Source organism: Desulfovibrio sp. (assembly GCF_019422935.1).
Classification (GTDB): Bacteria; Desulfobacterota; Desulfovibrionia; order Desulfovibrionales; family Desulfovibrionaceae; genus Desulfovibrio.
Genome location: NZ_JAHZCJ010000005.1, coordinates 57,672 through 115,342, shown reverse-complemented (window position 1 = coordinate 115,342; position 57,671 = coordinate 57,672). Strand labels below are relative to the sequence as shown.

General features: G+C 56.3%; 51 protein-coding genes and 1 pseudogene (2 of these 52 cut by a window edge). 25 read left to right on the top strand and 27 right to left on the bottom strand.

Features of this window, described 5'->3' with window-relative positions; all coding sequences use genetic code 11:
- Positions 1-318, bottom strand: partial view of a nickel/cobalt ABC transporter permease gene (opp1B, locus tag QZ383_RS08250; protein WP_291444569.1) — the beginning only. Its footprint begins 618 nt before the window's first position; 318 of the gene's 936 nt are visible here — the first part of the coding sequence; its start codon is at positions 316-318; its stop codon lies off the left edge, out of view.
- Positions 319-383: 65 nt separating this feature from the next.
- Positions 384-1,979, bottom strand: coding sequence for a nickel ABC transporter substrate-binding protein (gene nikA, locus QZ383_RS08245; RefSeq protein WP_291444567.1), 1,596 nt, complete (start codon positions 1,977-1,979; stop codon positions 384-386).
- Between the two features lie 146 nt (positions 1,980-2,125).
- Between nikA and QZ383_RS08240 the strand changes: the two genes are divergently transcribed.
- The 6 genes from QZ383_RS08240 to QZ383_RS08215 all read left to right on the top strand — a co-directional run bounded on the left by QZ383_RS08240 (position 2,126) and on the right by QZ383_RS08215 (position 9,322).
- Positions 2,126-3,715 (top strand): outer membrane homotrimeric porin, encoded by a 1,590-nt coding sequence (locus QZ383_RS08240; RefSeq protein WP_291444565.1) that lies wholly within the window; start codon positions 2,126-2,128, stop codon positions 3,713-3,715.
- Positions 3,716-4,071: 356 nt separating this feature from the next.
- Positions 4,072-6,168, top strand: a complete 2,097-nt coding sequence (locus QZ383_RS08235; RefSeq protein ID WP_291444563.1) for a TonB-dependent receptor plug domain-containing protein — start codon at positions 4,072-4,074, stop codon at positions 6,166-6,168.
- Positions 6,169-6,218: 50 nt separating this feature from the next.
- On the top strand, positions 6,219-6,827 hold the full coding sequence (locus QZ383_RS08230; RefSeq protein WP_291444561.1) for a class I SAM-dependent methyltransferase: 609 nt from the start codon (positions 6,219-6,221) through the stop codon (positions 6,825-6,827).
- Between the two features lie 12 nt (positions 6,828-6,839).
- A complete protein-coding gene (locus QZ383_RS08225) occupies positions 6,840-7,661 on the top strand; it encodes a zinc ABC transporter substrate-binding protein (protein ID WP_291444560.1) in 822 nt (273 codons plus the stop codon).
- Complete coding sequence (locus QZ383_RS08220; protein ID WP_291444559.1) at positions 7,658-8,434, top strand: ABC transporter ATP-binding protein; 777 nt, start codon at positions 7,658-7,660, stop codon at positions 8,432-8,434. The genes QZ383_RS08225 and QZ383_RS08220 overlap by 4 nt, the downstream gene beginning before the upstream one ends.
- A 39-nt stretch (positions 8,435-8,473) precedes the next feature.
- Positions 8,474-9,322 (top strand): metal ABC transporter permease, encoded by an 849-nt coding sequence (locus tag QZ383_RS08215; protein WP_291444557.1) that lies wholly within the window; start codon positions 8,474-8,476, stop codon positions 9,320-9,322.
- A gap of 3 nt (positions 9,323-9,325) precedes the next feature.
- Here QZ383_RS08215 and QZ383_RS08210 read toward each other — a convergent pair whose 3' ends face one another.
- Positions 9,326-10,189, bottom strand: a complete 864-nt coding sequence (locus QZ383_RS08210) for an energy transducer TonB (protein ID WP_291444555.1) — start codon at positions 10,187-10,189, stop codon at positions 9,326-9,328.
- Between the two features lie 568 nt (positions 10,190-10,757).
- Between QZ383_RS08210 and QZ383_RS08205 the strand changes: the two genes are divergently transcribed.
- The 5 genes from QZ383_RS08205 (at position 10,758) to hybD (ending at position 17,347) form a co-directional block, all read left to right on the top strand.
- On the top strand, positions 10,758-12,875 hold the full coding sequence (locus QZ383_RS08205; RefSeq protein ID WP_291444554.1) for a methyl-accepting chemotaxis protein: 2,118 nt from the start codon (positions 10,758-10,760) through the stop codon (positions 12,873-12,875).
- A 128-nt stretch (positions 12,876-13,003) separates the two neighbouring features.
- On the top strand, positions 13,004-14,104 hold the full coding sequence (locus QZ383_RS08200) for a hydrogenase small subunit (RefSeq protein ID WP_291444552.1): 1,101 nt from the start codon (positions 13,004-13,006) through the stop codon (positions 14,102-14,104).
- A gap of 11 nt (positions 14,105-14,115) precedes the next feature.
- Positions 14,116-15,930 (top strand): nickel-dependent hydrogenase large subunit, encoded by a 1,815-nt coding sequence (locus QZ383_RS08195; protein ID WP_291444550.1) that lies wholly within the window; start codon positions 14,116-14,118, stop codon positions 15,928-15,930.
- Between the two features lie 51 nt (positions 15,931-15,981).
- The gene (gene cybH / locus QZ383_RS08190; RefSeq protein WP_291444548.1) at positions 15,982-16,686 is read left to right on the top strand and encodes a Ni/Fe-hydrogenase, b-type cytochrome subunit; all 705 of its coding nucleotides are present in this window, start codon (positions 15,982-15,984) and stop codon (positions 16,684-16,686) included.
- A gap of 127 nt (positions 16,687-16,813) precedes the next feature.
- Positions 16,814-17,347, top strand: a complete 534-nt coding sequence (gene hybD / locus QZ383_RS08185; RefSeq protein WP_022658733.1) for a HyaD/HybD family hydrogenase maturation endopeptidase — start codon at positions 16,814-16,816, stop codon at positions 17,345-17,347.
- Positions 17,348-17,359: 12 nt separating this feature from the next.
- Here the strand turns inward: hybD and QZ383_RS08180 are convergent, their stop codons facing one another.
- Complete coding sequence (locus QZ383_RS08180) at positions 17,360-18,274, bottom strand: LysR family transcriptional regulator (RefSeq protein ID WP_291444546.1); 915 nt, start codon at positions 18,272-18,274, stop codon at positions 17,360-17,362.
- A gap of 131 nt (positions 18,275-18,405) precedes the next feature.
- Between QZ383_RS08180 and QZ383_RS08175 the strand changes: the two genes are divergently transcribed.
- The 4 genes from QZ383_RS08175 (at position 18,406) to QZ383_RS08160 (ending at position 21,437) form a co-directional block, all read left to right on the top strand.
- A complete protein-coding gene (locus QZ383_RS08175; protein ID WP_291444545.1) occupies positions 18,406-18,993 on the top strand; it encodes a LysE family transporter in 588 nt (195 codons plus the stop codon).
- 35 nt (positions 18,994-19,028) lie between these two features.
- Positions 19,029-19,670, top strand: coding sequence for a lactate utilization protein (locus tag QZ383_RS08170; protein WP_291444543.1), 642 nt, complete (start codon positions 19,029-19,031; stop codon positions 19,668-19,670).
- Between the two features lie 168 nt (positions 19,671-19,838).
- Positions 19,839-20,837, top strand: coding sequence for a 4Fe-4S double cluster binding domain-containing protein (locus QZ383_RS08165; RefSeq protein ID WP_291444542.1), 999 nt, complete (start codon positions 19,839-19,841; stop codon positions 20,835-20,837).
- A 147-nt stretch (positions 20,838-20,984) separates the two neighbouring features.
- Positions 20,985-21,437, top strand: a complete 453-nt coding sequence (locus tag QZ383_RS08160; protein WP_291444541.1) for an acyl-CoA thioesterase — start codon at positions 20,985-20,987, stop codon at positions 21,435-21,437.
- Positions 21,438-21,510: 73 nt separating this feature from the next.
- Here the strand turns inward: QZ383_RS08160 and lolA are convergent, their stop codons facing one another.
- The 3 genes and pseudogenes from lolA to efp form a co-directional block, all read right to left on the bottom strand.
- Positions 21,511-22,182 carry an outer membrane lipoprotein chaperone LolA gene (gene lolA / locus QZ383_RS08155; protein WP_291444539.1) on the bottom strand — a complete coding sequence of 224 codons (672 nt, stop codon included), beginning with the start codon at positions 22,180-22,182 and terminating at the stop codon, positions 21,511-21,513.
- Positions 22,183-22,222: 40 nt separating this feature from the next.
- Positions 22,223-24,745, bottom strand: a pseudogene (locus tag QZ383_RS08150) (DNA translocase FtsK); the annotation flags it as partial.
- Positions 24,746-24,754: 9 nt separating this feature from the next.
- The gene (gene efp, locus QZ383_RS08145) at positions 24,755-25,312 is read right to left on the bottom strand and encodes an elongation factor P (RefSeq protein ID WP_022658729.1); all 558 of its coding nucleotides are present in this window, start codon (positions 25,310-25,312) and stop codon (positions 24,755-24,757) included.
- A 185-nt stretch (positions 25,313-25,497) separates the two neighbouring features.
- On the opposite strand from efp, the gene yihA reads away from it, so the two are divergent.
- Positions 25,498-26,166 (top strand): ribosome biogenesis GTP-binding protein YihA/YsxC, encoded by a 669-nt coding sequence (gene yihA, locus QZ383_RS08140; RefSeq protein WP_291444537.1) that lies wholly within the window; start codon positions 25,498-25,500, stop codon positions 26,164-26,166.
- Positions 26,167-26,371: 205 nt separating this feature from the next.
- Here yihA and QZ383_RS08135 read toward each other — a convergent pair whose 3' ends face one another.
- The 13 genes from QZ383_RS08135 to QZ383_RS08075 all read right to left on the bottom strand — a co-directional run bounded on the left by QZ383_RS08135 (position 26,372) and on the right by QZ383_RS08075 (position 37,842).
- Positions 26,372-27,829: a cation diffusion facilitator family transporter gene (locus QZ383_RS08135; protein WP_291444535.1), complete on the bottom strand. Its 1,458-nt coding sequence runs from the start codon at positions 27,827-27,829 to the stop codon at positions 26,372-26,374.
- A gap of 182 nt (positions 27,830-28,011) precedes the next feature.
- On the bottom strand, positions 28,012-28,743 hold the full coding sequence (locus QZ383_RS08130; protein ID WP_291444533.1) for an outer membrane protein assembly factor BamD: 732 nt from the start codon (positions 28,741-28,743) through the stop codon (positions 28,012-28,014).
- Complete coding sequence (gene trxB, locus QZ383_RS08125) at positions 28,736-29,662, bottom strand: thioredoxin-disulfide reductase (protein ID WP_291444531.1); 927 nt, start codon at positions 29,660-29,662, stop codon at positions 28,736-28,738. Before trxB ends, QZ383_RS08130 begins: the two co-directional genes overlap by 8 nt.
- Entirely contained in the window at positions 29,659-29,982 is a 324-nt protein-coding gene (gene trxA, locus QZ383_RS08120; RefSeq protein WP_192111854.1) for a thioredoxin, read from the bottom strand. The genes trxB and trxA overlap by 4 nt, the downstream gene beginning before the upstream one ends.
- Before the next feature lie 161 nt (positions 29,983-30,143).
- Positions 30,144-31,205 carry a tRNA (adenosine(37)-N6)-threonylcarbamoyltransferase complex transferase subunit TsaD gene (gene tsaD / locus QZ383_RS08115; RefSeq protein ID WP_291444529.1) on the bottom strand — a complete coding sequence of 354 codons (1,062 nt, stop codon included), beginning with the start codon at positions 31,203-31,205 and terminating at the stop codon, positions 30,144-30,146.
- A gap of 72 nt (positions 31,206-31,277) precedes the next feature.
- Positions 31,278-32,285: a class 1 fructose-bisphosphatase gene (fbp, locus tag QZ383_RS08110; RefSeq protein ID WP_291444528.1), complete on the bottom strand. Its 1,008-nt coding sequence runs from the start codon at positions 32,283-32,285 to the stop codon at positions 31,278-31,280.
- A 216-nt stretch (positions 32,286-32,501) separates the two neighbouring features.
- Positions 32,502-33,878 carry a hypothetical protein gene (locus QZ383_RS08105; protein ID WP_291444526.1) on the bottom strand — a complete coding sequence of 459 codons (1,377 nt, stop codon included), beginning with the start codon at positions 33,876-33,878 and terminating at the stop codon, positions 32,502-32,504.
- A gap of 14 nt (positions 33,879-33,892) precedes the next feature.
- Positions 33,893-35,008 (bottom strand): tetratricopeptide repeat protein, encoded by a 1,116-nt coding sequence (locus QZ383_RS08100; protein WP_291444524.1) that lies wholly within the window; start codon positions 35,006-35,008, stop codon positions 33,893-33,895.
- Positions 35,005-35,313, bottom strand: coding sequence for a septum formation initiator family protein (locus tag QZ383_RS08095; protein WP_225529809.1), 309 nt, complete (start codon positions 35,311-35,313; stop codon positions 35,005-35,007). The genes QZ383_RS08100 and QZ383_RS08095 overlap by 4 nt, the downstream gene beginning before the upstream one ends.
- Positions 35,313-35,567, bottom strand: a complete 255-nt coding sequence (locus QZ383_RS08090; RefSeq protein WP_022658717.1) for a hypothetical protein — start codon at positions 35,565-35,567, stop codon at positions 35,313-35,315. Before QZ383_RS08090 ends, QZ383_RS08095 begins: the two co-directional genes overlap by 1 nt.
- Before the next feature lie 12 nt (positions 35,568-35,579).
- Positions 35,580-36,128: a CDP-diacylglycerol--glycerol-3-phosphate 3-phosphatidyltransferase gene (pgsA, locus tag QZ383_RS08085; protein ID WP_192111859.1), complete on the bottom strand. Its 549-nt coding sequence runs from the start codon at positions 36,126-36,128 to the stop codon at positions 35,580-35,582.
- Positions 36,129-36,274: 146 nt separating this feature from the next.
- Positions 36,275-37,189 carry an Mrp/NBP35 family ATP-binding protein gene (locus QZ383_RS08080; RefSeq protein ID WP_291444521.1) on the bottom strand — a complete coding sequence of 305 codons (915 nt, stop codon included), beginning with the start codon at positions 37,187-37,189 and terminating at the stop codon, positions 36,275-36,277.
- A 41-nt stretch (positions 37,190-37,230) separates the two neighbouring features.
- Positions 37,231-37,842 (bottom strand): protein-L-isoaspartate(D-aspartate) O-methyltransferase, encoded by a 612-nt coding sequence (locus tag QZ383_RS08075; RefSeq protein ID WP_192112089.1) that lies wholly within the window; start codon positions 37,840-37,842, stop codon positions 37,231-37,233.
- A gap of 229 nt (positions 37,843-38,071) precedes the next feature.
- Here QZ383_RS08075 and QZ383_RS08070 point away from each other — a divergent pair, with 229 nt between their 5' ends.
- Both QZ383_RS08070 and QZ383_RS08065 read left to right on the top strand, forming a co-directional pair.
- Positions 38,072-39,400 (top strand): M23 family metallopeptidase, encoded by a 1,329-nt coding sequence (locus tag QZ383_RS08070; protein WP_291444519.1) that lies wholly within the window; start codon positions 38,072-38,074, stop codon positions 39,398-39,400.
- Positions 39,401-39,661: 261 nt separating this feature from the next.
- Entirely contained in the window at positions 39,662-44,008 is a 4,347-nt protein-coding gene (locus QZ383_RS08065) for an acyl-CoA dehydratase activase (protein ID WP_291444517.1), read from the top strand.
- Positions 44,009-44,142: 134 nt separating this feature from the next.
- Here QZ383_RS08065 and QZ383_RS08060 read toward each other — a convergent pair whose 3' ends face one another.
- The gene (locus tag QZ383_RS08060; RefSeq protein ID WP_291444515.1) at positions 44,143-44,439 is read right to left on the bottom strand and encodes a transcriptional regulator; all 297 of its coding nucleotides are present in this window, start codon (positions 44,437-44,439) and stop codon (positions 44,143-44,145) included.
- A 105-nt stretch (positions 44,440-44,544) separates the two neighbouring features.
- Positions 44,545-45,060 carry a 2-amino-4-hydroxy-6-hydroxymethyldihydropteridine diphosphokinase gene (gene folK, locus QZ383_RS08055; protein WP_291444514.1) on the bottom strand — a complete coding sequence of 172 codons (516 nt, stop codon included), beginning with the start codon at positions 45,058-45,060 and terminating at the stop codon, positions 44,545-44,547.
- A 155-nt stretch (positions 45,061-45,215) separates the two neighbouring features.
- Between folK and xerD the strand changes: the two genes are divergently transcribed.
- The 6 genes from xerD to QZ383_RS08025 all read left to right on the top strand — a co-directional run bounded on the left by xerD (position 45,216) and on the right by QZ383_RS08025 (position 53,406).
- On the top strand, positions 45,216-46,145 hold the full coding sequence (gene xerD, locus QZ383_RS08050) for a site-specific tyrosine recombinase XerD (RefSeq protein WP_291444512.1): 930 nt from the start codon (positions 45,216-45,218) through the stop codon (positions 46,143-46,145).
- Positions 46,146-46,270: 125 nt separating this feature from the next.
- Positions 46,271-48,976 (top strand): CBS domain-containing protein, encoded by a 2,706-nt coding sequence (locus QZ383_RS08045; RefSeq protein WP_291444745.1) that lies wholly within the window; start codon positions 46,271-46,273, stop codon positions 48,974-48,976.
- 20 nt (positions 48,977-48,996) lie between these two features.
- Positions 48,997-49,539, top strand: coding sequence for an HIT domain-containing protein (locus QZ383_RS08040; protein ID WP_240824413.1), 543 nt, complete (start codon positions 48,997-48,999; stop codon positions 49,537-49,539).
- Between the two features lie 157 nt (positions 49,540-49,696).
- The gene (locus QZ383_RS08035) at positions 49,697-50,137 is read left to right on the top strand and encodes a LapA family protein (protein WP_291444509.1); all 441 of its coding nucleotides are present in this window, start codon (positions 49,697-49,699) and stop codon (positions 50,135-50,137) included.
- 109 nt (positions 50,138-50,246) lie between these two features.
- Positions 50,247-53,009 carry a DNA mismatch repair protein MutS gene (gene mutS, locus QZ383_RS08030; RefSeq protein WP_291444508.1) on the top strand — a complete coding sequence of 921 codons (2,763 nt, stop codon included), beginning with the start codon at positions 50,247-50,249 and terminating at the stop codon, positions 53,007-53,009.
- The gene (locus QZ383_RS08025; protein ID WP_291444507.1) at positions 53,002-53,406 is read left to right on the top strand and encodes a DnaJ family domain-containing protein; all 405 of its coding nucleotides are present in this window, start codon (positions 53,002-53,004) and stop codon (positions 53,404-53,406) included. Before mutS ends, QZ383_RS08025 begins: the two co-directional genes overlap by 8 nt.
- A gap of 149 nt (positions 53,407-53,555) precedes the next feature.
- On the opposite strand, the gene QZ383_RS08020 is transcribed toward QZ383_RS08025, so the two are convergent.
- The 4 genes from QZ383_RS08020 to rimI all read right to left on the bottom strand — a co-directional run bounded on the left by QZ383_RS08020 (position 53,556) and on the right by rimI (position 56,378).
- A complete protein-coding gene (locus tag QZ383_RS08020; protein ID WP_291444506.1) occupies positions 53,556-54,626 on the bottom strand; it encodes a Smr/MutS family protein in 1,071 nt (356 codons plus the stop codon).
- A 79-nt stretch (positions 54,627-54,705) separates the two neighbouring features.
- On the bottom strand, positions 54,706-55,089 hold the full coding sequence (gene secG, locus QZ383_RS08015) for a preprotein translocase subunit SecG (RefSeq protein WP_291444504.1): 384 nt from the start codon (positions 55,087-55,089) through the stop codon (positions 54,706-54,708).
- Positions 55,090-55,140: 51 nt separating this feature from the next.
- On the bottom strand, positions 55,141-55,905 hold the full coding sequence (tpiA, locus tag QZ383_RS08010; RefSeq protein WP_291444503.1) for a triose-phosphate isomerase: 765 nt from the start codon (positions 55,903-55,905) through the stop codon (positions 55,141-55,143).
- 14 nt (positions 55,906-55,919) lie between these two features.
- Positions 55,920-56,378, bottom strand: coding sequence for a ribosomal protein S18-alanine N-acetyltransferase (gene rimI / locus QZ383_RS08005; RefSeq protein ID WP_240824419.1), 459 nt, complete (start codon positions 56,376-56,378; stop codon positions 55,920-55,922).
- Between rimI and QZ383_RS08000 the strand changes: the two genes are divergently transcribed.
- Positions 56,377-56,892 carry an NUDIX hydrolase gene (locus tag QZ383_RS08000; RefSeq protein ID WP_291444501.1) on the top strand — a complete coding sequence of 172 codons (516 nt, stop codon included), beginning with the start codon at positions 56,377-56,379 and terminating at the stop codon, positions 56,890-56,892. The genes rimI and QZ383_RS08000 overlap by 2 nt on opposite strands.
- Before the next feature lie 127 nt (positions 56,893-57,019).
- Here QZ383_RS08000 and QZ383_RS07995 read toward each other — a convergent pair whose 3' ends face one another.
- Positions 57,020-57,671: the 3' portion of an inositol monophosphatase family protein gene (locus QZ383_RS07995; protein WP_291444499.1), read on the bottom strand. Its footprint extends 137 nt past the window's final position; the window shows 652 of its 789 coding nt (coding positions 138-789); its start codon lies beyond the right edge, outside the window; it ends in the stop codon at positions 57,020-57,022.

The following is a 57,671-nucleotide window of genomic DNA, read 5'->3' as shown; positions in this document are numbered from 1 at the left end:
CAGCGCCAGCCACACGGTGGGGGGCAGCGCCCGGGCCAGTTCCTGTGCAACGGGCTTGTTGTCCACATAGCGCCTGCCCAGATCACCCTGCGCAACGGCGCACATCCAGTCCGCATAGCGCGTCAGAAAAGGCTTGTTGAGGCCAAGCTGCTCACGCGTGATCGCCACCACTTCATCCGTGGGCTCAATTTCGTTGACGCGGACTACCACCTCGGCCGGGTCGCTTGGGCTGAGCTGGATGATGACGAATGAAACAAAGGAAATCCCCAGCAAAAGCGGGATTGTCAGCAAAAGGCGGCGTAGAATGTATGCTTTCATATATGTGGAGCATGGGGCGCGGCCTTGCGCTGTGCAAAGCCGCGCCCCTGAACTGTGCCTGCTGCCTAGCGGGCGGGTGTGTTCTCGAAATACATTTTTTCAAAAGGAATTTCGTACTGCGAAACGGCGAATCCAACGCCCTGCAAGGCCTTGGAATGCACAGCTTTGGTGCGCGAGTATGAAATGGGAATATACACGCCCTCGTCATGCACATAGGTGAGAACTTCTCTGTACATGGCCTTGCGGGTCGCTTCATCCGGTTCAATCATGAGCTGGCTGATGGTTTTATCCAGCCATTCCTTGCGCTCCATGCCCACCTGGGCCTGATAGTCGCCGTGCGCGGGTTTGCGCCACGATGAAAGGTAGGACTGCGGGTCATAGGGGGTTCCCCACGAAAGCGAGTATTGCAGTTCAAAATCGCCAGTGCGCTGGCGGTCAAGAAAAGCCTGTTTTTCCTCGCCGATGATCTTCATCTCAATGCCGACCTTTTTCAGGTCGCTCTGCACGTATTCGGCAAGGGTGCGCTCCTGCGCATTTTGCGAATTGTAGTACAGGCGCACTATGGCCTTTTGCCCGTCCTTGGCGCGCAGACCATCGGGGCCGATCTTCCAGCCAGCAGCCTCAAGCATGGCTGCGGCCTTGGCCGGATCATAGCCGCGCACAGGTAAACCAAGGTCGCAATAGGGCACCGTGGGCGAAATAAGCGTGTCGGCCACGCTTTCCGTGCCGTTCAGAACGCCGTCCACAATGGCCTGCTTGTTGACCGCATATTGCAGGGCCATGCGCACTGCGCGGTCCTTGGTCACAGGCTGGTGCGCATTGAGCAGGATGGCGCGCGAGGCAATGGGCTTGCTGATAAGGGTGGCGTACTTGCCTTCTTTTTGCAGCGCGTTAAAGGCATCCATGTTCAGCATGTCGCCGTCTGCGCCAAAAACCAGATCTATTTCTCCCTTTTGCAGGGCAAGCATGATGGTCTGATGGTCAGGCATGACGCGCCAGCGCACGGCCTGCAACTTGGGCTGAGCGCCCCAGTAATTTTTGTTGGCCGTAAAGAGCGCGTACTGCTTTTCCTTGTGTTCGGTCAGCACCCAGGGGCCAGTGCCCACATAGCCGGAAACACCGTCCTTGGTCTGACCGTTAATAAAGCAGTTGGGCGAAATAATACGGAATGGCCGCACAAGCCCCAGTTCCACCAGGGTGGGATAGTACGGATGCGTGAGCACAAGGCGGTACGTGTACGTGTCCACCACTTCGTTGCGCTCAATCTCGTTAACCATTTCAAATCCATGCCGCTGCCTGTTGGCAACAATGGCGTCCATGTTCATCTTGACGGCGGCAGCGTCAAAGGGTGCACCGTCACTGAAGGTCACGCCCTTGCGCAAATGAAATGTGTACACGCGGCCATCGGGCGAAATCTCCCAGCTTTCGGCAAGGCAGGGCTTCACACCCTCGGAGGTGTTCACCACCAGCGGTTCAAACACCATACTCTGGGCGGCCATTTCCCCGGAATAGAGATGGGGATTGATGATGCGTATGTCCTTGGTGCTGGCGTAGACCATTTCGGTACGCTGCGCCTGGGCAGTGGATTTTTCATCATTCTGGCAGGCGGATATGTTCATGCAGCAGATCAGGGCCGCCAGTACAAAACCGATTTTTCGCATATCGCGCTCCATGCGGCGAGGCAGATTTAGGGTTGACAGTAGTAGCACTTTTTCTGCAAAGATAACATCGCCGTTGCAAGCAAATTCAGTAGCACGAATTAGCAAAACGTGTCCATATGAAATCTTACGTCACTATCGGGGGAACGATGCGGAAAAAAGTTTTATCGCTTCTGGCTGCCGCAGCCTTGCTGCCTGGCCTTGCCGCCACTGCGCAAGCTGTGGACTTCAAGACCAAGGGCGTCTGGATAATGAATTTTGAATATGGCGGCGGCGGCAACTTTATGGAACGGGGGCGCTCCATCAACGGCGTGCAGGCCAACCGCACCACAGGATGGGGCCGTTATAATGAAGACCAGTTCGAGTCCAAGTCGCGCGTACGCCTTCAGCTTGACGCCGTGGCATCAGAAGCGCTTTCGGGCACCGTGTATTTTGAGATTGGCCGCCAGTATTGGGGGCAGGCCGGCAACAAGTCTGGCGCGGCACTGGGGGCGGACGGCAACAACGTCATCAAGATCAAGCACAGCTACCTTGACTGGACCATGCCGCAAACCGATGTAAAGGTTCGCATGGGCATACAGCGCATCTTTTTGCCGGACTATGTGACCGAAGCTTCGCAGGCCTTTGACGCCGACACCGCAGGTATAACGGTTTCCGTGCCCGTGAACGAACACCTCTCGCTCACAGGATTCTGGGCGCGCGCCTACAACGACAACTGGGCCGGCAATGACAATTCTCCTCAGAGCTATCTGGACAACTTTGATCTTTTTGGCCTTACCGCTCCCCTGCGTTTTGAAGGCGTCAACATCACGCCCTGGGGCCTTGTGGGCGCATTTGGCAGCAACACCTTTCGCAAGGGCAATGATTTTTACGGCAAGAACAACGATGGCGCGGGCGCGCTGGGCGTTGCCCCCGCCACCTATGCCCTCAGTAACGGAAAGGTCGGGCGGCAGATAGCCAATGCCTATTCCACCATTTTCTGGGCGGGCCTGACAGGCGAAGCCGTGGCCTGGAATCCCTTTCGGCTGGCCTGGAGCTTTAACTACGGGCAGTCCGACACAGGCGTTGAAACCCTGAACCGCAAGGGCTGGTACGGCTCCCTTCTGGCAGAATACAGCATGGATTGGGGTGTGCCCGGTATCTACGGCTGGTATACGAGCGGCGATGACGGCAACGTGAAAAACGGCTCCGAGCGCATGCCCACCATTGAAGCCAACAACGAAAGCACCAACGGGCTGGACAGCTTCGGCACGCTTGGCACCCTCACCCTTGGACGCGATACCCTGCTTGGCTCCACCTTTGTGGGAACCTGGGGCGTGGGCGCGCGGGTCAAGGACGTGAGCTTTCTGGACAAGCTCAAGCACACCCTCCACGCCAACCTGCTTGGCGGCACCAACAGCCCCACCATGGCCAAGTACATCAAGGGGCAGAAAGATGTGGACGGGCAAACCCTGTTCCGCCCCGATGTAACCCCCGGCAGCATGGGCGATTTCAACACGGCCAACTACTACGGCCTGTACCTGACCTCGCGCGACTACGCTGCGGAATTTGGCGTCACCTCCACCTACCAGATGTACGACAACTTCAAGATTGTGGTGGAAGCCAACTACATTGCCCTGTGGCTTGACCAGTCCAAGGATGTCTGGGGCGGGTACACCACCACAAGCGGTTCACGCATGGGCGGCGTCACCACCCAGGACGCCTGGAACGTCAACATGAGCTTTATCTACAAATTCTAGACGCCACGCGCCAAGCATATACCCCTGAGTCCGGCAGGGAGGCTGATCCAGCAGCTTCCCTGCCGGGGACAATCCCCCCCTTTTTGCCAGCATACCACGCGGGCATTCTTGCAGATATTCATGGTATCACCAGCTTGACTGCATCGCAGACAAACTATAGTTTGTGTTACATTTTTAAAAAAAATAACATAAATTAACAAGATGGGCGGCCTCATTGCGCCCTTTTGCTGTATACATGCGCCCGCGTGGTAACACTTTTTTATATTACATAGCACGCTAAAAGATTGTGCAGCAATCCCCTGCGAAAAGCCCACGCGCACCCCGCGCGACAGGTATAAGAAGGAGGAAGACGTGTAATGAACAAGGTTTCAGCAATTGTGGCGGCTGCCGTGCTTGCAGGCCACTGTCTTTGCGTTCAGCCGGGCTGGGCGGCAGAGACTCCACCCGAAACAGGAGGCCAGGAGGCCCCTGCGTCAAAGTCAGACCTCACGCAGGGCAGCCTGACAGCCTACGACCTGCCCGCCGTAACCACCTTCGGCGTGGCCGATCAGGCGCCAACGGTTCCTGTGCAGACACGGTTTGGCACCCAGTACAACGTGGTGACTGAAGAGCAGATCCGTCTCCAGAACTCCCTTGATTTTTATGACGCCCTGCGCAACGTGCCGGGCGTCATGTATCAGAAAAAGAACATCATCGGCGGGCAAACCAGCGCGAGCCTCTATGTGCGCGGGCGTGGCGCAAGCCATCCCAGCCCTGACATCAATATCTTTTTTGATGACGTGCCGCGTAGTGGCGTGTTGTACGGGCAGGCCCTGGCTGACGGCATCCCGGTCTACGCCCTCGGGGGCATGGAAATTTACAAATACCCCCAGCCTTCGCGCTTTGGCACCGGTTATGCCATGCTGAACTTTATTCCCAAATACATGACCAAGGAAGGTTATGAACTGCGCATCGGCGCAGAGGGCGGCAGCTTTGGCACCGTGGCCGAAAATGTGGGCATGGGCGCAAAAAAAGACAATGTGGATATTTACGCCGCGCAAAGCCTTGTCAGCACGCTGGGGCACAAGGATCACACCGCCGCCTACCAGGCGAGTTACTATGGCAACATGGGTATAGGCCTGTCTGACAACTGGTCATTGCGCATGATGGCCAACCGTGTGGATGCCCAGACTCAGGTTCCCAACAATCCCATTACCAATACCCGCACCACAGACCGCTACGATACACAGACAAGCCTTGCCACGCTGAGCCTCATCAACAAGTATAACAACGCCAATGGCTACCTCAAAGGCTATTACAACGACACCCTGTTTTATCTGCGCGGCGAAAATTCCAACACAACCACATCGGTGCAAACCAACAATCTGTACGGATTGCGAGGCCGCGAAACCTATTCCATCTGGGAAGGCAGCGAGATAGTCAACGGCTTTGATCTTGATATCAGCGACCTGCGCAACGATCAGCGGACGTATGCCACAGATTCCACAACATCGTGGGAATTTCCGCAGCACAGGATGTTTTCGCCCTACGCTGCCGTCAGCCAGATGTTTGGCAACAAGGAGAGCTTTCACGTAACGCCTTCCGCTGGTCTGCGCCTGTACACAAGCAACCTCTTTGAAGACAAAACCGCCCCGCAGGCTGGCCTTGTACTTGGTTACAACAACACCAATCTTGGCCTCAACTACGCGCGGGGCGTCAACTATCCAAGCCCTGTTATCCTCCAGGGCCTGCTGACCAACAAAACATCATTGCCTTCCGGCCTGGACACCAAGGATATTCACCCTGAAGTGGTGGACCACTATGAAATGTCGCTCAGCCACACCCAACCGGGGCTGTTCACGGCCAGCGCCACTGTCTTTCACGATGACGGCCGCGACAGACTGCGCGCCTATATGTACGGGAACGCCAACCCCACCAGCGACTTTTTCACTTCGTCCGCGTCTGAATACAAAATTGACGGGCTTGAACTTGCTGGCAGCGTCACGCCCACAGACAACCTTGAGCTCTTTGCAGGCGCAACCTGGCTGAAAACATGGGCCAAGGGCGACGATGGCGAAACTACAAGCAAAATGCCATACACGCCTGCCTTTGCCCTGCAAACCGGCTTCAAGTGGAAATTCTTTGATAACTTCCAGCTCAGTGGTGATTACCAGTACCTCAAGGATGTTTACGCAGCCAACTGGATGCGGACGACAAACCCCAAAGCGCCTTCCAGCAACGTGACCACACTGAATGAAAGAAACCGCCTGCCCGACATCAACGTGTTCAACGCAAGGCTGGACTACACCTTCAGCTCCGACGACATGCACATTGAAGAAGGCAAGGTCTTTGTGGCGGTAAACAACATTTTTAACACGCCCTACGCTTACAGCATGGAGATTTCCGGCAACAACCGGGGGCTTTACAACATGCCCGGCACAAGCGTCATGGTTGGTTTTGACCTCAAGTTCTAACCAGTATTGCGCCGCTTTGCATGCAGGGCGGCGCTTTTTCAGGAGGCAGCATGAGCAACAACCCTGCACAACAGGCTGAAAGAGAGGAATTTTTCAACGCGCACGCCACCGGGTGGGAGGCCCGCAACTATCCGCCGGAAAAACTCAGGCAGGTTGACCAGCTGGTTCAGGGACTGCCCCTGGCGCATGCCCGGGTTATTCTGGATGTGGGCTGCGGCGAAGGGGTACTACAGCCGTTTTTGCAAAAATATGCCGAGGCTGATGCGTCATTCCTGGCACTCGACCCTTCCGCAGCAATGCTCAAATGTCTTTCCGCGCGCTTTCCCCATGTGCGTACATATCAGGCTGCAGCAGAATGCATGCCCCTGCCGGATGCCAGCGTGGACATGGTTATCTGTTTTTCGGCCTTTCCGCACGTGGCGGACAAAAAAGCCGCCGCTCGCGAATTTTATCGTGTTCTGCGCCCTGCTGGCCGGGCCTATGTGCTGCACATAGATGGCCGTGAAAAACTCAATCAGCTTCATGACAGCCACCACGCCGTTGAAGGCGATCATCTGCCCTGCCCCACGGGCATGCGCATCATCTTTTCCGAGGCTGGCTTTACGAACATTGAGGCCAGCGAAGGGCCAGACCACTTCCACTTTTGCGCTATAAAATAGCTGGGATACGCCATGAAAAAATTTTCCGCCCTTCTGTGGCTTGCCCTGATCCTCATTCCCCTTTCCGCAACGGCGGCAGAACCGCTGCGCGTTGTGGCCGGAACTTCGCTTATTTCAGATATTGTTGCCGACCTCACTGATGGCAAAAGCGAAACGCTCACCCTGATTCAAGGTTCAAGTTGCCCTGGACATGAAAATGCCAGCACCGGGGATTATGTTTTTGCCGCCAAGGCAAAACTGCTGCTCGTCCACCCGTTTCAGCGCCATCTGCAGCAGGTCGATGCCATGCTTCAGGCTGTGGGCAACCCTCTGCTTGCTATTGTTGAAGTAAGCCCGCGTGGCAGCTGGCTCATACCCGACATACAAAAGCAGGCTGTGCGGGAAATTGCGGCGGCGCTTGAAGGCGCAGCCCCCGGGCTTGCGCCGGTTATCAGGCGGAGGACGCAGCAAAGGCTGCAAAAGATTGACGCCATTGCCGCAGAATGCCGCTCTGTGCTTGCCGCCACGCAGGGATTGCCTGTCATCGCAGCATACATGCAGGCAGAATTTGTAAAATGGGCGGGCTTTGACGTGATCCGCACCTTTGGCAGGGCTGAAGACGTTAATGCGCGCGGGCTGGCTGAAATTTTGAGCGCAGTCAAAGACAGCCCAGTGGCGGGTGTGGTGGATAATTATCAGAGCGGGCCGGACGCGGGGCTACCGCTGGCGCTGGAGCTTGGGGTGACGCACGTGGTACTTTCCAATTTTCCCGGCTCCAGTGACGATGCGCCGGACTATTTCAGCCTGTTGCGCCGTAACGTGGCGCAATTGCAAACCATAAAGGCAAAATCGTGACCCCGTGCCTGGCCGAACTGCGCAACGTCAGCGTTCACTACGGCAAGCGATGCATCCTGAACGGCATAAACCTGCGCATCGAAAAGGGTGATTTCTGGACGCTCATCGGCCCCAACGGCGCGGGCAAGTCCACGCTGATGGGCCTTTTTAACGGGCTAACGCCACACAATGGCGGCACTGTGTACTTTAAAGGTAAAAGTGTAAGCCCAGACATGCTGGGCGAGGTACGCCGTCAGGTGGCGCATGTTTTTCAGGCTACCGACCTTGATCCCAAGATGCCGCTTTCTGTCTTCGCCTCCGTGCTCAGCGGCACCTATGGGCGGCTGGGGCTTTTTCGCTGGCCGGGGAAAAAAGAAAAAAGTCTTGCCATGCAATCACTTGAAGTCGTTGGCCTTGAGCACCTAGCCCAGCGCCCTATCGGGCATCTTTCTGGCGGCGAAAGGCAGCGGGTCGCGCTTGCCCGCGCCCTGGCGCAGGAGCCGGAACTACTGCTGCTTGACGAACCCACAGCCGCGCTTGACTGGCGCGCGCAGCGGGACATCTGCAATGCTGTTGCCACGCTGCGTGAAGCTTTCAACCTTACTGTCATTATGGTTACGCATGACCTCAACGCTGTGTTTGCCCTGGCTCAAAAGGTTGCCATGCTGCGGGCTGGCGGCATGCTCTGGCAGGGCGACGCGCAGGGTGCCGTCAATGCTGAGCTCTTGAGCAGACTGTACGATGTGCCCATTCAGATAGCGCACAGCGGCGAGCGCATGGCGGCCTTGTTTTAAGCAGGGCGACCCTGCATAGCAAATAACTGCGGGTGAAATATGGATGATTTTTTTCAGTATGCCTTTTTGCAAAGGGCCTTGCTTATGGCCTTGCTTGGCGGTTCTGTCTGCGGGGCAATGGGCGTCTTTGTGGTGTTGTGGCGCATGAGTCTGGTGGGGATGTGCGTTTCGCACGCCGCCTTTGCCGGGGCGCTGCTTGCCCTATGGCTTGGCGCTCCGCCGCTGGCTGGTGGGCTTACAGCCAGCCTTGGGGCTGCCTCTGCTGTGGGGCCACTTGCCGAAAAACCCGGATTCAGCCTTGATACCGCCATGGGTGTTGTCTTTGCGGTGGTGATGAGCCTGGCCATGCTGGCTTTGGGCCTCATGCCCGGCGCACGGACAGAAGGCCTCAGCCTCATATGGGGCAGCCTGCTCACGGTAACACGCTTTGACCTGCAACTCATGGCCGCAACGGCCTTGCTTCTGTTTGGCTTTGTCTTTCTGTTTTTCAAGGAGATCGAGGCAATTATGGGGCAAAGGCATGCGGCGGTCGCCGCGGGGATTCCCGTCAAGGGCATCTACTATGCCTGCCTCATTTTGATGGGGCTGGTGGTGGCTTGTGCCCTCAAGGCCATCGGCGGCTTATTGATCTATGCGCTTATTGTTACACCCGCAGCCACGGCATTGCAGATCACCTATCGCCTGAGCCGCATGTTTCTGCTGGCCGCGCTGTTCGGCGCGGTGGCTTCCGTTGCGGGCCTGTGGCTTTCATTCCACTGGGCTGTGCCGCCGGGTGCTGTCATTGTGCTGGTTTCTTCCGCCATACTGGTTGCAGCCATGATCTTTTCACCCAAGAAGGCATGCCGGAGCGAACAGACATCTCCTGTTGAGCAGAGCAATCAGGCTTGATCACTAAAGCCCCTTGAGCACAAAGAGCATGGGAATGCGCACCACACAGGGGATAGCTTTGCCCTCCCGCTGGGCAGGCTTGAACGATGACGACTGCACACAGGCCAGCGCCGCATCGGCAAAATCTTCATGATCAGCCTGCAACACTCGGGCGCGGAGCAGCTTGCCCTGCATATCAAGATAGGCTTCCACAACCGCCTTTCCTTCAAGGTTACGGCGTTGGGCAGCTCGTGGGTACCGCAATGGAGCCTGCCGTAAAAATCGTGGCCCGCCCTGAGCATTCCAGGGCACAACCTGCGGATGGGGGGAACCCTCCCCCTGCAGAACGCCCGTGGCTTGCTCCATAGAGCTAGAGCCGCTGCTGGCAGAGCTTTGACCGCCATCACCGCCAGATTGAGCTGGCAGGCTGGTTTGGGCAGACTGGCCTGCGGCTGTAGTTACCTGCTGGGGCTTTGGCTGGGCCGATTGCTCCTGCCTGTGTTGCAAGGGCTGCGCCTTGTGGTTGCCAGTGAGCCTTTCTGCCTGCTTCGGCTTGACTGAATGTTTTTTTACAGGAACAGCCACCTCAGCCACCTTTTGCTCGGCTTTTGTTGCTGTTTCTGTCATGGGCTGCATAGCTGGAACATCCTCAGCCATGCCGCTCGCAGCCTGCGCCTGCTGCCCCACCTCTCCTGCCAATGAACGCCCCGCACCTGCCAGACTGACCATCACTGCCCCGCCTGACTGAACCGGAAGATACCGGGGCAAGGCGTAGGCCCCTGCCAGCATGCATGCCGCGAGCACAGCGTGCAGAATGGTGGAATACCCCAACCAACGGGCAAATAAACGCTTGCTGCGCCGAGGCGGCGGGTAATCAAACGGCAACACGGGAACCTCCGGGACAGTACAGGTCAGTAAGATATAAAATTTGACTGCAATTCTGGCCCAAATTGTGAACACGAACTTCTAAATCATAACACGAAGAGTAGTAGTACAAAAAAAATAAATATGCCACTACCACCCCGTACGCCATACCTCCCAATCCAAACCAGCTCGGACTATTCGAAAGTTATATTTTTTATACTTAAAAATAAGAGACTTGAATGTATTAAAAACGATTTGATAGCGATAAACACTATATCTTGCTTATTATTGCACTGCTATCTACTGTCATTAACTGACTAAACAAATGTGAAATAAATAATGATAACCAACTAAAATATAATAACATATTCAATTTCCATTAAATTATTTAATACAAACAGTAACTTGATTGATATTCTCTCAACAACGTTATTGTCTTTTGCCTTAATTATGCTACTACAAACGTTAAATCCTTTGGCAATATCTCAATATATTTATTAGTTGCAATTATTAGCTTGCTATATAGATGCCATAGAACGCAAGTGCAGCACCCGCAAATAGAGAAGACAACCGTTTCAAGGAGGAAGCCACCATGCTTGCCGACATCAAGATTGCCCGTAAACTCAGTCTTCTGCTCGTATTGCCCATGGCGACTTTTCTCTTTGTTGTTTCAGCAGAAAATATCCAGCGCTGGAAGACGATTGACCACCTTAAAGCCATAGAGCGCTCGCTAATTGTCAGCCTTTCTGCGGGTGAACTTATCCACGAGCTGCAAAAAGAGCGCGGTTACACTGCTGGCTTTCTGGGCAGCAAGGGTAAAAAGTTTTCTTCCGAACTGACAGAACAGACAGACAAATCCAATTCGGCCTATAAGAATTTTACTACTGTGCTTGCCGGTGCGGATAGCATGGAAAATGGATCCCTTTCCAGAGTATTTGCGGCGTCCACTCAAAACTTTACAGATCTTTCCACAACCAGAGCCGCCGCAAAAGAAGCCCGCATTGACGCACTCCAGGCCATTGCAGCGTACAATACCAGCATCAATGAACTGATCACTGCCATTTCTGAACTGAACACCCGCGCCGACCTTGCCTTCACATCAATCATTCAGCTTTTGCACGGCAAGGAGATTGCCGGGCAGGAGCGGGCCACGCTCAACGCCGCCTTTTCTGCCGGAACCTTCAGCAAACAGCTCTACCGCGACTGGCTCTACAGAGTCAGCTCACAAAACACCTATCTGCGTTCGTTTGCGGAGCTGGGCGGCAAGGCGGCGCAAAATCTGCTGCAAGGCAAAATGCAATCTGTCGATGAAGAAGTGACGCGATTCCGCGATACTGCCTATGCCAACCTGGAGAAATCCAGCCTGGAAGCTGACCCGCAGCAATGGTTTGCCGCGTCCACCCGACGCATTGACAAGCTGATGGAAGTGGAAAAATCCTGGGGCGAACAACTGCTTGGAAACGCCCGCGATGAAGTGCGTTCAGCCCAAAAGGAACTGGCTATTGCTGTTTCTGGCGCGCTTCTGGTGGCTTTTTTCACTGTTCTGCTGGGCTGGAGAATCTGCATCACCATCGGCAGGCCGGTACGCAGCACCCTGCGCTACGCCCAAGGCATTACGCTGGGTGATTTGGATTCTGTCCTGACAGTCAAACAAAATGACGAGATTGGCGGCCTTGCCGATGTACTGCGCGAAATGGTCGCCCGCCTGAAAGAACAGATTCAGGCAGCCCAAAAACAGCATGCCCTGGCTGATGAACGCGGCAACCTGGCGGAACAGTGCAGAATAACAGCCGAGCTGGCAGAGAAAGAAGCAAATACAAGAGCCAGCACCCTTGCAACGGCTGTAGACAAAATTCACGGCGTTGTGGAATCTCTCAATATTGCACTCAACAACCTTGAGGAACAGGTACGCATTTCTACGCAAGGCGCAACCAGCCAGTCCAACAGGCTTGATACAACAACAAGCGCCATGCAGGAAATGAGCACCACTGTCATTGAAGTTGCAAAAAATGCTGCGGATGCCGCCCAAACGGCAGAGAATTCACACACCAAGGCAAGCGAAGGCTCCACAGTTGTTGAAAATGTCATTTCTGCAATCGCTCAGGTGCAAGAGCAGTCCAACAAGATGAAGGTCGATATGGGCCTGCTCGGTCAGCAGGCTGAAGGCATTGGGCAAGTCCTGGATGTCATCAGCGATATTGCCGACCAGACCAACCTTTTGGCGCTCAACGCAGCCATTGAGGCTGCACGCGCTGGCGATGCGGGGCGAGGTTTTGCCGTGGTCGCCGATGAAGTGCGCAAGCTGGCCGAAAAAACCATGACAGCGACCAAGGAGGTGGGAGAAGCCATCCATGCGGTTCAGGGCGGAACACGCAAACATATCTCGCATGTGGAGCAATCCGCTGCAACCATTGAGCAGGTCACGGTTCTGGCCCGGCAGTCTGGCGAAGCATTGCAGGCTCTTGTGCAACTGGCAAACGCCTCTACCATTCAGGCCCAGTCCATCGCCACAGCTTCCGAAGAACAATCTGCCTCCAGCGAAACCATCCACAGCAGCCTTGAAGATATCAATCAGCTTGCCCTTAACACCGCAAACGCCATGGATCAGGCGACCTCAGTTCTCAACGAGCTGCGCACGCAGACCGACATTCTTGTCGGCGTTATGGCGGATTTAAACAGTTCCGGCATCAAGAAATCTGTTTTGATGTAAGGAGGTCAGACAGGCTGCATTGAAATATTGTACTTTCAACGATATACAGGCGCAAGGAGTACTGATATCTATTAACTGTGTCGGGTATTCATCAACCACCCTGCAACCATGTTCTTCTCGAGGTACTTATGGCTCATCTCGAAACTACTGAACAAGCCTTGCGTAATCGTGGTGTCAGCCGCCGAGATTTCATGAAATTCTGTGCGCTCACAGCCGTTGCCATGGGCCTTGGCCCCGGGGCGGATCTGGCGATCGCGCAGGCTCTTTCTACCAAACCGCGTGTTCCCGTACTCTGGATTAACGGTCTTTCCTGTTCTTGCTGCACTGAATCTTTTTTGCGCACAGCCCACCCACTGGCGACAGACATTGTGCTCTCGATGATCACAATGGACTATCAGGACACAATCATGGCCGCCGCTGGCGATCAGGCCAATGCTGCCTATGAAGAGGCCATCAAAAAGTACAAGGGCCAGTATATTCTCGCTGTTGAAGGCAACGTGCCCCTCAATGGCCAAGGCATGTACTGCATTGATGCTGGCAAACCCTTCTACGAAAAGCTCAAGGAAGGCGTGGAGCATGCCAAGGCCCTTGTGGCCTGGGGAACCTGCGCCTCGTGGGGCTGCGTGCAGGCGGCCCACCCCAACCCAACGGGCGCTACCCCGCTGCACAAGCTCTTTCCCAACAAACCGCAGATCAAGGTTCCCGGCTGCCCGGCCATCCCTGAGGTCATGAGTTCAATCCTGACCTACATCATTACATACGACCGTCTTCCCACCCTTGATTCGCAGGGCAGGCCGGAAATGTTTTACGGCAAGCGCGTGCACGACCACTGCTACCGCAGGGCCCATTTTGACGCGGGCGAATATGTGGAATCGTGGGACGATGCGGGCGCTCGCGCTGGCCTGTGCCTGTACAAGATGGGCTGTAAAGGCCCCACCACCTACAACGCCTGCCCTTCCACACGCTGGAATAACGGTGTCTCCTTTCCCATTCAGTCCGGGCATGGCTGCATAGGCTGCTCGGAACAGAACTTCTGGGATCAGGGCTCGTTTTATGACCGCATCACCACCATTCCGCATCTCGGCACCAACGCAACGGCTGAAACCGTGGGCGTTGCCGCTGTGGCGGGCGTGGCTGCGGGTGTTGCCGTGCACGGCGTTGCCAGTATGGTGCGCCACGCAGGTAGCAAGAACACCAAGAACTCCTCCGACACCGACTCCAACAACTGAGGAAATACCCCATGGCATACGAATACACTACTTCTCAGGGTTATGCCGTTAAGGACTCGGGCCGCCGCGTGGTTGTAGACCCCGTTACCCGCATTGAAGGGCACTTGCGTTGCGAGGTGAACCTTGACGACAGCAATGTCATCACCAATGCGGTTTCGTGCGGCACCATTTTCAGAGGTATTGAAATCATCCTCAAAGGCCGCGACCCGCGCGACGCCTGGGCCTTTGTTGAACGCATCTGCGGCGTGTGCACGGGTACGCATGCCCTTTCCTCCGTGCATGCGGTGGAAGATGCGCTTGGCATAGAAATACCAGACAACGCCAACATCATCCGCAATATCATGCACCTGTGCCTCATGTACCATGACCATCTGGTGCATCTGTACCACCTTGCGGGCCTTGACTGGGTGGACGTTGTATCTGCCGCCAAGGCTGATCCCAAGGCAACGTCGGAGCTTTCGCACAAGCTTACCCCCTGGCCCAATTCCTCGCCGGGTTACTTCAAATCCATCAAGGATCGTCTCACCCGCGTGATTGAATCCGGTCAGCTGGGCATTTTCACCAACGGTTACTGGGGGCACCCTGCCTACAAGCTGCCGCCCGAAGCCAACCTGCTGGTGGTGGCTCATTATCTGGAAGCCCTGGATTTCCAGAAAGACATGGTGCAGATCCACACCATCTTTGGCGGCAAAAACCCGCACCCCAACTGGCTGGTGGGCGGCGTACCCTGCTCGCTGAATCTTGATGCGCACGGCGCTGCCGACGTTATCAATCAGGAACGTCTGGAACTGGTGTTGCAACTTATTGAGCGCTGCCGTGATTTTGCCCAACAGGTTGTCATACCCGACACCCTTGCGCTGGCCGCCTTCTACAAGGACTGGCTGAACATAGGCGGCGGGCTTTCCAAGCTTTCCGTGCTTGCTTACGGCGCAATCCCCGACATTGCCAATGACTACTCGGACAAAAGCCTGCTGTTGCCCCGTGGGGCCATCATAAACGGCAACTTCAACGAAGTGCTGCCCGTTGACCTGCGTAATCCTGAAGAAATTCAGGAATGCGTGTCCCACTCCTGGTACAAGCCCTACCCCGGCGGCAAAACCGGTCTGCATCCCTTTGACGGCATGACCGAACCCAACTACGCCCCAGGCCCCAATATCAAGGGCACGCCCACTGATCTCAAGCAGGTGGACGAGCGCGACAGGTATTCGTGGATCAAAACACCGCTCTGGCGCGGGCATCAGATGGAAGTTGGGCCGCTGGCGCGCCTGCTGGTGGGCTATGCCAAGAAGGACACCGAGATCAAGGGCCTCATTGATGAATTCCTTGGTCAGGCCAAGGCTCCGGCCTCCGTGCTGCAATCAACCCTTGGACGCATTGCCGCCCGCTCGCTGGAGCTGGCATGGTCAGCCGACAAGATGCGCTACTTCTACGACAAGCTTGTGGCCAACCTCAAAAACGGCAACCGCGCAACAGCCAACACCAAGCTGTGGAAGCCCGAAAGCTGGCCCACCGGTACCCTGCGCGGCGTTGGCTTTACGGAAGCTCCGCGCGGCGCTCTCGGGCACTGGGTTACCATCAAGGACAGGAAGATCGAGAACTACCAGTGCGTTGTTCCCACCACCTGGAATGGTGCGCCCCGCAGCCCCGATGGGCAGCTCAGCGCCTACGAGGCATCGCTCATGGGTACCAAGATGGCGGTTCCCAACCAGCCCCTTGAAATCCTGCGCACCCTGCACAGCTTTGACCCCTGCCTGGCCTGCTCCACGCACATCATCGGGCCGGACGGATCAGAGCTCATGTCGGTGCGGACAGACAACTGCTTCTAGCGTTCGGGCAATCCGAGACGCGGAATACAAGCCTTCCGCCGGGAGAACGTCATGAGCGAACAACATCTTCTGCCGCAACTGCCAATGGGCAAAAGCATATACGTTTATCAACTGCCCATACGCATCTGGCATTGGGTTATGGTTGCCTGTGTCATTGTGCTTATTGTCACTGGCTACATTATCGGCAAACCCTGGCTTTCCGTCACTGGCGAGCCGTATGAAACCTTTTACATGGGCTACACCCGCATGGCCCACTTTATTGCGGGTTTTGTGCTGATCATTTCAACAGTGCTGCGCTACATATACGGCCTTGTGTGGGGCAACCGCTACTCGCGCGAGCTCATCATCATGCCCATATGGAGCAAGGAATGGCGGAGCGACCTGTGGCAGGACATCCGCTGGTATATGTTCCTGAACAAGGAATGCGCCGCGCATGTGGGGCATAACCCACTGGCGCAGCTGGGCATGGGCACGGGCATGATCTTCATGCTTGTCATCATGCTCACGGGCCTTGGCATGTACGCGCAGGACAGCCACGTGCCGTTTATCCACTTCTTCACCTTTGTGCAGGACTGGATAAACAACTGGTTTGGCGGCAACGGGCAGATGACCCGCAGCTTGCACCGACTGGGCATGCTGCTGCTCATTACTTTTGTGACCGTGCACCTGTACATGGTCATACGCGAAGAAATCATGGGCAAGACCACCCTGGTTTCGTCCATGTTCAGCGGTTTCCGCGAACGCCGCAAGCAGTAGCAACCTGATGTAAGCTGAGAGTAATGTTTGGCGGCCCACCGGGCCGCCAAACAGATAACAAATTAAGCCCGCGAGGTTTGTTGCCGCCAAAAGCGGCAATACAGCCGCAAAGGTGCACGGAAATCTCATGGAACAGATCGTCATTCTTGGTCTTGGCAATATTCTGTACGGGGACGAAGGCTTTGGCGTACTTTTGGCGCAACGGCTTTACGCCCATTGGGATTTTCCTGAAAATGTGGAAGTTGTGGACGGCGGCACCCAGGGGCAAACTCTGCTGACCTTTGTGGAAAGGGCCGACAAACTGCTGGTGCTGGATGCGGTTGATTTTGGCCTGGAACCGGGCGAACTGGTGCTGCGCGACAACGTGCCGGCATACCTGACAGCGCAAAAGATCGGCCCGCACCAGAACAGCTTTTCGGAAGTGATGGGCCTCGCCGCCCTGCGCGGCACAGCCCCTGAGCACTGCGCCCTCATTGGCGTGCAACCGGCGGCCATGACGCTGGCAGCCCCCCTGTCCACTCCGGTCAGCGAAAGTTTTGAAGCAGCCCAAAGCATGGCGCTGGACGTATTGCGACAATGGGGCATTGACCCGCAGTTGCGGGCGCAACCGCGCCACCTTTCCGCAGCGGTGCTCGACAGCCTTGTTCAGGGTTGCGTGTAGCAATCTTGCTGGTTATTCGTGGGCAGAAATCGTACCGTCCTGAAAACATCCAGTTTCCAGCACGAGTTGCTTAAAATATGCCATGCCTTGATTAAGAACTTTATTTTTATGATGCACGCAAATGGCCGTTGTAACATTTGAAGAAATAGCGGCTGGAATCTCAACGAGCATCCCAGCCGCTATTTCTTGGGCCACTGAAAATCGTGGTAGAAACGAAATGCCCAAGTTACTTGAAACACAGCGCTTGATTGCCTCTATACTCCAGAGTTCAATGGTATTGCGCAGATGAATATTTTTGCTTCTCAGGTGGTTCTCCATGATTTCGCGGTAAATGCTGCGGGATTCATTGATGACTAATGCAACATCAATTTCTTGATTTGGTGTGACAAAATCACGTTGAGCCAATGATAGTTTTGGCGAGGCAACTATAACACCATCAAATGAGCAGATACGCTGCACTTCAAGTGAAGCCGGATGACCACCGACATCATAATAAACGCCTAGATCGATGTCTCCGGAAAGAATACCTTCTCTGATATCATAGCAATTGAGTGATTGCAAAAGCAACTTTACATTAGGTGCAAATTCAACAAATTTCTTTAAGATTGGCTGAATCTTGTATGAAAGCAATGATTCCGCAACTGCAATTCTCAAATCACCGAATGGTTTTTTATTTATTTTTCCGTAATCATTAATTTTTTGTGCTGAATCAAGTATTGATTCTATATATGGCAACAGTTCTCTTCCCGTCTGGGTAAGTACCATACGCCGCCCTATTCGCTCAAACAGCTGAACGCCCAGTTCACCCTCCAGTAGTCTTACCTGAAACGTTACCGTTGACTGTGAACAGTTTAGCCGCTGTGCAGCCTTATGAAAACTGCCTTCGGTCAGAATAGCCTTGACTGTCAACAGGCTGCGTAGGTCCATTGTCACGCCTCCATCAGAATATTCTATTTATTAGAATTATAAAATCAAATATTTTTGTTTTTCTGAATATTTCTTTTATCGTAAATTTCAACACCTGAAAAGCAATTCATAATCAATCCGCTGGAGAACACATGCCCACCACCGTATTGTCAGCCTTTTTAACGTTTACCATGATCACGGCATTTACCCCAGGACCTAACAACATTTTGGCTTTCAGCGCAGGTAATCAGTATGGATTAAAAAAATGTAGTCCAATTATTGCAGGAATTTGTACTGGATTTTTATGTGTAATGGCTCTTTGTGGAATGGCAGTTGTTTCAGCTTCGGCAGTATCTGAGCATGTTATTAAGTGGATGCGTTATATTGGCAGCATTTACATTTTGTGGCTTGCCTGGAAAGTAGCCTTTCCTGCACATCAGGTTAGCACGGAAAGCAGCATTTACCCTGGTTTTATAAGAGGATTTGTTCTACAATTTATTAATATTAAAATTATTATATACGGATTAACAGCATTTTCTGGTTTCATAATCCCATATTACAATTCAAGCATTGCAATATCAGCCTTCGTAATAATTCTGAGCATAGTAGGTTGTTCTGGGGTTATTGCATGGACTGTTGCTGGCTTTGCCCTGCAAAAAATTTTGCAAAAACATCCTGCTGTAATCAACTCCGTAATGGGCATCATGCTTGTGGCGTGTGCGATAAGCATAATAATATAGTTTATACCTAAAATACGTACTACGGGAGCACAACAATGGATGCATTGCAGTTATGGCGTTCATCAACTCTGGCAGAAAGGACGGTTACCGCCCTTGAAAATCATGGTTTTACAGCAAGGTACATGCAAGACGGTTCAAGCGCGCTTGCGTATATTCTAAAACGCATACCAGACCATGCCACGGTGGGTATTGGCGGATCAAAAACAGAAAAGACATTGGGCATTGCAAAGGCACTTGCAGCTAAGGGCTGCATGGTACACGACCATAATGAGCCTGGCCTATCCGCAGAGGAGGTAGTTGCCGCGCGTTATAAGCAACTGACTGCAGACTTTTTTGTATGTGGGACAAATGCTGTGACTTTGACAGGAGAGCTCATGAACCGGGATGCATTTGGCAACCGCGTGGCAGCTATGATGTTTGGCCCAAAGACAGTATTTGTTATTGCCGGCACAAACAAAATTGTAAAAAATATTGAAGATGCAGAACAACGCATCAGATCTATTGCAGCTCCAATGAATAATAAAAAATATGAATTACCCAACCCGTGCGTTAAACTAGGGGAGTGCATTGATTGCAACAGCAAAACAAGGTCTTGCAACATAACAACAATAATAAGCAGGCGGCCACCATTAACAGATATCCACGTATTGCTTGTTAGCGAACACCTTGGTTTTTGACCATGAATACATGCATATGTTTTAGCACAGCTCAATATTTTTATTACATTCAAACTGAATGATGCCATATTTAGCTTGTGTGTGGCAAATGAATGGCTGCAATGCTGATCAAAAAGGCATCATGCAATCCATAATTTTCAACGTCAGTTACCACTCATGGGGATAACCATGATTGCCAATACCTCTGTGCAACAGAACCCATCTGGCCGTCAGAAACTTCCGGCTCAAGATATTCGGGCACTCTGCCTGGAATCTGGTGCGGATGATGTTGGTTTTGTAGAAATTTCTCGACCTGCACTTGATTTTGAACGTGATGATATTCTCGCTGCGTATCGACACACGCAAACCATCATTTGCATCGCTGTTCATTTAAACCCAGAGAACATGCGTAGCCTTGCCAGACATATTTCTTCTGACGAATTTCATCACGCCACTGACTCTCTGAACAGTATAACAAGAACAATTTTGCGGCGCCTCAAGGACCTTGGGGTTCGCGGAGTTGTCATGCCTGCTGACTTTCCGATGGATATGAGCCGGTTCCCAGGAAAAACCTGGAATGTCAGCCACAAAATCATGGCCGTAGAAAGCGGCATTGGCAACATGGGGCTAAACAGGCTGGTCATTCATCCTGAATTTGGAAATTTTATCCGCCTGACATCATTGCTTATTGATACTTGCCTCGACTCATATGGCACACCACTTCCCGATTCATCGTGCGATAACTGCGGTCTATGCCTGTCTGCATGTCCCGTAGGTGCAATTCAACGGCATGAACCTTTTGACTTCACATCTTGCATGACCCACGCTTATCGGGATAATATTGCAGGATTTATGGACATGCTTGACAGTTTGTTGCGCTCAACAGACATGAATTCTTTTCGCCAGCGTTTTTCAGACCGTGAGACAGCATCCATGTGGCAATCACTCATGTACAAAATGAATTACCGTTGTGGCTATTGCATGGCCGTCTGTCCTGCCGGTCAGGCTGCCCGCCCTGTCAGCTCGCGCAAAGAATTTGTCCAGGAGGTTGTTCTACCACTGAAAAACAGACCAGAGCAGGTTTATGTTGCGCAAGGCTCAAAAGCAGAAAAACACGCCCGAGCCAATCCGAACAAGGATGTCCGCCTGGTTGGATTTCAAATCCACCGATCGAAGAACGATTTGTAAAAAGCAATAATAACAGACTCAAGCGTCAGCGGAATTGCCACGGCAAAGCGCCACTTGACAGGCAAACAAAATCACCGCAAGCCCGCGTGTCTTTTATTTTTTACCTGCACGGGGTATGATCTGCGTCATCACAAATGTGGAGGACACATGGCTCAGATCAACATATACACGCAGCAGATCACGGTTGGGCAGTATGATATCGACATGCAGCACCGCGTCAGCAACCTGCGCTATGTGGCCTGGATGCAGGATGTGGCTGTTGCGCATTCCGCTGTTTGCGGCTGGCCCATGGAGCGGTACGAAAGCATTGGTCAGGGCTGGGTGGTGCGCCAGCACACCATCACGTACAAACGCCCGGCTTTTCTGGGCGATGTGATAACAGCCGCCACGTGGATTGCCTCCTACGCTTCGCGCCGTAGCCTGCGTCGCTATGTCTTTTGGAATGCAAAGGAAAAAGCCCTGCTTGCCGAAGCGGAAACCCAGTGGGTCTTCATTGATATGACCAGCGGCAAGCCTGTCAGCGTGCCAGCCGAGCTACAGGATTCTTTTCCCATAGTAGACGAAGACGCGCCGAGCGTATTCCGGCGCTTGTGCATGTAGCCTTAGCCCATAAAAATAACAAAAGGCCGTGGAGTTTGCGAACCCCACGACCTTTTGTTGCGTTGTGAGCAACTTATTTAAAGAGTTCCTTTTCCTGCACCTTGCGGTCAATGCGGTCTTCAACCTCCACGCCCTTGGGCGCGGTAAAGGTGAAGTCAGATTCCTTCAGCGAGGTGTCGGGCTTGAACTGCGTAAAACGCACATCGTTGGAATTGCCGTAAAAGTCAATGATGCTGGCCCTGCGGATATAACCGGTGGAAGGCTCAACCCACAAAAGGGCTTCAACCATCTGCGGGGCGGGTTCCTTGGGGTAAAGGTGCAGCTTGGCGAGGCCGTTTTCCTGCCCGGCTTCCTTGACGTCAAAATCCTTGGTCAGCGCGGCCTGCCCGGTGATGACCTGAATGATGGTGCGTGAATCGCGCACAAGTTCCAGGGGGTAGCGGTAGGCAATCTCTTCATCAGCAAGATAATCCCAAATTTCCTTGTGTGTTACCACAAGGGTTTCTTCGTGGGGTTTATCCGTCTGCCAGCGGATGAGCAGGGGCTTCTGAAACAGCAGGTTGCCCTGCCTTTTCTCCACCGAGCCGCTTTCCTTATGGGTCAGCGTTTGTTCAAATGTGGCGGAAAACGTGCGTAGCTTTTCATACCGCGCCTGGATTGTCGACGCTATATCCGCAGCCTGCGCGGCGGAAGCCACAAGAAGAACAAGCCCGGCCGCCAGGGCCAGCATGCCATTTATGCGCATAACACCTCCACGGCATAAGCCGTCAGTTGTGCTGTTTGATTTATTTGACCACAGCGCGCGGCTTGCTGCCGTCTGCCGGGCCGATGATGCCGTCGTGCTCAAGCTGTTCAACCAGACGCGCAGCGCGGTTGAAACCGATCTTGAAGCGGCGCTGCACCAGCGATATGGATGCGCGCCCCTGCTCGCTCACAAAGGCCTGCACCTCGCCGTACAGGGGATCCTGCGCGGCATCGCCGCCTCCACCACTGCCGCCGCCGTTCACAGAGTCCAGCCCCCACTGGGCAAAGTCCACCTTGTAGGAGGGGCTGAGCTGCCGCTTCCAGTAGGCCACCACGCCCTGCACTTCTTCATCGCTGAGGAAGGGGCCATGCAGGCGCTGCAAGCGCCCGCCACTGGGCTTGAAGAGCATGTCGCCACGGCCAAGCAGATGTTCCGCGCCCACCTGATCAAGAATAGTGCGCGAATCGTGCTTGGACGTAACCTGAAAGGATATGCGGCACGGAAAGTTCGCCTTGATAAGCCCTGTCACCACGTCCACGCTGGGGCGCTGGGTGGCGACAATCATGTGAATACCGGCGGCACGGGCCAGCTGTGCAAGGCGGACAATGCTGGTTTCCACCTCGCGGGCGGCGGTCATCATGAGGTCTGCCAGTTCGTCAATAACAATGACGAGATAGGGCAGAGGTTCAAGGTCGGCAAAATCCGGCGGCAGATCATTCTTGCAGGCGGCCAGCTTCTGGTTGAACCCGGCCACATTGCGCACACCAAGGCGCGCCATTGCTTCGTAACGGCGATCCATCTCGTGCACGGCCCAATCAAGGGCGTTCTTGGCCTCGTTCATTTCCGTGACCACAGGATGCACCAGATGCGGTTCATCCGCGTATACGGCCATTTCAATGCGCTTGGGGTCAACCAGCAGCAACTGCATATCTTTGGGCTGGGTGCGGTACAGCAGGCTGATAAGAATGCCGTTAAGGCAGACGCTCTTGCCCGCGCCCGTAGCGCCTGCCACAAGCAGATGCGGCATGCGCGTGAGGTCGGCCATGATGGGTTTGCCCGCGATGTCCTTGCCCAGAATCATGGTCAGAGGGCCACAACCCTTGCGGAAAGGTTCAGAAGCGGCAAGTTCCCTGAAATTGACAGTTTCACGGTTGTCGTTGGGTATCTCAATACCCACCGTATCCGTACCAGGAATGGGGGCCTGAATACGCACGGCAACCGCCTTGAGGGCCAAGGCCAGGTCATCGCTGAGGTTGGCGATGCGGCTCACGCGGATACCGGGGGCAGGGCGCACCTCGTACATGGTGACCACAGGCCCGGGCGTGACATGCACAAGCTCGCTCTGGATGTCAAAATCCTTGAGGCAGGCAACAAGAGCCTTGCCCCGTGCCTCGCGGTCTTCCTTATTGTTGTTGCCCGGCACTTTGACAGGCGGGGCCAGCAGTTCAAGTCCCGGCAGCGGAATAGCGGCCTTGCGGCCTGTCATGCCAGAAAGCAACCCAGTCAGGCCGCCCTGTTTTTTGGGGGCTTCGGCAATGGGGGCGGCAGCACTTGCAGCCTTACCGCCGGTGCTCGGTGCAGAAACGGCGGGCGAGGCAGCATGCGCCGCGTCATCCTGAGGCAAATCATGAGCCGCATCATGCACCGGATCATGGACCGGAGCAATGCTCCCCTGCTCGTCCGCATAGGCCGCACCTGCAGAAACAGCAGGCGAAATGGGCATGCCGTTGATGTCTACCGCCACGGCAAAGGGATCGTCAGCATCCACCTGTGCTGCCGGGCGTGGCGCTGCTGGCTCATTGGCCTGCGGTCGGGCCGCTCTGGTCTTTTGTTCTTCAAAAACATCAGGCAGCGAGTCAGCAGTAGGCTGAATGTTGCCAAGGCGGTCGCGCCAGCGCTTCCAGAACTCCATGGACGGCAGGCGCAGATCAAGCAGCGACCATCGCCGCTTGCCCTCTTCGCCCTCTGCTGGGCTTTCTGCAACAACAGGGCCGGTTGCGGTGCCCGCACGGGCGGCAAGCCGCGCCTGCGCCCAGTGCAGCACACGCGCCGCCACATTGAACCATGAAATATTGCCCGCGAGCTGCATGCCCACAAGCGCCACAAATATCCACACCAGGGCAGAACCGCCCGGGCTCAGATAACGGCTGGCATTGAGGTGCAGGGCATTACCCACCATGCCTCCACCCCACATGTCGCCAAGGGTGATATCTGAAGCGGAACCTATGACAAGCAGGCAGACGGTGAGCAAAAAGAAGCCAAGCCAGCGCGACCAGTGCAGGCTGTACGAAGGAGAAACGTAGGCCGCCCCCAGCGCACCGAAAACCAGTGGGCAGAGATAGGCGGCCACGCCAAACACATCGTTAAGAAAACCTGCAGTGTACGCGCCGAAAAGGCCCGCCTTGTTCTTTACCTTGACAACACCGCTGACCACATGGTTAAGGCTGGGGTCGTTGGCGTCAAAACTGAGCAGGCTGAGCAAAAGCAACAGCGCCCAGAAGATAAGAAAAAGGCCAAGAAGCTCGCGGCTGAATTTATGGGCGTCCGTAGGGCTACCCTCCCGAACCGGTCATCATTCCCGGCCCAGGTATTCCTTGGTGCGCGTGTCAACCTTGATGCGATCGCCTTCGTTGACAAAAATGGGCACCTGAACCGAAATACCGGTTTCAAGCTTGGCAGCCTTGGTGACGTTGCTGACAGTGTCGCCTTTGGCGCCTGGCTCGGTTTCAACAACCGCAAGCACAAGGCTCAGCGGGATGTCGATATCAAGGGGGCTGCCCTTGTACAGAAGCACGCGGCATTCCTGACCGTCCTTAAGAAAGCCTTCCTTGCCATCAGTTGTGGTGATGTGCATCTGGAGCTGTTCGTAGGTGGTCATATCCATGAAGATAAGGTCATCGTCCTGACGATACAGAAACTGCATGTCGCGGGTTTCCAGATCGGGCTTGTTGACCTTTTCACCGGAACGGAAGGTTATATCCTGCATGCGGCCAGTAAGGATGTTGCGCAGCTTGGTACGAACCATAGCGCCACCCTTGCCGGGCTTGAAATGCTGAAAATCAACGATTTCGTAAGGGGTGCCTTCGACTTCGATCTTCAGACCCTTGCGAAAGTCTGTGGTAGAATACATTTGTCCTCCTAACATGTCGCCGCAAAATGGCGCAAACGGGCGTAAGGCCGATCATTTGCCAACTGCGGCAAGAGCGGCTACCTTATACGGAAGTTGGCTGAAAATGTCAGCCCTGAATTAAAAATATTTGCTGAAAGATGCTTGCTTGTCAAGACACAAAGTTAAAGTATCACATGAGGTTTATTATGAATCCCGTTCTTACCCTTGAAACTACAGCCTATACTCTTGAGCAGCTCATATCACTGCCCGAGGCGCAGATAGCCCTTGCGGGGCGCTCCAATGTGGGTAAATCATCGCTTATCAACGCGCTGGCTGGCCGCAAAAAACTGGCAAAAGTCAGCTCCACTCCCGGGAAAACCCGCTCGGTGAATTATTACCGAGTGACGCCCCATGACTTTTATCTCGTTGATCTGCCGGGCTACGGCTATGCCCGCGCAAGCCATACGGAGCGCGAAAAATGGGCGCGACTGCTTGAGCGGTATCTGGTGGAGTGCGCAAGCCTCAAGGCCTTGGCCCTGCTGCTCGACAGCCGCCTTGAACCCCAGAAGCTCGACAAAAATCTGGCGTCCTTTGCCCGCACCAACGGCCTGAATATTGTGCCCGTGCTGACCAAGGCAGACAAGTGCAGCCAACGGGAGCGCGCCAACCGCCAAAATGAATGGCAAGAGCTGCTGGGAACCCGCCCCATCGTCACGTCTTCCAGCAACCGTTACGGCATTGATAACCTCTGGCGCGCGCTCGTGGAAACAGCGGTTCCCCAGCGCGTTGCCCCCGGCACACTTGATGCCGCTGACGCGGAAGCTGAACAACAGAGCGGTACGACTCCTGAGCCGGGGCCGCAGGAACAGGCTTAAAGCCAGAATTGATCACAGCAGGAATATCTGCCTGCTCTGCTTTCTTGCAAAGCCCGCTCACGGAGCGGAATCCCCCAAAAGAGAACTGATTACGGCGCTGAGCATAACAGCGCCGTAATCAGAAATCAGATCGGCAGCCAGTTGCGCTACCTGGTAGCTGCGCTGTGGCTTTCAAAGCCACATGCAGGCAAATGCGCTGAGGCTGTTACGCCGCAGGGGTATTTGACACCACTGCCGGTTCCATATGGATGCTCAAGCGGCCCAGCTGGGGCACTGCGGCACGAATGCGCTTTTCAAGGCGCGTACAGACGTTGTGCGCCTCTTCCACAGACAGCCCCACACTCACGTTGCAGTGAAATGAAATGCAGACCCCCTGCTCCGGCAGCACATAGGTAGAAAATTTGTGCGGCATGGCCGCCAGAGGCTCATTCTCTACTGCTGCCTTGATTTCACTCCAGGCCATCTCTGAAAAAGGTACAGATACCGAAGCCCCCGGTTCCAGCGCGGCGCTTGGGGCCTTGGGTTCCATGTGGCTGACGATTTCAACACCTGGCAAGGCATCCCGCAGGCTGTCTTCAAAAGCCTTGACCCGCGCATACGCCCGGTCAAAGGGCATCTGACCCGGCAGTTCAACGTGCAGCTCAATATGGCAGGCACTGTCAGCGCTCAAAATATGCACATCATGAACCGCAAGCCCATGCTCGGATGCGGCAACCTGCACCAAGGCAAAGGGATTATTTTCATCAATACGGCACGATTTGCGCGGCTCAACATGCACAGTCACGTCCGCACCGGGCAAAACGCCTGCAACGGCTTCCTCAGCCTCATGCGCAAGGCGATGTCCATCGCTGACCTTCAGCCCTGGTGCAACTCCCACAGTCAAATCCACAAAGCTTTGCGGCCCGCTGGTGCGCACTCGCACCCGCGTGACCTCTGAAATACCCGCGATTTTTCGCACAGCGACCACAATGGCTTCACTCGCCTGTGATGAACCGGAATCCATCAGCATATTCACGGCATCCGAGGCCATATGCATGCTTGCCCGAAAAATAATCGCAGCCACAAGCAAAGCCGCCACCGTATCGGCCTGCGAAAGTACGCGGCTTATGGGTTCGGGCAGTTGCAGAGCCTGTGCAAGCCATACAGCCAGCACACCCACAAGCACCACGGCAGAAGAAAGAATATCTGTGGAAAAATGCAGGGCATCAGCTTCTAGAGCCTGACTGTTGAAGTTTTTGGCAACCCGCCGCAAAACACGGACCCGGTTGATGTCAATGGCCATGGAAATCGCCATGACGCCAACACCCCAAAGCGAAGGCACAACAGGGCTTGAGCCTGACGTGAGGCGCTGAACGCCCTCGTACACCACCCACACGCAGGTGGCGAACAAAAGCACCGTCTGCGCCAGAGCAGAAAGATTTTCGGCCTTGCCATGCCCGTATGGATGCCGTGAATCAGCAGGCTTGGCTGAAATTCTCACCGCTGCAAGGGTGAGGGCTGCCGCCAGCAGATCAAGCCCGCTGTGCAGTGCTTCAGACAATATGCCAAGGCTGTTGGTATACAAGCCGACCGCAAGCTTGATGCTGGTAAGCCCCAGTGCCGCGAGCAGCGACAACATGGCTGCGCGGCTTTTTTCGCTGGCGCCTTTATCCATAACGTTCATAGTACGTTTCCTGCAGAAGGATTAAATATACGGAACTTGCAGAGGTTGGCGCGCGAAACGCGCTGATTGCAAGCGTATTCAGAAAAAATGCAATGGGGTTATGTGACACAAACCGGCTGTTTTTTGCAAAACAGCCGGTTTGTAATAATCTGACAACCTTCAGGAAAAACCGTTACGGATTGTTACAGCCAGGTAAACCACTGCTTCCAGCTGCCTTCACGCTTTTCGCGAACTTCCTGCGACTGCGCCTCACGATAGTTGTGATAGGCAGCGAGGCTCTTCTCTTGGGCATGATCGGCAACTTCAGGCACATCCTTGAAGCTTTTCATAATGTATTCATAACGATGCCAGGCCGGGCCATACTTTTTCATGTGCCAGAACACATCGGCAATATACAGTTCGTGTTCGGCCATAAGCTGACGGCACGTGCGCATGTGCTCTTCCGCGCTCTTGGAATACGGAGAGTCGGGGAAGGTCTGACGCAAGCGGTCAAAGTAGTCGTAAGCTTCCTTGAGTTCTGTGGTGGCCCTGTCGATGGAGCGGAACTGCTTCATGAGCGACATGCCAGTCTGGTACAGAACATAGGGAATGGCTTCGTGGCGAGGATGCAGCGACTCGAAATCCTTGTAGGTTTCGGCAGCAAGCTCATATTCCTCGTCAAGGAAGTAGGCATCTGCTAGCGACAGTTCCGCATCAACCGTGTACGGGCTGAAGGGATACGTATCGCGAAGTTTGTTGTACAGCTCCACGGCGCGCACGTAGTTTTTCTCACTCATGGCGTCATTGGCGGCTTCAAAAACCTCCTGGGCGGTGTCTTCCGCCGGCGGCAGGTAGATCATATCAATGATGCCGCAACCGGAAACCGCAAACATGCTTATGACAAGCAAAATGGAGCGAAGCAGTTTTTTATGCATGGAGCTGTTCCAAAAATACAAACGCCGCCTGCGCGGCAGTTGCGCCGTCACCGGCGGCAGTGATTACCTGACGACAAAGTTTGGAGCGAATATCACCGGCTGCAAAAACGCCCGGAATGCTGGTACGCATTTCCGTATCGGTGATAATAAAACCTTGCGCGTCACGTACGACCTCTGCGGGCAAAAAGCCGGTGGAGGGTTCATATCCCACGTAGACGAAAAGCCCGTCTACGGGCAAATGGCGTTCCTCTCCGGTCTTCAGTTCCTTAACCGTCAGACCTGTCAGCTCGTTTTCGCCGTGCAAACGGCTCACAACGCTGCTGCGCAGGATCTCAATCTTGTCGCCATAGGCGTCAAGCTTATCCTGATAAATCTTGTGCCCGCGGAATTCATCGCGGCGATGGATAAGATAGAGCTTTCCCACAATCTTTGCAAGATAAAGCGACTCTTCCAACGCCGAATTACCACCGCCTACAACCGCCACGGTCTGATTGCGAAAGAAATTGCCGTCGCAGATGGCGCAATAGGAAACGCCGTGGCCGCGCAGCCGATCCTCGCCTTCAAGCCCAAGCGGCTTGTGGTGCGCTCCGGAACAAACAATGACAGTCTTGCCGATATAATCCATGCCGCCAGCGCGAACAGCAAAACGCCCAGCCGAACCGGTTACGGATTCAACAGAAGCAGCCTTCCGGTCAACATCAAGGCCGGTCAGGTGCGCTTCAAAAAGATCCGCCAGCTCGTAACCCTTGATGCCCTTGGGAAAACCGGGATAGTTTTCCATGGCCTCTGTTTGCAGAATCTGGCCTCCCGCTGCCAGTTGCTCGGGCATAAACACCGAGCAACCAGAGCGGGCCAGATACATTGCTGCCGTAATGCCAGCGGGGCCGCTGCCTATAACTACGGCATCATATTCTTTCATGCCAGAGCCTTTGTATCAATAAGGTCTTTCAGGGCAGCCTTTGTGACAGCTCCGGTGATCTGCTCTACCGTTTCACCCTTTTTGAAAAGGACAAGAGTCGGGATAGCGCGGATGCCAAACTTGGTGGGCGTGGCCGGATTTTCGTCCACGTTCATTTTTACGACACGCACCTTGCCATCATACTCAGTGGCCAGTTCGTCGATGATGGGGCCAACAGCGCGGCAAGGACCGCACCAGGGAGCCCAAAAATCGAGCAGAACCGGAAGATCAGACTTGAGCACAACGCTTTCAAAGGTGGCGTCAGTGACCTGTTCAGCCATAACTATCTCCTTACGTTGCTTTGTATCGCTCCACGGCCACTATTGGCCTGTGACGCGAACAGAAGCGCATTTAAAGTGTATGCTTCTGTATTGACTAAGAGTAGATACCAATGTGCTCTCTGTCAAGACAATCTCTTGTTTTGCATGGCCTCTTGACACTTTCAGCACAAGCTGCACAACATGTCATCAGGAATGATTTTACCACGGGGTATGGTTTCCATGCGCAGATCATGGCTGAAACCCCGTGCTCCCAAGAGCCAGCCAGCATGAGCAATCATTGCGGCATTATCGGTACACAATAGAGGGCCGGGAATATAAGCCTGGCCTCCCCTGCCTTGCATAAGCTGTTCAATTCGCTCACGCAGCAGTGAATTGCAGGCAACCCCACCAGCCATCAGCAGTGTTGTAACGTCCGGGTTGCGGTCAAGCGCCCGAACCATCTTGGCGCACAAGGTATCCACAACAGCCAGATTGAATGAAGCGCAATAATCTTTAAGCGCTTGCGGCGCATGGGCAATGTCTGTCAGCGGACGCGGCCATTCCTGCCCCGCCAACTGATGTGCGGCAAGCCCGGTTGCTGCGGTCTTGAGGCCGCTGAAGCTGAAATCCAGATTGTCATTATCAAGATAAGGCCGGGGAAACATGGCTGGCGTGGCACGCCCTGCACGGGCCAAGGCATCCATAAGCTTGCCGCCAGGATAAGCCAGCCCCAGGAATTTGCCAACCTTGTCAAAAGCTTCACCAGCGGCATCATCAAGAGTGCGCCCAAGAAGGCGGCAATCCCATGGAGATTCAAGCCTGTAGATGTGCGTATGCCCACCCGATACCAGTAGACCAAGGGCTGGAAATTGCAATTTCTGCTCCAGCCCGACTGCCAGAAGATGCGCGTGCAGGTGATTGACCCCAAGAAAGGGCTTGCCAAGACCTAGGGCCAAGCCTTTGGCAAAGGCAACGCCCACCAGCAGACTGCCAAGCAGACCTGGGCCACGAGCCGCCGCCACAAGATCAATATCAGAATTGGCCTTGCCGCTACGCCGCATCAGTTCGTCAAACAGCGCGCCCACAAAGCGGTAATGCTCGCGCGAGGCAAGTTCCGGCACCACGCCGCCAAACAGGGCATGCACATCGGCCTGGCTGGCAAGCACGGCATCCACAAGCCGCCCGTTTTCAACCAGCGCCAATGCGGTTTCATCGCAAGAACTTTCAATTCCCAAACACAACATGTGGTTCGCCATATACGGTCAGAGGCCGGTACAACAAGGCAGCCGCGCAAATACGCTAGGCTGCCGCAAAAACTATCTGCCCGCGTGACGGGCGTAAATTTTTTCCACAGCCTCTACATCCAGCGTCGAGCCGATGTACAGGGGGGTACGCGCATGGAGCTTGTCCGGCACTCTCTCAAGAATGCGGCCATGCCCGTCGCTCGCCTTGCCGCCAGCCTGTTCTGCGAGAAAAGCCAGGGGGTTGGCCTCGCACATCAGGCGGAGCTTGCCATTGGGCTTGTTGGCATCGGGCGGATACATGTAGATACCGCCGTTGATGAGCGTGCGGTGAAAGTCGGCCACAAGCGCGCCCACATAACGCGAAGAATAAGGCTTGCCGTCCGAAGTTTCGCAACCGTGGAACCAGTTGACGGCATCGCGGGCTGGCGCATCCCATTTTTTCCAGTTGCCTTCGTTGACCGAGTAAATATGGCCCTGCTCAGGAATACGCATATCAGGATGCGACAGCAAAAATTCGCCCACACCAGGATCAAGGGTAAAGCCATGCACGCCCTGCCCGGTGCTGAGAACCAGCATGGTGGAAGGGCCATACAGAATATACCCAGCCGCTACCTGCTTGATGCCGGGTTGCAGCACTTCATCCAGCGCAACCTCGCCGGTATGGCCTTCAGGCCTGCGCAAAATGGAAAATATGGTGCCGACATTGATGTTCACATCAATATTTGACGACCCGTCCAGAGGATCAAAAATCAGAATATAGTCTCCGCGGGGGAATTCCTTGCTCACGCGGACAAGTTCTGCTTCTTCTTCCGACCCCATTGCGCAGAGAGCGCCGCAACGCTCCATGCGATAAAGCAGGATGCGGTTGGCGATGGAATCCATCTTCTGCACATCTTCACCCTGAACATTCACTTCGCCCGTGCCGCCGAGAATATCAAGCAGGCCAGCCTTGGCGATACGACGGGAAATGCTTTTTCCCGAAAGAATCAGGTCGTACAGAAGACCAGTAAACTGGCCCGTTGCCTGGGGGCTACGCTTTTGATGCAGCAGCAGGTGTTCCGTAACCGTGATGTCAGCCATTGGGGGCTCCTTACAACATCCAGAAAATTGAGAGGAACAATTGAGCCTTTGCCCCTGAAAGGGAAAATCCGCCAAGTTAGCAAAAAACTTTACGAATCTTCCGCCGCAAAAAAATTGCGTGGCAAAACAGTTTGCCAGCATGCGGACTTTTCAGGTTGCACATCTTCCAAAATACTTGCGCCGCCTCGGGGCGGCGCAAGTTTAATCCAGAATGCGTCAGTTCCGTGGCCCGAAGGGGCTTGGCCGCCCACCCGGCAATGCCGCTGGCTCTTCACCTGCCGGAGCTGCTGAATCAGGCTTGGCGGCTGCCGGAGCTGCCGCTGGCGCCGCAGCCGGGGCATCGGTCTTGCCGCTGCCTGTGCTGCCAGTGTCGGCAGGCTTTGCAGCGTCATCGCCGTCCTTAGGGCCAAAGGGGCTGGGACGTCCGCCAGGCAAGGTTGCGGCATCTTCATCAGGCGCTATGCCAAGGCCGACAGGCGGCTTTTCCTTGCTCTTGGGTGCAGCGGTGCGGGGTGTATGGTCAACAGAAGCATTTTCACCTGCAAGTTGACGTTCCTGCACCTTGCGGCGTTCGGCATTTTTACGCTTGAGCAGCATGCTGTCCTTGCTGCCGGGCTGAATGTCCGCCCCACCAGCAGGTTTGGCAGAAGGCTGATCAGCGGTGGCGGTGGCCTGTTCAGGCGTAACGTCCACGTTCAGGCCTTCCTCAAAGCGGTTTTTGTTCTTACGCACTTCGTGAGGCGGCGGGGTAAGTTTGGGGCGATCCTTGGGGAAGAACGCGAGCCCCTGCTCCACACTGCCATTGCCCTGCGGGAAATTGCCCGACTCGGCCACGGCAAAAATCAGAGGCACATTACCCAGGTAGCGCACGTTATAATAGAAGGTACCGTTCACGTTGGTGCAGGTGCCGGAAGTGCTCTTGGCGGTCACTTCGTCCCAGTTCACGCCAGCAAGCGGGGTCGAGGCGAAATCATACTTTCCGGGCCAGAGCAGAGCCTGCGGCGAAAGAATGACCACGTCCTGCGGCGTCTGGGAGTATTGCATGAGCGAACGCATATCAAAGTTGGCAACAACAACACCGAGGAATTCCGTTCCGTCATAGAGCGGAGAAGCAAGCAGAACTTCAGGCCCAAAGGAGGAGTTCTGCACATCGGCGCGCAGGGCGCGCGTGCTCTGCTTTTTGTCTTCATAAAGCAGCGGAATGAAATCCAGCGGCTTCATGGGATTGGCAGGTTCCTGCCCAAGAATGGTGCCGTCGTACTTTACCCCGGCAAAACCACTGATCCAGGGGAAGGAGGTAAGGAAGGAAGCAAGCCACTCGCGCGTCGGCGGCTTATCGGCATTGAGCATGGTCCGTTCAAGGCGGGACAGCTCAACGTCAATACCCATCATGCTGTGCGTGAGGGAAAGCGCCTGGGGCGAAAGATTGCCCTTTTCTTCAAAATCCACGGTGGCCGGGGGGCTCACATAGGTGTTCCACAACGACTTTGTGGATTTCCAGACGTTCTTGGTGGGCTGGTATGAGCTGCAACCCGTTACAAGAGATGCAGCAAGTGCCAGCAAAAAGAAATAACGCACATATGATTTCAACACAGTGTTCTCCCTCATTAACTGTGCGCCCTGGCTTCGACACGTTCAGCCAAAGCTTCAAGCATGCTTATCAGCTTGTCCTTGCCGCTGGCATGTTCTGCCGTTGCAGCGGGTTGGACAGGATCTACCGTCTGGGCGTTGCCCAGTCGCGCAGTCAACGTAGTAATGCGCTGGCGCAAATCAGCGCTTTCTTCCGGATGTACCGCTGCGGCAGCAAGCTCATGGTAAATATCAAGTGCGCCCTTGATGTCACCCTGTTCTGCCAGCACTTCGGCCATAGAGCGGGTACGCAGCGAAAAACGCTCCTCCCCTTCATCTGCATCGTCTACAACAACAGCTTCGGACTGGGTAACCGGGGCAGCATATGCGGCATACGCATCCGCACCGCGAGCCAGCATGGAAGGAGTGCCTTCCGATTCTGCTGGCAAGGCCTCATCGTCCGCCATGGCAAGATCAGGATCAAAATCAATGGGATCGTGGGCGTCAACGTCATCCATGTGAACATCAGCATTAAGCGGGGCATCCGCGTCATGTGTGGCGGTTGCCAGGACGGAAGGAGCAGCAAATTGCTCAGCCGCTTCTGCCACGGGCGCCACGGCCCCAGTTACAACAGGATGCGCGGACATGGAAGCGGCCGTAAACGCCGCATCATGCGCGGATGGGCCAACAGCAGGGCTAGCGGCCTCGGAACTCGCCTGCAAACTGGCTCCAGCGCCAGCAGAGGCCCCAGACAGGGAGGCCAGCCCCTGGTTGATGACTTCGTGCAGCGACACCGGGCCCTTTGAAAAATTGAGGGCCAGAAAACGCAGCACGGCAGCAGTATCAGGCGCATCGCCAGCAGCATTGATGCAGGCGGCCCATGCCTGCCAAAAGCCTGCATAGGTAGAAAACATTTTTGTCAGCCTGCCCACCTGCTTTTCGCAGGCTTCAAGCCGATTGGCGGTGTGCAGCAGCTCTATGAGAAAAAGCCTGGCTTCAAGAAATTCCTCGTGCCGGGCAAGCCCCTGCTCCAGAATTTCAACGGCTTCATCCGTACGACCAGCTTCGGAAAGCAGACGTGCCAGAGGGAAAAAGACCTTGGAATTGGGCTCAAGCTCCAGGACTTCTTTATACCATTCAATTTTTTCCGTCATGGTTTCTGCTCCCGCCCCGTTTTCGCCATATCGCCAAAAAGATAGAGCACCTCGTTATCGCGAATATAGTGGAGGCGCTGACGAATGACTTTTTCCATATACTGGCTGTCGGACTGCAAAAGGCGAATTTCACGGCTCAGAGAGAGGTTTTCCGCATCAAGGCCTGCAATCTGCTTTTCAAGCTCGGCGTACTGGTGCTTGAGCTCACGGTATTCAATAAGGCCGGTGGGGCCCCAGACCATGCGGGCAAAAAACACCACATTGACCAGGCCCAGCACAACCAGAATAAAGGTACGCCAAAACATTATTGCAGCAACCGTTGAGGTTGAGAACCGTTACCCGCTGAAAGACGCAGTTCGGCCAAAAAAGTGGCCGTGGCTTTTTCAAGCCGCGTGACGTCTTCTTCCGCAAGGTTCATCTGATCTACCTGATGCAGATAATCCTTGAGGGTATTCAGTTCCTGATCAAAGTGACGGCCCCAGACCCCGGCGCGCATGTCGGGCTCCAGCTCCAGAATGGTCTGGATGCAGTTTTTCAGGCGGATCTGCAACGTACTCATGCGTTGTTCCCGTTAGCCTGCCTGTTTACGCGTATTGCGGTAAAAATCATAGCAATAGTTGGCCCCTGAAACCACGGCCAGCACCAGTGCTATATAGAGCAGCACAAGGCCGAGCAACCGAAGATCCATGCCCCACAAGGGATAATGCAGGGCAAGAGGCACTATGGCAAAAATCTGGAGCACAGTCTTGGCCTTGCCGAACTTGTCGGCGGCAAGCACGATGCCCTCGTCAATGGCAATGGCGCGCAGGCCTGTGACTACAAGCTCGCGGCATACAATAATGATAACCACCCAGGCGGGCGCCCAGTCCAGCTTCACAAACATGATCAGCACCGAGCAAATCAGCACTTTGTCGGCCAGCGGGTCCAAAAACTTGCCCATGCTGGTGACCATATTGGAGCGGCGGGCAATGTAACCGTCTGCCCAGTCGGTCAGGGAGGCAAAAATAAAGGCCAGAGTAGCCAAAATGCAGGTCATCGGGCCTTCAAAATAGAGCAGCAAAACAACCAGAGGGGTCATTAAAATGCGTAACAGTGTAATTTTATTAGCAAGATTAAGCATTCTTCCTCTCAGGCGCTCCGTGCGAATTTTTTAAAGCGTTACCACAAAAGAACACGGGAGAAAAGGAGAAAAAAGCTCCCCCGGCGACCGTGCACCAGCCGCCAGGGAAGCCTGCATTCTATCGGGGCAAACCCGCAGGGGCGCAATTAGCTGCGCGAACCGGCAAGGGCTTCCAGGCTGCCGTCGGCGGCAGCGGCAATTGAGTCTGCCAGGCTAAGAAAGGCTTCCTTTGCTGCGCTTTCCGCTTCAAGGTACACCACAGGAATACCTTTGTCAGCCGCAACCACAGTTGTGGGATCCAGCGGCACAGCGCCGAGGAACTTGAGCCCGTAGCGCTTGGCCAGATCTTCGCCGCCGCCCCTCTTGAACAGGTCGATTTCCTGATGACAGTGCGGGCACACAAGACCGCTCATGTTTTCCACCACGCCAAGCACATTGGAATTGGTGTACTGCAAGAAGTTGATGGCCTTGCGCACGTCTGCCAGCGAAATTTCCTGCGGGGTGGTCACAACCACGCACAGGGCATCGGGGATGGACTGCATGACGGTCATGTGCTCATCGCCCGTTCCTGGAGGGGAGTCAATGAGCAGAAAATCAAGATCACCCCACTTCACATCCGCAATAAACTGCCGGATAGCCGAAGTTTTTTTGGGGCCGCGCCACAGAATGGCCTGATCCTTGTCTTGCAGGAACGTATCCATTGAAATGACGGAAAGATTCTCGTCATAGGCGGCAGGAATCATCAGTTGGGTGGCTTCGTCGATCTCGACAGTGCTGGTAAGGCCGAGCAGATTGGGCACGCTCGGGCCGTGCATGTCCACATCAAGAATGCCGACCTTGAACCCGCGCCGCGCAAGCGCCGCTGCGGTATTGACGGTCACGGAGCTTTTGCCCACGCCGCCCTTGCCGCTCATGACAAATATCTTGTGGCGTATATGGCCCAAGCGGTCAGCGATTACGCGGTCCTGCTTGGCCATAGGGTCATTGCACTCTCCGTTGCCGCCATTGCTCTTTGCACTGGAGCAAGAGGACGCAGAAGAACAGGATGAACAGGATCCCATGACATCTCCTTCAATTGTAGCGGACGCTTACGGCGGCCTGTCTACCAGCCGTGATCGCCCACCAGATCTACAAAAACTACCGGCCCCAGGTCTTCGGAGCTGACGCGCCCCTGTTCTTTGCGCACGCGCACAAGGCGCTGCGTGCGGGGCTTTGACCCTACAGGGATAAGCATGATGCCACCCTCGTCAAGCTGATCAACAAGGGGGCGCGGCACTTCCGGCCCGCCGGCAGTAACGATGATGCGGTCAAATGGCGCGGCTTCGGGCATGCCGAGCGTGCCGTCACGCCGCTGCATGTGGATACCCCTAAGTCCCAGTTGCCGCAAGAGGCCCGAAGTAATTTGATACAGCTCGCGCATGCGCTCAACGGTAAAGACCGTGCAACCCATGGTCGCAAGCACTGCGGCCTGATAGCCGGAGCCGGTGCCGACCTCAAGCACGCGCATTCCGCGCTGCACTTCAAGCAGCTGGGTCATCAGGGCAACAATATAGGGCTGGGAAATGGTCTGCCCATAGCCGATGGGCAGGGGCGTGTCTTCGTAGGCCTGGGCGCGCAGCGCCTCCTGCACAAAAAGATGGCGCGGCACAGCAAACATGGCCCCCAGCACCGCCGGATCGCTGATTCCGCGCGCTTCAAGCTGCTCGCGCACCATCCTGCGCCGCAGACGTTTTGGGTCCACGGACGGAGAAGGCTCGCGGGGCGTACCCCCAGCCGCAGAATATTTGCTGTACTGCATACTGCGGAAGTGAAAACAGATTTTTCCTGCCAAGTCAATGCGTCATCCGGGGGCTTGCAAAGATATCAAGACAAGTTCCAGACTTTCCCTTGAAACTTGCCATTCTTTATGCAACCCTTCGGGAAGCGAGAATGAGGAGTCGGCAATGCGTAAAAGAAGTTTATTTTCATCGGTACTAGGTATTATAGTTGTCGCCATTTTGGTTTTGGGCGGCTACACTTTTTTTAAAGACCTTGACGGCCCTACTGTTGACGTCACGCCAAATACAGGCAGGGTCTCGCCGGCCAGCGTGCTCAAAGTGCGCATGAAGGACCCCTCGGGCATCCGTTCCATTTCTGTAGGCGTGCGCAAGAACAACGTCCTCAACGTCATCTACAGCAAACACTTTGACCAGTACATTCCTGAACGTGAAGTGGAAGTCCCCATGAAGGACGCCAACCTGCGCGAAGGTGCTTTTGAGCTTGAAATCCGCGCTACGGACGGCTCGCTTGCTGGCTTCGGCCAGGGCAATACCCGTACGATTCAGCTGCCCATGCGCCTCGATACGCAGCCCCCGCGCATTTCTGTCAAAACCCTGCCCCCCAATGTGCGCAGGGGCGGCACCGCTGTAGTGCGTTACACCATTGATGAAGATGTGAGCAGCAGCGGCGTTCTGGTGGCTGGCTACTTTGTACCCGGCTACATGCAAAAAGACGGCAGCTATCTCTGCTTTTTCCCTTTCCCGTACACAATGACCGCCAGAGACTACAAGAACAGCGTTGAGATCACGGCCACAGACCTTGCGGGCAACGTCACCAAGAGCCACCTCACAGTCATGTCCTTCGAAAGAACGTTCAAGAGCGACAGCATTGAAGTGACGGACAACTTCCTGATGGCGGTTGAAAGCAAGCTGCGCGATCTGGCCCCCGATGCAGCAAACCCGCTGGAGTGCTACCTGTATATCAACAATCAGGTGCGCGCCGCCAATGTGCAGGCCTTGCGCGAAATTGGGCGGGACACTGCCGCGGCCATGCTGTGGAGCGGCGTTTTTGAGCGTTTGCCGCGCTCTGCCCCGCGCGCCGGATTTGGCGACCACCGTTTCTTCAACTATCAGGGCAAGCCCGTGGGCGAATCCTATCATCTGGGATTTGACCTTGCTTCGGTGCGCAATGCCGAGGTGCCCGCCGCCAATAGCGGCCGCGTGGTCTTCTGCGGCAACCTTGGCATCTACGGCAACCTCATTGTCATTGACCACGGCCTGGGGCTCATGTCCATATACTCCCACCTCAACGATCAGGTTGTAAAAGTGGGTGATGTGGTACAGAGGGGCCAGCTCATTGGCCATACCGGCAGCACAGGCCTTGCCTTTGGCGATCACCTGCACTTTGGCATCCTGGTGGGCGGCGTGGAAGTGACCCCCCTTGAGTGGCTTGACCCCAAGTGGATCAAGGACAACGTCACCGGGCGCATTGATGCTTCCATGACGCAACAGTAGTTGCCGCAGCAACGTATGGTTTAGCTTTTCAATATCCGTTTTACTCCCGCTGATAAAATTACGGCCTGCTGATTTTAAACCATTCCAAGAGTGGATGGTTTAAAATCAGCAGGCCGTAATTTTTTTATGCAAAGGGGCTTGAATTCTTTTCACGTTCGAGTGTAGCCTGAATTTATGAAAGAAAGTAAATAATTTCTGCTTCAGCTTAATGAAGACATCAGGCCCAAATCACATAAACCTGTTTCATGTGAGGACTTGTTCGTGTCTCCACCACTCTTTTATCTCGGCCTTGATATTGGTTCCACCACAGTAAAACTGGCGCTGCTGAACGGCGACGGCTCTGTTGCCGAAACCCGCTACAGCCGTCACGGCACGGCAGTTCGCGCCACCATGGCAGCCCTGCTTGCCGAAGCTTCCCGGCTCTACCCTTCCGCCACCGTGTGCTGCGCCATGACTGGCTCCGGCGCTCTTGATCTCAGCAATCAGCTCTCCATCCCCTTTGTTCAGGAACTGCTGGCAACAGCACGCGCCATTTCCTATGCTGCGCCGGATACTTCCGTGGCTGTGGAACTGGGCGGTGAAGACGCCAAGCTGCTCTATCTGGGGCAGGATGTGGAACTGCGCATGAATGAATCGTGCGCAGGCGGCACCGGGGCCTTCATCGACCAGATGGCCCGTCTGCTCAGCACGGATGCGGGCGGCCTCAATGATCTGGCGGCAAGGCATTCCACGCTCTACCCCATCGCCTCGCGCTGCGGCGTATTCGCCAAAACGGATATTATTCCCCTGCTTAACGGCGGCGTCCCGCGTGAAGATATTGCGGCCTCCATTTTTCAGGCGGTGGTGGAGCAAACTATCGGCGGGCTGGCCTGCGGCAGGCCCATTACCGGCAAGGTTGCCTTTTTGGGCGGGCCTTTGCACTTTCTGCCCGAGCTCAAAAATCTGTTCATCAAAAATCTTGATCTTGCGGAGGCGCACATTGCGCATCTGCCCCATGCCCAGTGCACAGCCGCCATCGGCGCTGCGCGTTGCGCCATGTCTCTTGAAGAGCACGAAACAGACGCCGAACCGCTCGATCTGGCCGACCTTGCCCGGCGCACCAGCAGTCTTTCGCACGCGCCCAAGGTTGCCGCAGAAAAAATTCTCCCTGCCATGTTTGCCGACAGCGCGGAATACGCACGCTTCTGCCAACGCCACACAACAGCCAATGTGCTGCCCTCGGCCGATATCCGGCAGGCCCGGGGACCACTGTTCCTGGGGCTGGATCTCGGTTCAACCACGGTCAAGGCCGTGCTGGTAGACAACGAGCAGCGCATTCTTGATTCCTGCTACGCTTCCAACGGGGGCAATCCGTTACAGACCTTGATGCCCCCGCTGGCAGACATGCTTGAGCGCATCCCAGAGGGAGCATGGCTTGCCGCATCCGGGGCTACGGGCTACGGCGCGCATCTGGCAGAATCCGCCCTTGGCGTGGATACCGTGCTGGTGGAAACCCTGGCCCACTTCAAGGCTGCCACGCGATTAGTGCCTGAGGTCAGCTATGTCATAGACATCGGCGGCCAGGACATGAAGTGCCTCAAGGTGGATAACGGCGTTATCAGCGACGTGAGCCTCAACGAGGCCTGTTCCGCAGGCTGCGGGGCTTTTCTTGAGAGTTTTGCCAAAGGCCTTGGCCTGAGCATGCAGGAATTTGTAGATATTTCCCTGTACGCCGCGCATCCGGCAGACCTTGGCTCGCGCTGCACGGTCTTTATGAATTCGCGCGTCACGCAGGCCCAAAAAGACGGCTTGCAGATTGCCGACATCGCGGCAGGGCTTTGCTATTCTGTTGTGCGCAATGCGCTGGACAAGGTGCTGCGCATCAAAAATGTGGCAGAACTGGGCGAACATGTGGTTGTGCAGGGCGGCTCCTTTCTTAACGACGCCCTGCTCTGCGCCATGGAACGCACTCTGGGGCGTCATGTGCACCGCCCTGCGGCTTCCGGCCTTATGGGCGCATACGGGGCAGCCCTGGAATCTCTGGAAAAGGCGGAATGCATCAGCGTTCGCTCTTCCATCACCGCCCCGCTTATCCGTGGGCTGGCCATGCGTACGCGCAGCTTTCGCTGCCGCGACTGCGGCAACAACTGCCTGCTCACAGAAACGCGCTTTTCGCACGGTTCGCGCCATATCGCGGGTAACAGGTGCGACAGGTTCAGCGAGGCGCGCCGTGGCGCAACCGTTACGGCTCCCAACCTTGTGGCCTGGAAAAACCAACGCCTGTTCCGCTACGAACCACTGCCGCTGGAATCCGCGCCGCGCGGTAGGCTGGGCATCCCCAGAGTTCTGAATGTCTACGCGCACTATCCTTTTTGGTTCACCCTCTTTACCTCGCTGGGGTTCCGGGTTGAAGTGTCGCCGCCTACCAGCCGCGCTCTGTTTGCGGCTGGCCTGTCGTCCGTTCCCTCCCAGAGCGTGTGCTACCCGGCCAAACTGGCGCACGGCCACGTGCTGGCCCTGCTTGAAAGCGGCATCAAGAGCATCTTCTTCCCCTGCATACCGCGCGAGGCGCAGGAATTTGTCGAAATGTGCGATTCCTTCTCCTGCCCGGTGGCCTGCGGCTATCCGCAGGTGGTGCGCGAAAATCTGCCGGAACTCAAGGATGCCGGGGCAATCATGCACTCGCCCTTTGTAAACCTCACGCACACGGCCTCGCTGGTGCGCAACCTCTGCCGCGAATTCAATCTGCCAAGGGGCGAAGTACGCTCCGCAGTACGGGCAGCACGGCACGAGCAGGCGCACTACCTACGAGAATTGCGCGCCGAGGCGGAACACATCTATGCCGAAACCCTGCGCAACAAGGGCGTTCTGGTGGTTCTGGCTGGCCGCCCCTACCACGCGGACCCGCAGGTGCACCACGGCCTGCCCGACTTCATCGCCTCGCTTGGGGCTGCGGTCATCAGCGAGGACGCCATGCCCCGCAGCTGGACAGGCCACCGCATGTCCTTTCCCCTGAGGGCGCGCAATCAATGGACATACGCCGCCCGCCTCTACCGTGCTGGATTATGGGCCTGCGAGGCAGACCACGGCAACGCGCGGGTGGAGCTTGTGCAGCTGACTTCCTTTGGCTGCGGCATAGACGCCATCACCGCCGACCAGATGCGGGAACTCATGCGCGCCCACGGCAAGCTGTATACCCTCATCAAAATGGACGAGGGCAATGCCTTGGCCTCTGCGCGTATTCGTATCCGCTCGCTGCTGGCGGTGAGCCGCAACAAGGCTGGAGGCAGCACCGCAACCGCCGTTTCTCACGCACCGCCGATATTCAGCAAACGCGATGCGGCCACGCATACCATTCTTGTGCCGCAAATGGCCCCGCTGCATTTGCCGTTCATGACCCAGGCCATCGCGGGCAGCGGACACACCATCCAGTTGCTGCCCACGGTGAGTGCAGAAGCCGTGAGCCTGGGGCAGGCCTATGTAAACAACGATGCCTGTTACCCGGCCATCGTGGCTATTGGTCAACTGTTACAGGCACTGCGCGATGGCGGGCTCGATCCACGCCGCACGGCCCTGCTGCTTTCGCAGACCTGCGGCCCCTGCCGGGCCAGCAACTATCCGGCTCTGCTGCGCAAGGCGCTTAGTGAATACGGCTACGCCCCTGTGCCCGTGCTCACGCTCAATGCCTCGGGGTCAGAGAGCCAGCCCGGCCTGCGGCCGGACCGCGCCCTGCTCTGGCGCATGCTGCTTGGCATGCTTGCCGGCGACATGCTGCAAAGGCTCTCGCTGTTTACAGGCACCTACGAATGCCATGCAGGGCAAACCGAAGACAGGGTGCAGCACTGGCTGCAAACCCTGATTCCAGTAGTGCGCAAGGGGGATGAAACCGCCCTGCGGCAACTGCTGCCCCGCCTGGTGCAGGATTTTGCCTCCATCCGCACGGCTCTGGCCCCCAAGCCGCGGGTGGCTGTTGTGGGCGAAATTCTGCTGACCTATCATACAGACGCCAACAATCACATTGTCGAACAGATCAGGCAGGAAGGCGGCGAACCGCTCTTACCGGATTTTGCCAACTTCATGCTCTACTGCCTGCGAGATGCCGTGTACGACTGGCGGCATCAGGGCGGCAGCGCCTGGGCTGCGCTGGGCAATGCTCTTGTGATGCGCCGCATTGAAGGTGTGCGCCGCTACATGCGCGGCGCGCTCAATACCTCGCCCCTGAGCGCCCACGTCATGCCTGTGGCGCATATTGACGATCTGGCCCGGCTGGGCGAAAGCGTCATGTCCCTTGGCAACAGCGCTGGCGAGGGCTGGCTGCTGCCCGCTGAGATGCTGGAGTTTCTCGAACACGGCACAAACAACATACTCTGCCTGCAACCATTTGGCTGCCTGCCGAACCACGTGGTGGGGCGCGGAGCGTTCAAGGCCGTGCGCCGTCAACGCTCCGAAGCAAACATAATGGCGCTGGATTACGACCCCGGCAGCAGTGAAGCCAATCAGCTCAACCGCATACGGCTTTTCATGGCTATCGCCAGAGAGAAGGAAAAGGAAAGGGAAGAAGCAGCCCGGCATGCCCGGCACACCTATACGGGCACAATGGGAAGCGACAGAGCTTACTGGCAGCAATAGGCCGCAAAAAAACCGCCCGCTGGAATTATCCCGGCGGGCGGTTTTATACTATCGGCACAAAATCACATCATGCCCAGCAAACTATCTGAAGCATAAGGGAACAAAACGGCCTGTTCCAGATACGCTGAAAAAGACTATTCTTCGCGGGGGGGCAGTTCCCGGCCGCCTTCTTCAAGGCGTTGCAGGAACTTGTCACGGCATTCGTAGCTACAGAAACGGTGAACTTTTTCACCGTCACGCACGGAAATAGAGCCATCAACGGCCACATACGCGCCGCATTCGGGGTCTTTTACCATTTCGCCAGCGGCAACCTTACGCTCCATTTCAGCAGCGCTTTCCTGCTTGTTTTCCTTCTGCTTCTTGTTCAGATCATTGGCAAAAAGGCGATATAGGGCGTAGCCCGCCAAAATCAGAATGAGCCACTTTACCATTTGTTATGCTCCTTAATCCCGTGGCACGGGTCGCGTAAGGCTGGAGTGCAGCCCTTTCAGGCATATTAATGCCGTGGAAGACACTATCACAGAGGTTGGCAACCGTCACTGAAAAATTCTGTCCCCTTCCACGCGGCATACTGTACGCGCCAGCCAATCCCTTACGGGCAGGCCGTCTACAACGATCAGAGGCGCAATATCAAGCAATGGCCGCATGACGAAAGCCCGCACCGTCAGCCGTGGATGCGGCACAAGGCAATGGGGATCGGTGCTCCGCTCCTGTCCAAAAAGCAGCAGGTCAACATCAATAACACGCGGCCCAAAACGCAATATTGGATCAGGGCTGCGCACCCGCCCAAGTCTTGCCTCTATGCCCAGCAGGGCGTCCACAAGACTGCAAGGCCGCCAGCAATCACCGGGAAAAAGCTCAATCACCTGATTGAGAAACCAGGGTTGTTCCGTGTATTCCTGCGGCTCTGTCCGGTATATGGGCGATTTCGCACCGATGCCCATTTCCGGTAGTTCCGCAAGGGCTTCAAGTGCTGCTGCAAGTTTTTCTGCCGCGTTGTCGCAGTTGGAGCCAAGGCTCACGTAGGCCCGCAGCGTTGTTTGATCTGCCATCAGGTTTCCTTCAGATAGGTTCCGCCCGCATTTTAGCAAGGTTTGCAGCATAGCTTTTTTCGCGGAAAGGATAAAGCCCACTGCATGCAACGCATCCGGGCGGTTTTGATTGCAAAAGGCTTGCTCCGTTGCGGTAAGGCGGCTAGCATGGGCGCATGGCACATCCACGCACCAAAGCCCCTGCCCTGGCAACCCTTTTACCTCTGTGGCGAGATTTTTTGCTGGCCCAGCGCGGCCTTTCGCCCAATACGGTTGAAGCCTACGGGCAGGATCTTGAGAGTTTTTTTCTGTACCGGCAGGAGCTGGCCCAGGGCGCGTCGGAAGATTCGCTGCCCGACCCCGATGAACAGGAGATTTTTCTGTATCTTGCCTGGCTGCGCGCACGGCAGAACACAGGGCGTACCCTTGCACGCCGTCTTTCCGCCCTGCGGGCATTTTTTGCCTTTGCCGTTGAAGAAGGCAGACTGCGTAAAAACCCCGCTGAGTTGCTGGAAAACCCCAAGTTGCCCCAACACCTGCCGGAGGTGCTGACAAGGGATGAAATGGAATCCCTGCTTGCCCAGCCAGACCTGCGCGACAAAAGCGGCAGGCGCGACCGCTGCATGCTTGAGCTTCTGTACGCTGCGGGCTTGCGTGTTTCTGAGCTGTGCACCATGTGCGTGCCGGATCTTGATTTGCAACGCGGCCTTGTGCGCGTTTTTGGCAAGGGCTCCAAAGAAAGGCTGGTGCCGCTGCACGACCTGATGCAGCAAATGCTGGCAGACTATATCAGCGCATGCAGGCCCCTTTTTACACCCACGGGCAACCAGCTTTTCGTCAACCGCTCGGGCTGCGCCCTGACGCGCCAGTACGTGTGGAAAATGGTTAAAAAATACGCGCTTGAGGCTGGCATCCGCCGCGCCATTTCGCCGCATACGTTCAGGCATTCCTTTGCCACGCACCTGCTGGAGGGCGGCGCAGACCTGCGCGCCGTGCAGATGTTGCTTGGACATGCCGACATAAGCGCCACAGAAATTTACACCCATGTGCAGGCCGAGCGCCTGCGCGGCATACACCATCAATTCCATCCCCGGAGCCGCCAGTGATCCCCGCGCCGGAAACGACCCCACAGGCGGCGTCCGCCCCAAGCACAGCAGATCAGGCAGCCCCAGTACAGGCGGCGTCCGCCTCTGCGGCCTCAGCGTCGCAGCATACAGGCGGGACAACGCTCATCACCTGCCACGCCAATGCAGATTTTGACGCCTTTGCAGCCATGCTGGCGGCCCGATTTCTTTACTCCCCGCACGTGCTGCTCTTTCCCGGCACGCAGGAGCGCGGCCTGCAAAAACTTATTGTCGGGCTGGATACGGCGGAGCTGGGCATTGTGGAAACTCCTGTCATCCCGTGGGAGTCCATAACCCGCCTTGTGGTTGTGGATACCCGCCAGCGCGGCCGCATAAGCCATGTGGCCCAACTGCTCGACCGTGATGACGTGACCGTGGAACTGTGGGATCATCACCCGGATTCTGCGGACGACATCACAAGCCCGCACACGCACATGGCGCACATAGGCTCTGTCACAAGCCTCATTGTGAAGGCCATTTCGGAGCGGGGCCTCAGCCTCAGCCCGGACGACGCCACCCTGCTGGGTCTTGGCATTTATGGCGATACCGGCTCTTTCACCTATTCTTCAACCACGCAGGCTGATTTTATGGCGGCTGCTTGGCTGCTCGGGCAGGGCATGGATGTGAACCGCATCGACGCTCTGGCGGCCCACGAGCTCACGAGCCTGCACATTCAGGCCCTGAACAGCCTGCTGGAATCCACCCAGACGTACAACATCAACAATGTTCAGGTAACGCTTTCAGAAGCGGCCATGGAGCATTATCTGGGTGACTTCGCCTATCTGGCCCACCGCCTCATGGAAATGGAAAGATTCCCGGTGCTGTTTGCCATCGGGCTTATGGACGACCGTATTCAGGTGGTTGCCCGCAGCCGCAACGAGGCCATCAACGTAGGCGACATCTGCGCGGCCCTTGGCGGCGGCGGGCATGCCTACGCGGCATCGGCCTCCGTGCGCTCCATGACAGTGCACGAGGTACGCGATATGATTCTGCGTCACCTCTACGCCCAGGCCTACCCCGATAAAACAGCGCGCGAATACATGTCTTCGCCAGCAGTGGGCATTGAGGCCACCGCCACCATTCATGAGGCGGATGAACTCATGCTCCACTTCGGCCTCAAGGCCGTACCGGTCTTCATGCCAGATACCCGCCAGTGCATCGGCCTGCTGGATGCCCTCACGGCCTCGCGGGCCAGCGCCCACGGCCTTGGCGCATCTTCGGTTGAAGACTACATGACCCGCAGAATCACCACACTGCCGCCGGATGCAACGCTCAAGGATCTGACCACCACCATCGTGGGAGGCCGCCAGCGCCTTGTGCCCATTGTGGAAGACGACAAGGTTATCGGCGTGGTCACGCGTACCGACCTTATCAATGTTTTTGCGCAGGAGCCGGGCCATATGCCGGAACCGCGCACCACCAGCGGCAAGGAGCGCAACCTCGGCAAGCTCATACAGGACAGACTGCCCCTTGCCAGCCGCAACATGCTGCATCTTGCGGGCCGGCTTGGCAGGGAACTTGGGCTGCCGGTCTACGCCGTGGGCGGCTTTGTGCGCGACCTTCTGCTCCAGCGACCCAACCAGGATATTGATCTGGTGGTGGAGGGCAACGGCATAGCGCTTGCGCGGGCGCTGGCAAAAGAACTCAACGGGCGGGTGCGCGAGCACCAGAAGTTCCTCACATCCGTGGTCATTTACACCGATGCCGCAGGGGCCGAAGCCCGCATCGACGTAGCCACGGCGCGCCTTGAGTACTATGAATACCCGGCGGCACTGCCCACGGTTGAGCTTTCGTCCATCAAGATGGATCTGTTCCGCCGCGATTTTTCCATCAATGCCCTTGCTGTGCGGCTTGATTGCGAGCCATTCGGCCAGTTGGTGGATTTTTTCGGCGGGCAGCGCGACATCAAGGAACGCGTCATCAGGGTGCTGCATACCCTGAGCTTTGTGGAAGACCCCACCCGCTGCCTCAGGGCTGTGCGCTTTGAGCAGCGCTACAACTTCCACATCGGGGCAGGTACGGAAAAGCTCATCAAGAACGCCCTCAAACTCAAGCTCATGGACAAGCTCTCGGGCTTTCGGCTGTTCCACGAATTTCAGCATATCTGCGATGAGGACGACCCTTCGGCCTGCATCCTGCGGCTCGACCAGCTTGGCGTGCTGGAGGCGGTTTCTCCCCTGTTGTCGCTCAATCCCACGCGCAAAAACTTGCTGTTGCGGCTTCAGGAAACACTCACGTGGTACAGGCTGCTGTATTTTGAAGAGGCAGCCCAACCCTGGCTGGCCTTCTTTCTGGTTCTCAACCACAACATGAGCTATGCCGACACGGCCAACCATTATCAGCGCATGGGCCTGCCCGAACCACGGCGGGCCGACATTCTGCGCCAGCGCGAGCATATGCGCGTGGTGCGCGGCAAGCTGGAGCCGTGGCAAAAAGACCATGAGGCAGGCAAGGAGAGCATCAGCGCCCTGTGCGCCCTGCTGCGGCCCCTTTCGCTCGAATGCCTGCTCTACCTCATGGCAGACACAAGCGACGCCGCCCTGCAAAAAAACCTTTCGCGCTACATTACCCAGTGGCGCAAAGAAAAAACGGATGTGAGCGGCGAAGACCTGCGCATCATGGGGCTGGAACCCGGCCCCGCCTTTGGACGCATTCTGGACGCCGTGCTTGCTGCCAAGCTTGACGGCACCGCCGCAACGCCAGAGCAACAGATGGATCTGGCGCGCAGCCTCGTGTGCAGTATTGGCGCAAAATCCGGCAAGGGGAATGAAGAACAAACCAGTCGGAATTCTTCACTTGCCCAGCGTTTATAAGAGGTGTATAGAAACCAACTATGAAACAACTATGGGCTCCATGGCGCATTGAGTACATTCTTGGCCCCAAGCCAGACTCCTGCGTGTTCTGCCTCCCCGATCATACGGCGGATGACGAGCAGCGCCTGGTACTGCACAGAGGCCGCATGGCCTTTGTCATCATGAACAAATTCCCGTATAATAACGGGCATATCATGGTGTGCCCATACCGGCACGTTATGCTGCTGGCTGACCTCAAGCCAGAAGAAACCCATGAAATCATGGATCTTTTACAGCAGTGCACGGTAATCTTAAAGCAGCACTTTAACTGTGAAGGCATCAATATCGGCCTGAACCAGGGGCAGGCAGCGGGCGCGGGCATTCGCGAACACCTGCATTTTCACCTGGTGCCGCGCTGGACGGGCGACTCTTCATTCATGGCAGTGTTTGACGAAGTGCGCACCATGCCCGAACACTTGAGCCGCACCTATGCGGCACTGAAACCGTATTTCACGAATGGCGCGGCCAATGGCAAGCAAGACCGCGCCGCTTCCACGCCCGGGCAGGAAGGTTGCGGCTCGTAAGGGCTGCATGACCTTGTGGCGGGGATTGTCTTTTTCGCAGGGGGCGACAAAGACCGGCTGGAGAGCGCGATGCTGTGCCCTCTTGGGCGATGCGGCATTCTCAAAAAGCCCGTGAAGTTTTTTTGAGATAGCTTTATTTAGCCTGAGGAGTATGTCTATGCGGTATATCAAAGTATTTTTGCTCGCCATTCTCTTTTTCCTCGCCCTTGTGTTCTTTTTCCAGAACCAGGGCGAGCTCTCCCAGAGCATGGTGCTCACGCTCAACCTGTTCTTTATTCCCGCCATGTCTTCCATCGCCCTGCCGTTTTATTTTCTGGTCATCGCGGCCTTCGCCTGTGGCGCCTTGATGACCTTGGGCTTTTTGGTGTGGGACAAGGTCAATCTGACCGCCCGCCTGATGAAGCAGAAATGGCAGATCAGCAGCCTTGAGCGTGAACTGGAAAAGACCAAGAAAAAGCTCGGCGCAGACACAGCCCGTGCGCAGTTCTTGAGCAAGAACGGCAAGGCCGAAGCCCAGCCCGCGCCTGTGGCCCCCGCTGCCGCAACTGCTGTTGCCGCCGAAGAGTCGCTGGTTCCGGATCCTGACAAGCAGCACTAGACGTTTCGCAATCCGCTTTGTGGCGCTGTTCGGCTGAGGGTCTGGGCAGCGCCACAATTTTTTATGGCTGCGGTAAGCCGCAACCGTCACCGTCACCCCAAGAATTATTATGTCTGAAGCCCCCGTAAAGCTGACTCCCATGTTTGAACAGTACATGGGCATCAAGGCCGAACACCCCGATGCCCTGCTGTTTTACCGTATGGGCGACTTTTATGAACTGTTTCTTGAAGACGCCAAGGTTGCGGCCCGCGAGCTTCAGATTGCCCTCACCAGCCGCAGCAGGGATGCCGAAAATCCCATCCCCATGTGCGGCGTGCCGTGGCATGCGGTGGAGGGCTACGTGACCCAGCTGATCGACAAGGGCTACCACGTTGCCATCTGCGACCAGATAGAAGACCCGAAGGCCGCCAAGGGGCTGGTCAAGCGGGCCGTTACACGGATTATCACGCCCGGCACTGTGCTGGAAGACGCCAACCTCGCCAGCAAGAGCCATAACTTTTTGGGAGCGTTGTGCCCTTCTGCCTCGGGTGGGGCTGGCGGCCTGGCCTGGGCGGATATTTCCACGGGCCAGTGGTCTGGCGTTGAGTTCAAGCGCGAGGCCGAGCTGTGGCAGTGGGCGCAAAAGCTCGCCCCACGCGAACTACTGGTGCCGGAAGGGGTTGAGCCGCCCCAACGTTGCATTCTGGAAGGCATAAGGCTTGTGCGCATGCCTGCGCCCCAATTTGACCTCAAGCGCGCCACAGAGCGCGTTGTGGCCGCCCAGGGGGTACGCGAGGCAGGTGCTCTTGGGCTGGAAGGCAAGCCGGAACTCATGCGGGCTTGCGGCGCGCTGCTTGTTTATCTGAGCCAGACGCAGATGCGCAACCCCGACCACCTCATGCCCTTTGCCCCCCTTGATCTTGGCCGCCGTCTGCTCATTGACGATGTGACCGAGCGCAACCTTGAAATTTTCTGCCGCCTCAATGGCCGCAAGGGCAAGGGCACCCTGCGCCATGTGCTGGATGACACCATGACCCCCATGGGCGGCAGGCTGCTTGAAGACATGCTGCGCCACCCCTGGCGCGAGCTTGGGCCCATCACACGCGTTCAGGACGCGGTGGCCTTTTTTCATGCGGACGATGCACGCCGCGCCGCATTGCGCGAAGCTTTGAAAAATGTTTATGATCTGGAGCGCCTCTCAACTCGCATCAGCCTCAATCAGGGCGCGCCCCGCGATTTTATTGCCCTGCGCAACAGCCTTGCGGCCCTGCCGGATGTGTACGCCGCCCTGCAAGGGGCTGGCGATGCTTCTGCGGCAGCTCCTGACACAGCTTTTGGCGCGCCCGGTGCTGCGGACAACATGCCCAAGAGCGTTGCCGATGTGGTCAAGTCCTGGGACAACATGCAAGACTGCGCGGCCCTGCTGCAAAGCGCCCTGGTGGACAGCCCCCCTGCGGTCATTACCGAGGGCGGCCTGTTCAAAACCGGCTATAATGCGGAACTTGACCGCTTGCTTGATCTGGCGGAACACGGCGAGCAGAAGCTCCAGAACATGCTGGCCGACGAACAGGAAAAAACAGGCATCAGCAAGCTCAAGCTGGGCTTTAACCGTGTGTTCGGCTATTATTACGAGCTCACGCGCGCGGCCCACAGCGGCCCTGCGCCCTTCCATTTTATCCGCCGCCAGAGCCTTGCCAATGCTGAACGCTTCACCACTGTGGAGCTGAAAGAACTTGAAGAAGAGCTTCTCTCTGCCGCAGACAAGCGCAAGACGCTGGAATACTCGCTGTTTCAGGATTTGCGCACCCACATGGCCGCCCAGCGCGAACGCATCATTCACGCGGCGGATATGGTTGCCCAGCTCGATTACTGGCAGAGCCTCGCGCAGGTGGGCCGTACCAACAACTGGTGCAGGCCGGAGCTTGACGCGGAAGCCAATCTGGACATCCGCGAGGGGCGGCACCCTGTGGTTGAAGCCATGCTTGGCCGCGCCAACTTTGTGCCCAACGACTTTCGCCTTGATGCCGGTCGCCGCCTGTGCCTGCTCACTGGCCCCAACATGGCCGGTAAATCCACCGTGCTGCGGCAAGTTGCCATCATCAGCCTTCTGGCCCAGATGGGTTCCATGGTTCCGGCCAGCGCCGCCCGCCTTGGGCTGGTAGACCGCCTGTTTTCGCGCGTGGGCGCATCAGACAACCTTGCGCAGGGCCAGAGCACCTTTATGGTGGAAATGATGGAAACGGCCCGCATTCTGCGTCAGGCCACCCGTCGCAGCCTTGTGATTCTGGACGAAATTGGCCGGGGCACCAGCACCTATGACGGCGTTGCCCTGGCCTGGGCCGTGGTGGAAGACCTCGCAAAGCGGGCTGGCGGCGACCTGCGCACCCTCTTTGCCACCCACTACCACGAACTGACCGCGCTGGAAGGCCGCATAGCGGGCGTGTTCACCATGAACATCGCCATCCGCGAATACAACAACGACATTCTCTTTCTGCACAAGCTGGTTCCCGGCCCTTCAGACCGCAGCTACGGCGTGGAAGTGGCCCGCCTTGCAGGTGTGCCCGGCCCCGTGGTGCAGCGGGCCAGAGCCATATTGCAGGGGCTTGAGCGCGGACGCGACAGCGCCAGAAAAACCGTGGTTTCCGCGGTGTCCCTGCCGGGCCTGAGCCTGCCTGAGCCAGCAAAAAAAGAGCCGGAGCTGCCGGAGATTGCCGCCGCGCCGCCGCGCTCGGAACACCCGCTTGTTCTGCTGCTGCGCGAGCTTAATCCTGACGAACTCAGCCCGCTGGACGCCCTGCGCCTGCTCATGGAATGGAAAAAACTGTGGAGCGACAGCCCGGAATCTGCCCCGCAAACAGATGCTCTGCCGCCGGACGAGGATAGTCATGAGTAACGCCAATCCATGGTCTGTCATCCAGCTTGTGGCGGAACGCCGCATTGAGGAAGCCCTGTCGCAGGGGGCCTTTGACAATCTGCCCGGCGCTGGCAAACCCCTTGAGCTTGAAGACCTCAGCCATGTGCCGGAAGACATGCGCATGGCCTACAAGATATTGCGCAATGCGGGTTGCCTGCCGCCCGAGCTTGAGGAGCGCAAGGAGCTGAACAGGCTTGTTGACCTGCTGGAGCACTGCGAGGACGAGCAGGAACGCGTGCGCCAGATGCAAAGGGTGCGCTTTATGGTCACGCGGGCCAAAATGCGCTTTCAGCGGCCCATGCAGATTGAGCAGGACGACCCCTATTACGACCGTCTGCTGGACAGGCTGTCCGCCAGTCCGCGCAAGGCGGGCTGATACAGACAGTATTGTCAGACGCCAGCCCCACAAAAAGCACAATGGCCGGGATATTCCCGGCCATTTTTGCGTCAAATCTGCATATCCCCGATTCTGACCATGTGACGCCCTATGGATTGAAACAGAAATAAAACTTCCAGTGGCCTGCCCTAGTACAGGTCAGCATCCGCCGGCATTCTTTCCCAGTAAATACGGCCTTTTTTGCGATACTTGCGCAGCAGCACGTAGACACTGCCCGGCCCGCCGTCATGGGGTTGGGCAGTGCAGAAGGCCAGCACCACTCGCTTGAAAGGATCCTGCGTCAGCCAGCTTTGCAGCTTTTCGCGCAGAACACCCATGCCGTCAGGCGAATTGCGGCCACGGCCCGGCACCACCAGCACCGTGCGCAGGCCCTTGTACCAGCTACCCTTAAAAAAGCCACGCAGAGCTTCAAATGCCTGCATCGCATTGAGGCCGTGCAGGTCAAGATGGGCCTCCGGACTGAGGCCGCCAGCACGTAGTTTGTTTAGAATCATCTGGTCAAGGCCGACCACATGCCCTTCTAGGTATTCGTCAGAGAAGGTCAGGGCAAACTCCAGCTTGCCGTCCATGAAGTCCTGAAGGCTCAACTCCCCATGCGGCGGTGGTGTTGTCGGGGCGGGAGCCGGAACAACATCACGCCCGCCGCCAGTGAGGGGGCTTACCGTGCCCATGGCGGCAAGAAAGGCCGAGGCCTCGTCATCTTCATCATGTTGAACGGGGTCAACGGCGGCGCTGCCTGGTTCCGACTTTCCAGATGACGCCGGGCCAGATGAGGTCTGGGTAGGCGACGCATGACTACTTGATATTTGGGCCGTTCCCGGTGCCTTGCCCTTGGGTTTGCCAGCTTCAGCTGTTGCGCCTCTGGCCGCAGTTTTTTTGCCCTTGCCGCGTTCTTCAGCCAGTGCATCTGCCATGCTGGCCAGAGTGCCTCGCTCTTCCAGCGAAAAACCCGGATTTGCAGCCTTGCGGCTGTTTTTGGCAGGGGTCACGCTGCTCACGGCGTTCAAAAACAGATCGCAATCTTCATCCGAAACTTCAGCAGCCTGCGTAGTGCCAGCAGACACGATAACGCGCTTACCCTTGCCCTGCCCGCGGTGCGCAGGTTTGCGCTCACTGCCGCCGTTTTTTTGCTTTTCGGGAAATTTTTTTGCATTGAGCGCGCGGAACGGATTTGCCCCAAAGGCATCTGCGTCAGACATAAGGGCTCCACTCATGGGTTATGCTAATAAAAAAAGCCGCAGCACAGGCCGCGGCTTTAACAGTAAACAGGTGCTGCGCTTATTGAGCCGCAGGCGCCGGGGCCTTCTGCTCGGCAGGAGCAGCGGGTACCACAGGAGCCGGGGTCGCTTCCGCACCGGGCGTGACAGCCGGGGCGGCGGGCCTGGGAGCAGCAGGCTCTTCAATCTTCACGTCAAGAATCGTAGACTGACTGGAAGGACGCGAGCTGGTCACGAGGGTGTAGCTGAGCGACGTGATAACAAAAATCACGGCCATCAGGGCAGTCAGTTTGGCAAGAATGCCGCCTGCGCCGCCGCTGCCGAACACAGAGCTGTTGCCACCGCCAAAAATCACGCCCATGCCTTCCTTGCCCGCCTGAAGCAGCACAAGAATAACCAGCAACACGCACACAATGATATGCAGCGTAAGAATGAGAGTCTGCACGAATTCCTCCTCGCCGTCCGGCCACTGCCCGATGGCGCGCCCGAAGTGGGGTTAGGCCCCGATAATTTGTAAGAAGCTTTGCGCTTCTAAAGACGCTCCACCTACCAGAAGGCCATCCACATTGTCAAGGGCCATAAGCCCTGCGGCATTGTTTGGCTTAACACTGCCGCCATACAGAATGGGCAGCTTGTCTGCGGTTTCACCCACAAGTTTTTTCAGCAAGGCCCGCGTAACGGCGTGGGCGTCGAGCACTTCTTCCGGCCCGGCAACCTTGCCGGTGCCAATGGCCCACACAGGCTCGTAGCCAATGGCAAGCTTGCCCACAAGGGCAGCGCCGCGCAGGCTCTCGGGCATGGCCGAGAAAACGGCTGCGAGCTGGCGTTCAAGCACGGCGTTCAGCTTGCCAGCTTCGCGCTCGGCAAGGGTTTCGCCAATGCAGAACAGCACCTTGAGGCCGTGCTCAAGGGCAAAAATTGTTTTACGGGCCACAAGGGCATCGTCCTCGCCCATGACGTGCCGCCGTTCGGAATGCCCGGTCAGCACCCAGCTTGCGCCAGCGTCAAGCAGCATGGCGGGCGAAGTTTCGCCCGTAAAGGCCCCTTCCTCAGCGGGATAGCAATTCTGTGCGCCCGCCGAAAGCGCCGCAACGCCCTTAAAGGCGTCCGCCACGCAGCTTATGGACGTAAAGGGGGCAAAAACAACCACATCCTGCCCAGCAGGCATATGCCCGAGGCCTTTGGCCAGATCGCTGGCGCTTTGGGCAGCCTGAGCGCGGGTTTTATACATCTTCCAGTTGGCGGCAAATATCTTTTGCATGGCGTCCTCAAGGATCAGATGGAACAAAGATAAATGAGCGCGTCTTCGCCAGTATCGGTATAATACTTTTTGCGTACGCCCTCCCGCTTGAAGCCGCAACTCTCATACAGACAAATAGCGGGCCTGTTGCCCACCCTGACTTCAAGCAAGATTTTGTTTATAGCCATTTTACGCGCAAGGCGCAAGACCACGCCCAATATACGCCGCCCGTAGCCTCTGCGACGTTCATCCGGCAAAACTGCAAGATTGAGTATTTCCAGTTCATCCAGCGTGTGATATACTGATATATAGCCAATCAGCGCCTCATGCCGAAACATTCCCAGTGCCGAAAAAGCCTTTTGCCCAAAGGCGGCAGCGCACTGCTCTTCTGACCAGGGCAGAGGAAAGCACTGGCGCTCAATCTCGTACATGGCGGCGGCATGCTGCGGCCCAAGCATCTGAAGGCGTTCGTCCCGCACTGTGGAAGCATTCATGAAAATCAGCCTTTACCCTTCATTAGGCAACACTCCTGACTTGCAGGAGGTTGTGGACCACAACAACATACCGCTGTGCATCATGCACGGCGAGGACATACTGCGGCAGAACCTGCGGCACCGCGCAGTGGGCCTGCTTGTGCGCGACCGGCTTGGACGCGCCCTGCTGACGCACCGCCATGGCCTTGGCTGGGGATTTTCATCCTTCGGACGGCTGCCTGCCGGGCAATCAAGCGAGCACAAGGCGCAGGAGCTGTTTACCAGCGACTGGAACCACGAGGGGCGCATACTGCCGCTCGGCGTTTCCCCGCCGGGGCCGGACAATTTCAACGCTTTTGTGGCGCTGTATGAGGGCCGCATGCCCTCCTCGCTGGCTGCCGCTGCCGTGCGTGACCCGGATCAGCACATGCTGGTTGATTATGACGAGCTGCGGGGCCTTGGCGTACACTTTGGCGAACTGCTTTCGCCCTTTTTGCGGCAGGCGGTGCAGGCTGGCCTTGTGCGCCCGCGCTGACGCCACACACCCTCAATTTATCCACATAAAAGCCTACCTGTTGCAAAACCTGTCTGCAGGGCGCGCGACCCCGCTGGGCCTTATGCAATCAGTGAATGCCCTGCGCAGGCCACGCAGCGCACTTTTCTTATACGGCTGTGGGGCCAAGCAGATCAACAGCCTCCAGATGCACCAGCCCGTTGGAGGCCATGAGCACCTCGCCAAAATGCAGGGCCTCGCCGCGCAAATTGGTCACCTTGCCCCCGGCTTCTTCCACCAGCAGCAGGCCAGCGGCAAAATCCCAGGGTTTCAGGCCTTCTTCATAAAACATATCCAGTCTGCCACAGGCCACATAGGCCATATCCACCGCCGCCGCGCCTATGCGGCGCAGGCCCTGGCTTTTGGGCAGCACAAGGGAGAGGCGTTCCAGTATCCTGTCGAGCCGCCCGCTAAAGTCATAGGGAAAGCCCGTGGCCACCAACGCATCGCCCAGGGTTTCAGCCCTGCTCACGTTTATGGGCGTGCCGTTGAGGTACGCGCCCTGCCCGCGCTGCGCGCTGAAGCATTCGTTCATCATGGGGATGTTGACCACGCCAAGCTCCACATGATCCTTGTTCCACAGAGCTACCGAGGTAGCCACCTGCGGGATGCGGTGCACAAAGTTGGTTGTGCCGTCCACAGGGTCAATGATCCAGCACAGGCCGTCCGGTTCCTTCTCGCTCTCGCTGCTCTCTTCCGCCATAAAGGCGGCGCCAGGCACAAGGTTTGCCAGTTTTTCCTTCAAAAAAGCTTCCACCGCC

Excerpts from the sequence above, each read along its gene's own strand:
- QZ383_RS08180 (WP_291444546.1), bottom strand. The coding sequence starts at position 18,274 with ATGGACCTACGCAGCCTGTTGACAGTCAAGGCTATTCTGACCGAAGGC.
- QZ383_RS08035 (WP_291444509.1), top strand. The coding sequence starts at position 49,697 with ATGCGGTATATCAAAGTATTTTTGCTCGCCATTCTCTTTTTCCTCGCC.
- QZ383_RS08060 (WP_291444515.1), bottom strand. The coding sequence starts at position 44,439 with ATGGTAAAGTGGCTCATTCTGATTTTGGCGGGCTACGCCCTATATCGC.
- QZ383_RS08170 (WP_291444543.1), top strand. The coding sequence starts at position 19,029 with ATGGATGCATTGCAGTTATGGCGTTCATCAACTCTGGCAGAAAGGACG.
- QZ383_RS08225 (WP_291444560.1), top strand. The coding sequence starts at position 6,840 with ATGAAAAAATTTTCCGCCCTTCTGTGGCTTGCCCTGATCCTCATTCCC.
- lolA (WP_291444539.1), bottom strand. The coding sequence starts at position 22,182 with ATGCGCATAAATGGCATGCTGGCCCTGGCGGCCGGGCTTGTTCTTCTT.
- QZ383_RS08070 (WP_291444519.1), top strand. The coding sequence starts at position 38,072 with ATGCGTAAAAGAAGTTTATTTTCATCGGTACTAGGTATTATAGTTGTC.
- mutS (WP_291444508.1), top strand. The coding sequence starts at position 50,247 with ATGTCTGAAGCCCCCGTAAAGCTGACTCCCATGTTTGAACAGTACATG.
- QZ383_RS08230 (WP_291444561.1), top strand. The coding sequence starts at position 6,219 with ATGAGCAACAACCCTGCACAACAGGCTGAAAGAGAGGAATTTTTCAAC.
- QZ383_RS08095 (WP_225529809.1), bottom strand. The coding sequence starts at position 35,313 with ATGTTTTGGCGTACCTTTATTCTGGTTGTGCTGGGCCTGGTCAATGTG.
- trxB (WP_291444531.1), bottom strand. The coding sequence starts at position 29,662 with ATGAAAGAATATGATGCCGTAGTTATAGGCAGCGGCCCCGCTGGCATT.
- QZ383_RS08165 (WP_291444542.1), top strand. The coding sequence starts at position 19,839 with ATGATTGCCAATACCTCTGTGCAACAGAACCCATCTGGCCGTCAGAAA.
- QZ383_RS08025 (WP_291444507.1), top strand. The coding sequence starts at position 53,002 with ATGAGTAACGCCAATCCATGGTCTGTCATCCAGCTTGTGGCGGAACGC.
- QZ383_RS08130 (WP_291444533.1), bottom strand. The coding sequence starts at position 28,743 with ATGCATAAAAAACTGCTTCGCTCCATTTTGCTTGTCATAAGCATGTTT.
- rimI (WP_240824419.1), bottom strand. The coding sequence starts at position 56,378 with ATGAATGCTTCCACAGTGCGGGACGAACGCCTTCAGATGCTTGGGCCG.
- nikA (WP_291444567.1), bottom strand. The coding sequence starts at position 1,979 with ATGCGAAAAATCGGTTTTGTACTGGCGGCCCTGATCTGCTGCATGAAC.
- QZ383_RS08195 (WP_291444550.1), top strand. The coding sequence starts at position 14,116 with ATGGCATACGAATACACTACTTCTCAGGGTTATGCCGTTAAGGACTCG.
- tsaD (WP_291444529.1), bottom strand. The coding sequence starts at position 31,205 with ATGTTGTGTTTGGGAATTGAAAGTTCTTGCGATGAAACCGCATTGGCG.
- QZ383_RS08235 (WP_291444563.1), top strand. The coding sequence starts at position 4,072 with ATGAACAAGGTTTCAGCAATTGTGGCGGCTGCCGTGCTTGCAGGCCAC.
- QZ383_RS08200 (WP_291444552.1), top strand. The coding sequence starts at position 13,004 with ATGGCTCATCTCGAAACTACTGAACAAGCCTTGCGTAATCGTGGTGTC.
- QZ383_RS08075 (WP_192112089.1), bottom strand. The coding sequence starts at position 37,842 with ATGGTGCGCGAGCAGCTTGAAGCGCGCGGAATCAGCGATCCGGCGGTG.
- QZ383_RS08090 (WP_022658717.1), bottom strand. The coding sequence starts at position 35,567 with ATGAGTACGTTGCAGATCCGCCTGAAAAACTGCATCCAGACCATTCTG.
- fbp (WP_291444528.1), bottom strand. The coding sequence starts at position 32,285 with ATGGCTGACATCACGGTTACGGAACACCTGCTGCTGCATCAAAAGCGT.
- QZ383_RS08020 (WP_291444506.1), bottom strand. The coding sequence starts at position 54,626 with ATGTCTGACGCAGATGCCTTTGGGGCAAATCCGTTCCGCGCGCTCAAT.
- QZ383_RS08215 (WP_291444557.1), top strand. The coding sequence starts at position 8,474 with ATGGATGATTTTTTTCAGTATGCCTTTTTGCAAAGGGCCTTGCTTATG.
- QZ383_RS08000 (WP_291444501.1), top strand. The coding sequence starts at position 56,377 with ATGAAAATCAGCCTTTACCCTTCATTAGGCAACACTCCTGACTTGCAG.
- QZ383_RS08080 (WP_291444521.1), bottom strand. The coding sequence starts at position 37,189 with ATGGGATCCTGTTCATCCTGTTCTTCTGCGTCCTCTTGCTCCAGTGCA.
- tpiA (WP_291444503.1), bottom strand. The coding sequence starts at position 55,905 with ATGCAAAAGATATTTGCCGCCAACTGGAAGATGTATAAAACCCGCGCT.
- yihA (WP_291444537.1), top strand. The coding sequence starts at position 25,498 with ATGAATCCCGTTCTTACCCTTGAAACTACAGCCTATACTCTTGAGCAG.
- efp (WP_022658729.1), bottom strand. The coding sequence starts at position 25,312 with ATGTATTCTACCACAGACTTTCGCAAGGGTCTGAAGATCGAAGTCGAA.
- QZ383_RS08040 (WP_240824413.1), top strand. The coding sequence starts at position 48,997 with ATGAAACAACTATGGGCTCCATGGCGCATTGAGTACATTCTTGGCCCC.
- cybH (WP_291444548.1), top strand. The coding sequence starts at position 15,982 with ATGAGCGAACAACATCTTCTGCCGCAACTGCCAATGGGCAAAAGCATA.
- QZ383_RS08205 (WP_291444554.1), top strand. The coding sequence starts at position 10,758 with ATGCTTGCCGACATCAAGATTGCCCGTAAACTCAGTCTTCTGCTCGTA.
- QZ383_RS08240 (WP_291444565.1), top strand. The coding sequence starts at position 2,126 with ATGCGGAAAAAAGTTTTATCGCTTCTGGCTGCCGCAGCCTTGCTGCCT.
- QZ383_RS08100 (WP_291444524.1), bottom strand. The coding sequence starts at position 35,008 with ATGACGGAAAAAATTGAATGGTATAAAGAAGTCCTGGAGCTTGAGCCC.
- pgsA (WP_192111859.1), bottom strand. The coding sequence starts at position 36,128 with ATGCTTAATCTTGCTAATAAAATTACACTGTTACGCATTTTAATGACC.
- folK (WP_291444514.1), bottom strand. The coding sequence starts at position 45,060 with ATGGCAGATCAAACAACGCTGCGGGCCTACGTGAGCCTTGGCTCCAAC.
- QZ383_RS08175 (WP_291444545.1), top strand. The coding sequence starts at position 18,406 with ATGCCCACCACCGTATTGTCAGCCTTTTTAACGTTTACCATGATCACG.
- hybD (WP_022658733.1), top strand. The coding sequence starts at position 16,814 with ATGGAACAGATCGTCATTCTTGGTCTTGGCAATATTCTGTACGGGGAC.
- xerD (WP_291444512.1), top strand. The coding sequence starts at position 45,216 with ATGGCACATCCACGCACCAAAGCCCCTGCCCTGGCAACCCTTTTACCT.
- QZ383_RS08135 (WP_291444535.1), bottom strand. The coding sequence starts at position 27,829 with ATGAACGTTATGGATAAAGGCGCCAGCGAAAAAAGCCGCGCAGCCATG.
- QZ383_RS08160 (WP_291444541.1), top strand. The coding sequence starts at position 20,985 with ATGGCTCAGATCAACATATACACGCAGCAGATCACGGTTGGGCAGTAT.
- trxA (WP_192111854.1), bottom strand. The coding sequence starts at position 29,982 with ATGGCTGAACAGGTCACTGACGCCACCTTTGAAAGCGTTGTGCTCAAG.